We start from the raw sequence: 57,671 nt of genomic DNA, 5'->3' as shown, positions 1-57,671 counted from the left end.
CAGCGGCAGCCGTTCCGCCAACCATTTCTCCCCGACCGCTATCACAGTTGGCTGCAGCGGCCCACCTGGGCGAGAAATACCGCCGATCGCATCATCTGCGAGAGCGAAGTTTGGGTCAAACAATTTCAGCGCCCAGACGTCCGCGACTACTGGCAAACTTATTATGAAATCGTCGTCGGGATCGTGGAAGGGGAAGCCCCGGCCCGGCCCGCACCTTGGCCGAACCTTTACCTGAGTCAAAAAAGCCATTATTCCGTCTTTTATAGCGCCCTCGAAACCGCCGACCGCACCAGCCGGGGCGTGGTTTTCTTGCTCGCCAGTTTCGCCGAACACCCGACGGATGCCGCCTTAGAAGAAGTCCTCCGACTCACGAATGTTGTGACAACCGATGGGACTCACTGCATTTTTTCCTCACCCGTCACCTTCGATATTCTGTCCCGTTATACGCGCCGCGCCTACCCGGATTATTTGGTCGTCGAACCCGAAATTTGGCTGGAAGTCGAGCGGGAATCCGGGATCAATTTAGCCCTGTCCGTCGAAGAAGAAAAAATCCTCCACGAACTTTCGAGCCCCGACGTCGAAGACGCTTCCCTGCCCCTGTTCATCAACGGCCGGGCGGGGAGTGGAAAATCGACGATGTTGGTGTATCTGTTCGCGGACTACTGCGATCGCTACCGGAAAACCTACGCCCGACAGCAACAGGATACCGTTTTAGGTCCGCTGTTTTTGACCTACAACGAACGCCTCCTCGCCCGGGCCCGGGAGGGGGTGGAAAAACTCCTCACCAATCACCACCGATTCCTGATCGACGGGGACCCCAACGGCGGGTCAAAATTGCCGCCGCTCGACCCCTGCTTCCAATCCTTCCAAGAGTTTTTAATTCACCTCCTCCCCCCCGAAGAAAGCGACCGCTTCGAGAGCGATCGCCACATCTCATTCTACGACTTCCGCCGCCACTGTTCCCGCCGCCACAACCGCCACTCCCCGGAACTCTGCTGGCACATCATCCGCACCTTTATCAAGGGTTACAGTCTCTCCGGCCAGGATGACGGGTACATGACCCCCGACGATTACCAAGAAGTCCCCCGCCGGGAACAGACCATCTCCCACGAGGTGTTTTCCAGCATCTACAAACAGGTCTGGCCCTGGTACCGCCAACTGACCCGAAACGGCCACTGGGACGACCAAGATCTGATCCGGCGGGTTTTGGAAGTCAAGGGACACGACCTGCCCAAATACACGGCGATTTTTTGCGACGAGGCGCAGGATTTCACCAAACTGGAATTGCTGCTGATCGTGCAATTGTCCCTATTTTCCGAGTGCGATTTGTACCCCCCCGTCCCCAGCTTGCCCTTCGCCTTCGCCGGCGACCCGTTTCAGACCCTCAACCCGACTGGGTTCCGCTGGGAGAGCGTGAAGGCGACCTTTTTCGACCAGGTGATCTCCAGCCTCGACCCGGACCGGCAACTCAATTTGGGGATGTCGTTTTACGAGTTGGAATCCAACTACCGCTCCAGTCCGGCGATCGTCAAAATGACGAACCTCATTCACCTGTGGCGGCACCTGCTCTTCCACATTCCCAAATTGAAACCCCAGGAAGCGTGGCGGCCGATTATCGACTCCCGCCATCCCCAAAAATTTATCTTTGGCCGGCGCAACTTTTCCCCGGAAGCCCTGGAACGCCACGTCGAAAAATCCCCCATTTTTATCGTTCCCTGCGAGGCGGGCGGGGAGTTGGAATACATCAAAAATGACGAGTTTTTGGCACCGCTTTTCCCCGATGCCTCGGAAGAACATCCCCCCAAGAACGTCCTGAGCGCCATCCAGGCGAAGGGGTTGGAATTTCCCTTGGTTATTTTGTACAAATTCGGGGAACAATTTGCCCGAGAGTTCGGGCGATCGCTCTGGGATTGCTGGGGGGTGAGCGAGGAACACCCGTTGGAATTGGAGTATTTTTTCAACAAGTTGTACGTCGCCGCCAGCCGGGGAATGTCCGATCTCGTCGTCGTCGATACAGAGGCCGGAGACCAACTGCTCTGGCAGTACGCCACAATTGCGGCGGAAAACAGCGAGAGTCCCGAGTTGCGACGGTGGTTGGAACGGGTGGAAAATCGCCCCCTTTGGGAGGGTTACATCGGCGGCGTCGGGTGGGGCGAAAATCTCGGCGACCTGGACCTCGACAACCGGGAATCCCAGGCGAAGGAATTTGAGGAAAATGGGCGCAGCCAGAAAGATGCCGTTTCCCTGCGACGGGCGCAACAGTTTTATCGGGAACTCGGAAAGCTCGAAGAGGCGGATTTGTGCGAGGCCTGGGCGCTGCGGTTCGACCGCCGCTTCCTGGAGGCCGGATTGATCTTTTTGCGGCGTCTCCGGGAGGACGAGGCCTGGGATTGTTTCTGGCAGGGGTGCTGTTGGCAGGCGTTGCAGGACTGGTGCCGGCAATTTCCCGGGCGTCGGGGCGGGGAACGCCCCCTGGTGGAGTTCATGGCCGCCCCCACCAAGACGGCGGAGGAGACCTGGCAATTGACCGGGTTTCTGGAGGAGGCTTTGGCGGAAAATCGCCCCAGGGAGAATCGGCTGTCCAAACCTTGGAAAGCGGCGGTGAAGGAGTACGCGGCCCAGGTGAAGCGGATTTTGGGCGAAAAGCAGTTATCGCGGGGAGAGTGGCGGCGGTTGGGGGAAGTCCTCGAAGGGCTCGATGAGGCGAAATATGAGGGGCTCTTGGAGGTGGCGGGGGAGTGTTTCTATCGGGCGCAAAACCTGCGGCGGGCGGTGCGCTGTTGGCAGGATTGTGGGGCGACGGACCGTCGCGATTATAATCTGGCGGTGGCGGAGTTGTTGGAGTTTCCGGAGGGGTTGCCCTATTTGGAGCGGGCCGGAAATTGCGATCGCATCGTCGCCGAGTGGGACCGGGCCGGACGTCCCGTTACCCCCCAGTGGTTGAAGTATGGGGAATGCGTGGGGCGGGTTCTGGAGCGACAGAACCGGCACCGGGATTGGGTGGAATATTTGGCGAGGAGCCGGCAGTGGGGGGAGGCGATCGCGGCCTTGGAGCGCTGTCCCAAGTCGGAGATGAAGGTGCTGCAGTTCGATTTGATCCGGCAACTGGCGCGATCGAATTTGACCCCGGAACAGGTGCGCGAGTCCCGCTCCCGCTACATGACGCTGCTCGACCGCATCCTGTCTCGCCCCGACTGGGCTGACTATCTCGCCGTCCCCGAGGTGGGGGTCGTTTTGGAGAAAATCGGGGATTTGGTGCGGACGCTGCGATTTTACGAGCGGTTCGTGGGGTCAAATGACCCCCATTTGCGGCGGTTCGCCCGGGAGCGCTGGATGGTCAATAAAATCAAGCAGCAGCAGTATGCCATGAAGGTCGAACCGACTCGGGGGCCGGAAATTCACCGGGAAATTGAGCGCCGGGCGAGGGCTTGGGGCATCCGCGTGGCGGCGTTGCCGGCCGATTTGCCCCGGGTGGAGCGATCGCCCGAGGCGGATTCCCCGGGGCGGGAAACCGCTAGGCTGCGGGGATTGCCCCCCGGCGTTCCGGTGGTGCCCCTGAGTCGGGACGGCAATTCCTACAGTTTCCGCATCGACGCGGTGGAGGTGCGGGTCGTCCGGCGGGAGGACCGGCTGTGGGTGGAGATCGCCGATTTGCAGACGTTGAAGACGTTGAAAATTGAAGTGGACGGCCGCGGTGCCCGGGTGCGGATCGGAAACGTGCTGGTGGGGGCCGCGGACGGGGAGCGCCTGTTTTTTCAGGGGCCGGCCGAGGGCTGCGGCGGCGCGATCGTCTACCGGGAGAGCCCCCCGAGGGTGGAGTTGAAATTGCGCGATCGGCCCGGGGCGATCGTCGTCTGAAGTCAAAAGTCACCCATTCAAAAGTCAAAATCAAGCGATCGCATATCCGGTAAAAGGGCGGACTTCGGGCGGCTTGAAACCCCAGACAATATGCTCTTTGGGAATGCACGCATTTTCCCAATCCAATGGGATTCCGTCTTCGGTTCCCTCCCGCCGAATCCAGACTTTATCGCCGATCATATCGATGTGAATCGTGCAGCCGTGTTCGTAGCGATGCCCTTCCCAACCGACGATCAGAATCAGATAGGGATCTTGCCGGCGATCGAAAACCGTTTCCTTTTCGACTTGAGTGTAAGAATAAGGAATCGCCGCATAATTCCGCAGCACTTGCTCGATCGCATCTCTCCACTGTTCTAAATTGATGGTAGCCATCGTTCGATACGACTTCGGGGGAAATCACCGAGAATTCTACCCGCTTCTCCGGGCCGCACGCCCCGGAGAAGTTGAGAAATGATACAAATTCACCTGGGCGTCACCCCGGAGATGGTACAACGGGAAAAACACTCGAATGGGAGATACGGATATGCAATTCCAGACCGTCATGCAGGAAGCCTGCTACGAGAAAGTGATCACCTGGATGCGGGAACTCTACGGCAAATTTCCCTGCGCCAGACAGGATGTCCCGGGACTAGCCCTGTTCATGGGGTCGGCCCTGGTGGAGGTGTTTGTCTTCCCCTGGGGGAAAGATGACGCCATCATCAATACCCGGTCCTACGTCGTCACGGGGACGGAACTCACCCCAGACTTGATGCGGTTTCTGCTCCGAGAAAATAGCAACATGAGATTCGGTGCCTTCGGCATCGACGAGCAGGGCGATGTCTTGTTCGAGCATACCATCGTCGGCTCGACCTGCGACAAAGTGGAACTGGAGGCGTCGGTGAATGCGGTGTTGGAAATCGCCGACGATTACGATGACAAAATCGTGGAACGCTGGGGGGGGATGCGGGCGCTCGATCGCATTCGATAAGATTGATACAAACATCGGTTTCCGGCCTCGCCCGACAAGGGCGAGGGGTTTCAAGCCAGCCGCGATCGCCGACACCATTTCATCGTCGCGAGTCTCGCCAACTTTGATGTTAATTTGTATGGCTTTTTTTTCGGTTAATCTGAGCTGAGTCCGCTGGTCTAGCCCCCGGGGCGTGCGGTGCCAATTCACCCAAATCTGCGGGTCGGCGACATGGGAATAGGTCGCCAGCAGTTTGGGAACCATTCTCTGATTTTGCTGAGATCCGACGGTCAGGAAATGGGGATCTAAGGAACGGATGCCGACAACCCGAGCCAGTGGCCGGAGCCGTCGGCGACTTCCCGGGGGCCGACCGATTCCCGATTCCCGACTTTTTTCGGTTCCTCAACTGGCCTGCCGAGAGGCAATCTTTTCAAAATAAGCTTGAGTTTGCTGGAGCAACTGCTCGCGGCTGTCCTTGGCCTGGGTCAGTGGCGGAACCAAGTTGCGAGCTTGTAACGTCATGTGGAGCTGCAGGTCGGCCACATATTCGCTGACATCCTGACGGAGGGAACAAGCGGGGTATCTGTCCATATTTAAGTTCACAGTGTTCTCGTCTCTCAATCTAAGGTGTTCCAAATCACGTATAGAAGGTATCATGCACGTCAAAGCTCTCAGCCATCCTCGTAATGATCTTTAATCTTCGCGACCCGTTCGGTTACAATCCTTTACATTTTAACGGCGGGTGTCCGGCGCCGACATTGGACCCGACGGCGAGGAACTCGAATCGAAACGCCGGGGTCCTGTTTGACCCCCAAATTTTCTGGGTAAACTGAAGTCAACTTAGAATGGCCGAACTGCCGGACAACCCCGAAAATCGACAAAATGCCAAATTTTATCGGGGTTGGCTCCGATTGCGCGGACGGGGGTCTGGGTGAAGTGTTCTTTTCCCGTTTTTTTGAGAGTGGCTCAGGCTCAGTGTTAGAGACGACGACCAGTGATTCATCAAGGAAGGTGTCCTTAAATGGCAAACATCATCGGTACTTCTGGCCCGGATACACTATTTGGAACCTCGGAACCCGACCAGATTCAAGGTTTGGAAGCAGACGATACGCTGTTGGGGTTTATTGGGAATGACTCTCTGTTTGGAGATGGCGACAATGACTTTCTGTTGGGGGGTCGAGACGATGACAGTCTCGAAGGCTCCGGGGGAAATGACACCCTGTTCGGCGAATTGGGAAATGATACCCTCGACGGGGGCGAAGGGGACGACTTCCAGCTCGGGAACGAAGGAGACGATGCCATTCGGGGCGGCCCCGGAGGCGACACCCTCTACGGCGGCCGGGGAGCCGACACCCTCTTCAACGGCTCCGGAGACGACCAACTCTTCGGCGATCGCGACAACGATATCCTTTATACCGGTTTCGGACTCAACACGTTGACGGGGGGTGCGGGGGCCGATTTATTTGTCATCGGTTTGGGTTTGAACGGGGGCCGGGCCGATATCATCACCGACTTTCGCTCCGGCTTCGACCTGATCGGGTTAGCCGACGACCTGGAATTTGCCGATTTGGAATTCGTGCAGCAGGGAAACGACACCCTGATCCGCGATCGCCAGACGGGAGAGCAACTAGTCCTCGTAGAAGCGACGGATCGCACCAGCCTCAGCAGCGCCAACTTCACCCGGAGCATCGGCACGATCACGGCCGTCCTGGAATTTGGGGAAGAAGGAACCGACGTCGATGAAAATTCGCTCTTGCAGGTTCCCCTCGTCCGCACCGGTTCCCCCCTGGACGCGGTGGGGGTCCAACTGGTCCTGGCCGGGGACAGCGAAGATATCGTCGCCGATGTCCCGGTGGTGTTTGAACCCTTTGAAACGTTCAAATTCGTCACGGTTCCCCTGGCGGACAACGACGCATTTCAGGGGGCGCGATCGGTGACGTTGGCCCTGGCTGACCCGACCGGGGGCGCCACCATCGGGGAACAAAATCAATTTTTAATCAATATCGAGGACGACGAATCGCCGCCGCCGGAACCCCCACCCCCGCCGCCGCTGCCGGACGTCGATTTTTCCGGCACGGCGCCATCGAATTCCACGATCTCCGTGTCCGTCTCCCCCGACATCGTGGAAGAAGATAGCGGCGAGAGTTTGGTTTACACCTTCACCCGAACCGCCGGTTCCATCGGCGTCCCCCTGGCCGTGGATTTTTCCGTCGTCGAGACAGCAGACGGTGCCGTTTTCGGGTCGGATTACACGGTCGGCGGGGCCGCCACCTTCGACGGCGAACGGGGGATCGTCGTGTTCGACGCCACGAAAGCCACGACTCAAATTGAGGTGACTCCCGTGGCCAACGATGTCTTCGAGCTCGATCGCACCGTCGAGCTCGAGCTCGATGCCTCGGGATACCTGTATACCGCCAATCCCGATGCCTCGACAGCCACGGGAACGATCGCCGACGACGACCCGCCCCCCGATCCCCCGGCCTACGATTTCACTCAAACTAACTTCACCGTTTTTGAAGGCAATCCCGACGAACCGCGGACGGCCGAGATTACCATCGAGCGCTCTTTCGATACGGAGATCGAATCCCGGGTCGATGTGGTCATCACGCCGCTGACGGCGACTCCGAACGAGGATTACGTCCCCACCCCCGTGCCGACTCCCGTCCGGTTCGAGGTCGGCCAAACTGAGGCGGTGGTGACGGTGGAACTGATCCCTGACGAAGACGAGGAACCGGCGGAAACGGCCCGTTTATCTTTCGACAACTTTTTCATCGATACCGCCGTGGGGGAAATCGAGGGGGGGCAATCCGGCCTGACGAACCCGGAAGCCACCCTGACGATCAATGACGACGACGGGACGCTAACCTACAACTTCGGCAGCAATCTATTTACGACCCTCGAGGGGAGCGCAACGAATGTCACCAATGTGGTGACGGTCGAGCGAAGCGGAAGAATTTCCGAACCCTCGTTCGTGACGGTCGAGTTGAGGGGCCGCAGTGCGGTTCTGGGAGAGGATTTTGAGCCGTCGTCAACCACCCTCAATTTCGAGGCCGACCAGGTTTCCCAAACCGTCCCCATCACCATTTTTGGCAATACCGAAGTTGACGCATCGACCCGGACCGTGAATCTGTCCCTGGTTCCCGAAGACGGTCAGCTCGTCGGAGAAATCAATCCCACGGCCCAATTGTCGATTCTCGACGACGACAGCATCCCCACCTACGACTTCACCGAAAATTCTTTCACGGTGAGCGAGGCGGCGGGTATCAGCGACGTCGTGACCGTGACCCGGGGCGGCAACACCTCGGAGGCTTCGTCCGTCGATGTGGTCTTGCAGGCGGAGCCGGGAGAGGATGTGGTGGAGACGCGAGTGACCGTGAACTTTGCCCCGGGAGAAACCGTCCAGACCGCGCTGATCGAAATTGTTGACGACGAAACGGCGGAACCCACCGAGACGATCGCCCTCTCTTTTGACAACTTCGAGCCGGCGGGACAGGGTGGCACGACCGCCACGGCTACTTTGCAGATCTTGGACAACGACTCGCCCCCGACGTACAATTTCGCCGAACCGGCCTACGCGGTGGAGGAGGGAGACGACACCAACACCGTCAACGTCGTCGAACTGCTGCGATCGGGGGACGTGACCATCGAATCGTCGTTAAATGTCATTTTGACGGGAATTTCGGCGACCGCCGGCAGCGATTTTACGGACGGTCCGATTCCGATCCAGTTCGGCATCGGGGAAACCAGCCAGAGGGTCCCGGTGGAGCTCCTCGGAAATACCTTGGTGGAAGGTGACGAAACCCTGGAACTGAGCCTCACCAATTTTAGGGAAATCGTGAACGGACAGGAGCGGATGGAGGGGGCGGCGGGAACGCTGAACCCGACGACGGAGTTGACGATTCTCAATGACGACGTGGAGACGGTGACGCTGGAGGCGATTACGGCTGAGGCTATCGAGCCGACCATCGATTACAACCAGACGCCGCCGGTCGTCACGGAAGGCAGCAGCGCGGCGATCCGGATCAACCGCGCCCCGGATACGTTCGGCAATCTAACGGTCAATTTGACCCTCTCGGGCAACCGTATTTCCTTGGATGACTACCAACTGCAAGTCGGTGACACCGTGATTCCCACGGACGGCTCGACGGCGACGGTCACGATCCCGGCCGATCGCACCAGCGTCGATGTCCAGTTGGTCCCCCTCGACGACTCCCAGGCGGAAGCGGACGAATCCTTGAGCTTCCGTTTGGCTGCGGGGAATTACACCGTCGATCCGGACCTCAACCAGGCGACCCTGACCATCTTGGCTAATGATACGGCGGTGACGCGGTTGACGGATACGACGGACACCGGCGAAACGGCCTACTTCGCCCGGGGCGAGGGGTCTTTGCGGCAGGCGATCGCCAACGCCGAGAGTTTGGCCGGTTCCGATCGCATCACCTTCGAGGGCGAGGCGCTCTCGGGTACCCTCGACCTGGTGGGGGCCCTGCCGAATCTCGACAGCGACATTTTCATCGACGGCCCCGGAGCCGGCAATTTGACGATTCGACGAGGCGCGGATGCCACCGAGGAATTCCGCATCTTCACCGTCAACGGCGGGACGATCGTCATCGAGGGGTTGACCCTGACCAACGGTTTGGCGCCCGGAACCGACCTCGAAACCGAGGGGGGAACCACCTCCGGCAGTCGGGGGGGGGCGATGAACATCACGTCTACAAACAGTAACGTGACGGTTGAAAACAGCGTCCTCCGGGACAACGAAGCCAACAACGGGGGTGCGATCGCCAACTCCGGCACCCTGAACGTCGTCAACAGCGCGATCGCGGACAACCTGGGGGTCAACGGTGGCGGCATCATTGTCATCGATGGGAGCGTCAACGTCACCAACAGCACCATTACTGGCAACAGCGCGGAAATCGGGGGGGGAATCTTCAACTCCGTCGCTAACCTCACCGTCACCAGCAGCACGATCGCCAATAACAGTGCCATCACCAACGGCGGGGGCATCCGCAACATCGGCGGAACTGCCAACTTGAGGGATGTCCTGATCGCCCAAAATACGGTGGGCGAAAACGGCAACGCCCCCGATGCGTCGGCGGCGGCGGAATTCGCGTTCAACAGTGGTGGCAGTAATTTGATCGGGGACGGCAGCGGTGCGGCGGGTTTGACCGACGGAGTCAACGGCGACATTGTAGGAACTGCGGAGGAACCCATCAACGCCCTGATCGGTCCGCTGCAGGACAACGGCGGGCTGACCCCGACGATCGCCCTGTTGGAAGGCTCCCCGGCCATCAACGCCGGCAACGGCTCCTTCGGCGACCCCTTTATCGATCCGGGAGAATTCGACCAGCGCGGGCCGGGATTCCCCCGCATCGTCAACGATGTCATCGACATCGGGGCCTTCGAGTCGGATTTCTAGGGAAGAATTGAGAATTGATAATTCTCAATTCTCAATTGGTTTTCTTCCCCGACTCCCGACGTTACGGAATCGGTCCGTTGGCGGCGGCTCGGGCGGCAGCGGCCTCGTCGGGGTGGATGTTGAGGCGGGTCAAATTGATGCGGCCTTTGCTGTCAATTTCCCGCACCTTGACGATCACCTCGTCCCCGATCGCCACTTCGTCTTCCACCCGCGGCACCCGGTAGTCCGCCAGTTGGGAGATGTGGATCATCCCCTCTTTACCGGGCAGGACTTCCACGAAGGCGCCGATGGGAATGATCCGCGTCACCCGGCCCGCGTAGACGTCGCCGGCGTTGAGCTTGCGGGTCATGCCCTGGACGATCTGGTAGGCACGGGCCGCTTTTTCGCTGTCCGTGGAGGCGATCGTCACGGTCCCGTCATCGTCGATGTCGATCTTGACGCCGGTTTCCTCGGTGATCCCCTTGATTGTTTTGCCACCCGGGCCGATCACCAGCCCGATCAGGTCGGGGTCGATCTTGAGGGTTAGCAGGCGGGGGGCGTAGGGGGACAGGTCGGGCTGGGGCTTGCTGATCACCTCGAGCATTTTTTCGAGGATGTGCAGCCGCGCCGGTTTGGCCTGGCCGATGGCGTCGGCGACCACTTTCAGGGGCAGGCCGGTGATTTTCATGTCCATCTGCAGGGCGGTGATGCCCGTATCCGTACCCGCCACCTTGAAGTCCATGTCGCCCAAAAAGTCTTCGATGCCCTGGATATCGGTGAGGATGCGGACCTCTTCTCCTTCCCGGATCAGGCCCATCGCCGCGCCGCTGACGGGTTTGGCGATCGGGACGCCGGCGTCCATGAGGGCGAGGGTGGAACCGCAGACCGAGCCCATCGAGGTGGAGCCGTTGGAGGAGAGCACCTCGGACACGATGCGGATCACATAGGGGAACTGTTCCCGGCTGGGCAACACGGGCAGCAGGGCCCGTTCTGCTAAGGCGCCGTGGCCGATTTCCCGACGACCGGGCGATCGCATCGGTTTAGTTTCCCCGACGGAGTAGGGGGGGAAATTGTAGTGGTGCATATAGCGCTTTTCGTCCTGGGGGTGCAGGTCGTCGAGATCCTGGGCGTCGCCGGGGGTTCCCAACGTCGCGATGGAGAGCACCTGGGTGAGGCCGCGGTTGAACAGGCCACTGCCGTGGACGCGCTTGGGCAGGAAGCCCACCCGGCAGGAGACGGGGCGCACCTGGTCTAACTTCCGGCCGTCCACCCGCACGCCTTCTTCGACGATTTGCTGGCGCATCAGTTGTTTGGTGATGTCCTTGAAGATCGTCCCCACCGCCTTGGGGTTTTCGGCGGTAAACAGTTGCAGGGGGTCGTCTTCGGGTTTTTCGGCGATCGCGCTGACGACGTGTTCTTCTTTGATGGCGTCGAGGGCCGTATCTCGCTCTACCTTGCTCAACTCGAACTGGGACAAAACCTGTTTCACCGGTTCCGCCACCCGTTCGCGGATGAACTCGATCAGGGTCGGGTCTTCCGGCAGCGGTTCTTCCACCGCCTGTTCGATTCCCAATTCGGCAATAATTTCCTTCTGGGCTTTGATCAGGTCTAGAACCGCCTCATAGCCGAAGTCGATCGCCTCGATGACGTCGTGTTCGGGCAATTGGTTCGCCCCGGCTTCCACCATCACCACCCCATCGGGGGACCCGGCGACGACCAGATCCAAGTCGCCGTTGCGGATTTCTTTGTAGGTGGGATTGATGATAAAATCGTCTCCCACCAGCCCGACGCGCACCCCGGCCATCGGCCCGTAGAACGGAATCCGAGCCAGCAACACCGACACGGAGGCGCCCGTCACGGCTAAGACATCCGGCGGCACCTGCTCGTCCATCGATAGGGTGGTGGCCACGATCTGGATGTCGTCCCGAATCCACTGGGGAATCAACGGACGCAGGGGGCGGTCAATCAGACGACTCGTCAGGGTGACGCGGTCGGGCGGACGGCCCTCCCGACGCAAAAATCCGCCGGGAATGCGCCCCCCGGCGTACAGTCGCTCTTCGTAGTCCACCAACAGGGGGAGAAAATCAATTCCCGGTCTTCCTTCGGCACGGGTTGCGGTGACGAGAACTGACGTATCTCCCGATTCGATCAAGACGGCTCCACCCGCCTGAGGCGCTAGTAAACCTATCTTCAGCCGAATATCCCGTCCATCAAAGGATATTGACTTTTCAATCTCTTCCATGTATTCTGTCTTCCTTCTACCACAAATTCTCACATTTTCGCCATCGGAGCACCTGACCCGAAACGGGGGAGCCATCCCAGGTTCCCACTCGTGCGGTCGTCGTGCGCCCGGGGTCGGTTCCATACTTCTCAATTCCGTCGTCGGCGATCGGAACCCCCGTTGTTGACCTGGGTCGAGAAGTGTCCGCACCCCCCCCGAGCTCTCGTGACATCCCCCATCATCTTGACACAATTGGCATTTTCAAGGTTGATGTCGGGCTAACTGTCGGTCAGACTCAATCCTGAAACCCGGATGTCCGCCGTTTGCAAGATTTACAAACAATTGGGGCGATCGGGTGTTTTTCCAGCAGTTAGGGGTCGGCTCTTAGATATTGGCATCTATTTTAGATCATTTCTTGAAACTTTCAACGCGGAGTCCGGCGACGATCGCATTCCTGAGAAAGTCGGGAATTTTCGCCCCGGAAGTCGCTCCTCCATTTCGGCTCGAGCGATCGCCACCTCATCGATTGGCTGTCTGATCGCCCGGGTGGGGGTATCATCTGAGAGTTGGGAAAAGCGGATTTTTGGGAAACGCGATCGCGATCGGGGGGAAATCTGACCGTTTATTTCCGCCGAGACAAACGGCCGCGATCGCCCGCCAACAGATATGATAACTTACAATAAAGCCGTCGATCGCCGCAGTGAGCGCAATTTTTTGATGTCAATCGATCGGTCGATCAACTCAACTCTCCGGCCGAACCGATCTCGACCGATCGACCCAATTGGGAGTGCACAGGATTAATTCGGATGGCAATTTTACACGGAACCTGGCGGATTCAACCCCCAGAAAATTATGTTTTGATTTGGGGGGAAACCTGGCGCCGACTCGCCCCCGGCGACCGTCTGAAGGTCGGGGAAATTGCCCCCCACCCCTTCGTTATGGGCCGGGACGAACTGTTGGATTGGCCGGCGTTCGGCCAGTCGGACCTGACATTATCTTCCGCCGAACCGGTTACAGAAGCGATCGCCGCACCCACCCAATGGAACCCGGAGACGGGGGAGATCTCGCCTCTGCACTCCGCCACGGCCCCGGAAGATGGCGACGTCTGCCTCTACCCCTGGAAAATCGAAGCATTCCGCCTTGCCCCCCTCGAAGCCTTTGAGCTCTTTCAATCCCTGCCCTTGGGGGCGATCGATCCGGACTGGCTGGGGGCCGACCTGCGATTTTGGTCCCACGTCGCCCGCTGGGCCCTCGATCTCCTCGCCCGACGGAAATTTTTGCCCGTTTTGACGGAAAATAATATCGCCCGCTGGCGACCCCTCCTCGACAGCGCCACAGACCGCGCCCGACTGCTGCAATTCGCCCGCCAAATGCCCGCCGCCTGCCGGATGTACGGACTCGAAACCGAATTTCGGTCGAACGGCCCCTGCATCCCCCGACCCGCCCCCGCCCGGGAGTTGCTGCTGGAGGTCCTCGGCGAAATCGTCGATACCCAAATCCGCCCGGTGGCCCGGGAAGTGGAACGGAAGGCCCTCGCCAACACGGCCCTTTTGCAACCCGCCGTGGAAGGGTGGCTGCGGGGTTTGGCCGGGGATGCCGCCGGGGTGGAGGCCTCCAATTCCGACCGGGAAGGGCTCCGCGCCAGCCTGGAGAGTTGGACCTCGCCCCTGCAACAGTCCCTCGCAGATCTGACCCAATTTCGCGCCGGATTCTCCCTCAAACCCCCCGGGGGCAAAACCAAAACCTGGCGGTTGGAATACGGCCTGCAGGCGATGGACGATTCCGATTGTGTGGTGGATGCCGAAACCGTCTGGAATCATCCGGTGGAACGCTTCACCTGGGAGGGGCGGACGGTCCGCAATCCCCAGGAGACGCTGTTGGGGGGGCTGGGACTGGCCTCGAAACTCTACCCGGCGATCGAATCCAGCTTGCAGGAGGCCCGCCCCCGGGTCTGCACCCTCACTTCCCAGCAGGCCTACGAATTTATCACCCGCGTGGCTTGGCGGTTCACTGACAGCGGTTTGGGGGTGATTTTGCCGCCGGGACTGACGAACCGGGAGGGCTGGGCGAGTCGCCTGGGGTTGAGTATCCGCGCCACGGCCCCCAAGGGCAAGTCGAACGGGCGGATGGGGTTGAAAAGTTTGTTGAATTTCAAGTGGGAACTTTCCATCGGCGGACAGAGGATTTCTAAGGCGGAATTCGATCGCCTCGTCGCCCGAGAAAGTCCCCTGGTGGAAATTAATGGCGAGTGGGTGGAATTGCGCGATCGCGACGTGAAAGCCGCCCAGGCTTTTTTTGCCACCCGAAAAGACCAGATGACTCTATCTTTGGAAGATGCCCTGCGGCTGGCGACGGGGGACACCCAGACGGTGGAACGGCTGCCGGTGGTTAATTTTGAAGCGGGGGGAAAATTGCAGGAGTTGTTGGATGCGTTGACGGACAATCGCTCCATTAAAGCGATCGCAACTCCCAAAACATTTCGGGGGGAATTGCGCCCCTACCAAGCCAGAGGTTCGGGTTGGTTATCATTTTTAGAACAGTGGGGGTTGGGCGCCTGTCTGGCGGACGACATGGGTTTGGGAAAAACCATCGAATTCATCGCTTTTTTGCTGCATTTACAGGAACAAAAAATCTTGGAACGCCCGGTTTTATTGGTTTGTCCGACTTCGGTTTTGGGCAATTGGGAGCGGGAAGTGAAGCGGTTTGGGCCGACTCTAGCCACCCTCGTCCACCACGGCGACAAGCGATCGAAGGGGAAAAATTTCCCCAAGGTTGTTAAGGATAAAAATTTGGTGATTACCAGCTACGCCTTGACGTTCCGGGACGAGAAAGAATTGCAAAGCGTCAACTGGCAGGGGGTGGTTTTGGATGAGGCTCAAAATATCAAAAATCCCGAGGCTAAACAGTCCAAAACCGTGCGGATGTTGGAGGCGGATTTTAAGATCGCCCTGACGGGGACTCCGGTGGAAAATCGCCTGTCGGAATTGTGGTCGATATTGGAATTTTTGAATCCGGGATATTTGGGACAGAAGGTGTTTTTTAACCGCCGATTTGCCATTCCCATCGAAAAGTACGGGGATACGGAGTCTTTGCAAACGTTGCGATCGCTCGTCCAGCCGTTCATTTTGCGGCGTTTGAAAACTGACAAAGATATCATCCAAGATTTACCGGAAAAACAGGAAAATACCGTGTTTTGTTCTTTGGCGGTGGAACAGGCGAGTTTGTATCAAAAATTGGTGGATACATCTTTATCGGAAATCGAGTCCGCCACGGGAATTCAGCGACGGGGGATGATTTTGGGTTTGTTGGTGAAGCTGAAACAGGTGTGCAACCACCCGCTATTGTTGGGGGCGAAATCTAAGGGGAAAGGTAAAAAAGAGAGTTTGCCGCCCCAGCAGTCGGGGAAATTGCAGCGACTCAACGAAATGTTGGATGAGGTTTTATCGGAGGGCGATCGCGCTCTGATTTTTACCCAATTTGCGGAGTGGGGAAAGCTGCTGAAACCCTATTTGGAGAAGCAGTTAAATCGAGAAGTTCTGTTTCTTTACGGGGGGACTCGCAAAGCACAGCGGGAGGAAATGGTCGATCGCTTCCAGCAAGATCCGCAGGGGCCGCCGATCATGATATTATCATTGAAGGCGGGCGGTGTGGGTCTGAATTTGACCCGGGCAAATCATGTGTTTCATTTCGATCGCTGGTGGAATCCGGCGGTGGAAAATCAGGCGACGGATCGCGTTTTTAGGATTGGACAAACTCGCAATGTGCAGGTGCATAAGTTTGTTTGTACGGGGACGTTGGAAGAGAAAATTCACGATTTGATTGAAAGTAAGCAGGCGTTGGCGGAACAGGTGGTTGGTTCTGGGGAGGATTGGCTGACGGAGATGGATACGGAGCAGTTGCGGAATTTGTTGATTTTGGATCGGAGTGCGGTGATTGAGGAGGAATAAAAATCCGCAGATTACGCAGATTTCACAGATTTTAATTTTGTGGGGGATTGGGGTGGGGGGGATTGATGGGATTGTAGGGGCGAATGGCATTCGCCCTCCGGCGATTGAGGAGATTATTGGTGAGTTGAAATTATGGTTAATTACAATAGTGAAACGGATCGGGAATGGTGGACGCAGCAGTGGTTGGATATTTTGAATCGCTATCGGTTTAAGAAGCGGTTGGAACGGGCGAGGAATTATGCTAGACAGGGTAATGTTTTGAGTATTGAGTTTAGCGATCGCCGGGTTTTGGCGAAGGTTCAGGGGACGCAGCCGCAGCCTTATGAGGTGGCGTTGTGGTTGGATGTTTTTGGGGATGAGGAGTGGGGATATGTGATCGAGACGCTATCGCAGCGGGCGATATTTTCGGCGAAGTTGTTGGCGGGGGAAATGCCGCAGAATATTGAGGATGTTTTTGCACAGAATGGGTTGCGGCTGTTTCCGTTTAATTTGGATGAGGTGCATTCTCAGTGTAGCTGTCCGGATAAGGCGAATCCTTGTAAGCATATCGGGGCGGTGTATTATATGTTGGGCGATCGCTTCAGTGAAGATCCGTTTGTGTTGTTTCAATTGCGGGGGCGGATGAAGGATGATATAATAGCAAAATTGCGACAGTTGAGGGGGTCGGGAGAGGGGGAAAAAGTCGCAGAAACTGAAGAAATAACGACTCAAAAAATTGATTTCGATCCGCCGTCTGTGGCGGGTTATTGGGAGTATAATCAACAGTTGGAACCGTCTTTGGTGGTGATTTCTCCGCCGCCGGGAAGCGAGACGGTTTTGGACGTTTTGGGACCGATTCCGCTGGCGACGGCAGTATCGAAAGAAGGGGGGCGATCGGCGACGGCGGCGGATGTGGTGATGCAGTATTTGGATACCGTTTATAAGAATGTCAGCCAGCAGGCGGTTTTGATGGGGTTAAATCGGGAATCGGAGGGTTAGAGAAACTGGAGAAAGGTGAGGGCGACGACGGACATTTCTTCTGGGGCTTGCAGGATGCGATCGGGGCGGTGTTTGACGAGGGCATCGATGGAATTGAAACCCCAGGTGACGGCGACGCTCTTGATTTTGGCTTTCTTCGCCGCGTCGATATCTCGCGTTTCGTCTCCGATGTAAATCGCCCGCTTTCTGTCGAGTTTTTCGCGTTTGATCAGCCGGTTGATGATGCGATGTTTGCCGAATAAAGTCGATCCGGAATAAATCCCGTGGAACAGTTCCAGAACCCCCTCTTGTTTCAAAAGATATTCGACATTTCCTTGGGTGTTGGAGGTGACGATATAAAGTTTGTATCCCTCATATCTCAAATCCAAGAGGGCTTTCCTAACTCCCGGAAATAGGCCGATCGCGGATAGGTTGTCCTCCAATTCTTCTCGAATCCGCCGCAGCAATTTGGGGAGTTTGAAGATCGAAATGCCGGATTGGCTGATAATTTCCCGGGAACTCATATTTTGCACGTCCGCCAAATCCTCGATATCGGTGGCGGGATATCCGAATTCCTCGGCGAGCTCGTTGGTGATGGCGACGATGACATCGAGGGTGTCCGCCAAGGTTCCGTCGAAGTCGAAGATAATGGCTACTGGAGTGCGATCGGGCATTTTTGGTTTTTCGGGGTGGGGGGTATCATATCACCCCACTATAGCAATTGTATCAATTGATTCGTCAATCGATTTTTGTGGAGTTGGGTGACAAATTGCGAAGTTGTTGACAGCAAAATGACCGAAATCCCCCACCCGACAGGCATTTTATCGGCTACATCCAACCCAGATGGGCTTTGACTGTCTGAACTGCAATCCTGACATTGCTCGCCCCCATCGAAATTTTATAAGGCTTGTTGGGATTTTTGGGGTTGGGGTCGATGGTGACGACATTATTTTTCCACAGGTGACTTTCTCTCGACCAGTCCAGTTGGGAGAGTTTGGAGATGCGATCGCGATCGAATTCGTGTCGTTCTTTATCATAAGTCAAATACAGTAACCGCCCCAGAATTTCCAACCCGACCCGCCAAGGCAGCAACGATTTTTCCTTGAAATTGGCAATATCATCGACGGTCAATTCATCGACGCTGCGATTGGCGATATATTGAGTTATCGGACATTCCGAGAAAAACTGATTCAGGCATTGACCGAGTTCGTGGGATGCCATGTCAACGTCGTAGTCTTCCAGGACGCTATCGGGATTTCCGGTAAATGCAAAACTGACCAAATTGACGATATAAACATTCGTATAAATTAACTTGTGTTTCGTCGAGGGCGTTTTTTTGACCCGCTCCGTTTTTCCGGCGAACATGGAAACGCTGGAAATTAAATTTTTCATGATGCCAATGGTGCCGGAATATTCACCAAAAGAATTGAGTAAGGATTGGTCAAGTTGTCGGGTTTGTGCCATATCTCGAAAATCGGTCTGACATTGCTTAAAACTCGCCTCCAAAACCAGGGTAATTGGAAAATGGTTTTTGGCAATTAAAGGGGCGCGATCGCTCAACATTAATTCTTTGATCGCCTGATATCGATGCTGTCCGTCCGTGATATCCAATTTTTTATCCAGGGGAATTGCCACGAAACAAATCCCCCGACCCAATTCGATAATTTCGATATCTTCCGGATCGATATTAGCCGTCAACGTCCCCAAAATCCAAGGTTTATCTTTATTGACGCGATGAAGAATATACTCTTTAATTTCCGCCGCATGACCTTTTACGACGGGACGATTTTTCCCGGAGTCCGGGTCGTTTCCATGAGAAGGTTTAGCCTGTAAAAAAGTAATCAAATCCTGAGCGCGAACATTGATTTGAATCATCCGCCGCTTTCCTTGCTGAAAAATCAACCCCAGATAGCAATTATAATCACTATCGTATTGGTCATAAAGGGGAAAGATGATCGGGGAGATTTTGGGCGTGGACTCTGAATCATTGTGATTGATATCGTTCATGACGGACCGAGATGTTTAGACTATCTCTATTTTACATGAAAATGTCTGGCCCCCAAACCCCCAATTCTGGGGGCTTTGAAAATCTCGGATTTAGCCCCCAAACCCCCAATTCTGGGGGCTTCCCCCAACCCCCAAACCCCCAATTCTGGGGGCTTCCCCCAGCCCCCAAACCCCCAATTCTGGGGGCTTCCCCCAACCCCCAAACCTCCAATTCTGGGGGCTTCCCCCAACCCCCAAACCCCCAATTCTGGGGGCTTTGAAAAGCTCGGATTTTTGGGAATTATTTTACCTGCTATTAGTCTAGGGGATCGGGCAACCCGACTTGTCTGGGTTTCACCACCCGCCCCTCAAAATTAATCGCCCGATTTTCAAAGGTTCGGGCATTCGCTAGATCTCGCCTCAACATCGCCTGACTCATCGGATCTTCGATGCCACCCAACAGGTAAATCAGGAGGTTCGTTGCCAAACTCCGGCCGGCAACCCTCACCCGCCGCTTGTTGGGGTCGTACAATACGCCATACCAGAGAGATGCGGGATCTTCCATCCCACTAAACCCACCTTTTGCGTCGAAGGTTTCCAATTTTTCCCACACACTTTCCGGGGACTTTTGATGCAGAAAGACCACTTTTCCCACCGCCTGGGCGATCGCCACCTGCCCGATGGGACGAAACAAAATATTTCCCTCCCCCGGGGGGCGTTCAAACCCGAACCGCCGCATCGCTGGAGTTTCCAAACCTTGCTGCAATTTGCGATAGCTTGGCAACCCCGCCAAGCCGTCGAAAAACCGCATAAATTCATCGATTCCCCGTCGCAATTCATCCTCCTCGGGGCGGTCTGGAATTAGGCCAGGTTTCCCCACTTTCCAACCCTTAAATATCGGGTGGGGGGACAGATAACCCTCCGCCATATCTCGCAGGGCTTGCAATGTGGTCAATACGGTGGATTTGGTGGCGACGGTCGCGCTGTCCCAGTTGATTCTGGGGTTGCGATCGCCCTCATCTTTCAGCAGGGGATGGCGAACCGCTACCTGGCGGGATACAATAGAAAACCCGTCATTTTCATCCAATGCTGCCAACTGTCCCTTGCTCAATTTTACGCCCATTTGGTTGACGTGGACGAACAGCGATCGCACCCGTTTTCGCGCCCGCGATCGGGTTTCTCCGGGCAACACCGCCGGGATAAATTCCACCCCGATCGTTTCGCGGTTCAACTCTGCCAATTTCTCCTCGGGAGACAGGTCGTCGGGCGCCAAATCGTCCCAGTCAATTTCAGCGCCGAGGGGCTTTTTAATCTTGCTGAAAGGCTGCAATTTCCCCGTTTTTGCCAGTTCCCTCACCCCCTGAATTCCCATCAGGCGATGCTGTCCGTCCAAGGCGAACACCGACACCGCCGGGGACAGATTCAGCAATCCGAATTGTTGTCGGGCGTCCAAAGCCGTAAATTCGGCGGCGGAACGGGTGGCCCTTCCGTCTTCGTCCCACTCCGGCGCCTCGGGGTCGTCCACCCACTCGGGACTCAAAACCACCACCAGCGGCGGAAATTTGCGGTCCCAATCGTGGGTCATCAGGTATTGGACGAGGACTGCCTGTCGCGACCAGTCCAGGGGCCGTTGCAGGATCGTCTCGATGGTTTCGGCCCCCCGTTCCACGTTTCCCGTTTCGCGATCGCGGTGGGGTTCAAACAGTGGAAGTGCGGACGCATAGCGGATGCGGGTCGCGGCCCATTCCAGGCTGACGGCGCCGAGATAGGCCCGGTTGACTCCCATCGCGGTTCGCTGCACCAGGATGCGATCGGGCTCCTCCTGGAGGGGCGTCAGCAGTCGGGCGATGTCCTCGGGGTTGGGTTCGGTTGCACGATTCATTATAGTATGATTAAACTATCAGTGGGGTTTTTAAAAACTTGTCCCCGATATGTTATCCTATCGTAAACGGGCAGATCTGGGGAAGGGTCTTATTTTTGGCAGGGAGGGAAAAATGAGTTCGTCGGAGGCACGACAGGCTAAGAACCTTGAATATTACTGCAAGGGCTTGAGTAACATCAAGGTTCATCGAAATCAAAAACAGGGAGTCAACCTCAACCAACCCATACTACTATTGTCTGTCATCGATTTAATTGCCCAAGGCATCATACAAGAAAATCGAATTTTTATCTCTGATGAGTTGATCCATACTTTCCAGAAGTATTGGTCGATTTTGTCGGAAACTGACTTTAAGGGAAGTGACTTCGCCCTTCCATTTTTTCATCTAAAAAATGGAAAGTATAAGTTTTGGCATCTTCAATTTAGTGCTGAATACGAGGGTGGAAGACCTCAAACGATACCCAAATTAAAACATGATGTTGACCACGCTTATTTAGATGATGAACTTTTTGATTTGGTTCAAGATCGCCAATCGAGACAAGAATTGGTCGATGAACTGATAGCAGTGTGGTTTGCTGACAATCAGAAAGAATTGGAAGATTTACTCAAATTAAATCAAAATTTACAAGAAGAAAGTGTTCTCGATGTAGACGAAACATCAGATTTAAAAAAAAATCCCAAGTTTTCGATGAGAAAGTCGATCATTCGAGAAGCTTTTTTCCGTAAATCTGTCATACATATCTATGAGTACAGATGTGCGTTTTGTCAATTAAGAGTGAATCGAACTCTAAATCAAAATATTGTGGATGGGGCGCATATAAAACCATTTGCACAATTCTATGATAGTCAAATTGGGAATGGAATTTCTCTGTGTAAAAATCATCACTGGGCTCTCGATAGAGGTTGGTTTACAATTGACGATACTTATAAAATTATTGTCGCCCAAGATTTACAAGAAGATTCTCCCTTTGCAAAACCAATGAAGGAATTCAATGGAGAAAAAATACTGTTACCTACCTTAGACCGATACTGGCCGGAACTAGAATCTATTAGATGGCATCGTAAAAATATATTTAGGGTATAAAAACATGAATGATAAAATGCAAGCCAAAAAAGACAACAATCGAACTGTCGAAGAATTTTTGCAAGATCTGGAAATACTGAAAGCTGAAATTCAAGAACTATACTTTGACGACCAGATTCCTTTAGTTATAGGTTGGAGTGGAGGGAAAGATAGCACGGCAGTTCTCCAACTCATTTGGAGTTCCATTGCTTCATTACCACCTGAAAAAAGAACCAGAAAAATTCATGTCCTTACCAACGATACTTTGGTTGAAAATCCAATTGTTTCTGCTTGGGTTCGCAAATCCCTAAAAAACATGAACAAAGCTGCGAAGGAACAAGGGATGCCCGTCTCAACCCATTTAACTTACCCGACGATTAAAAATACATTTTGGTGTTGCTTGATCGGTAAGGGATACCCAGCCCCTCGAAATAGATTTCGATGGTGTACCGAACGTCTCAAAATCAACCCTGCTGATTATTTCATTAGAGAAACTATCAGAAATAATGGTCAAGCTATTCTTGTTTTGGGTACTCGTAAAGCTGAAAGCACACAACGGGCAACTAACATGGCCAAGCATAGAAAATGGCGAGTACGCGATCGCATGAATACAAATCCCCATCGTCCGAACTGTTTGATTTACTTACCAATCGAAGATTGGAGAACGGATGAAGTCTGGATGTATCTGATGCAATTTGAAAATCCGTGGGGACAAGATAATAAAGACTTGTTTACCATGTACCGAGGGGCAACGGCAGATAATGAATGTCCTTTGGTTATCGACACCTCAACTCCGAGTTGTGGAGATTCCCGATTTGGCTGCTGGGTTTGTACGATGGTCAGCAAAGATAAATCGATGGAGGCGATGATCTTAAATGACGAAGCCAAAGAGTGGATGCAGCCACTTTTGGATCTTCGCAATGAATTAGACGTTAAAAACGATCACGACAAAAGGGATTTCCGTCGCAACTTCGGAACTGTTCAACTATTTGAACGAAACGTAGACGGTCAAACCTCCGTTCAACACATCCCCGGACCCTACAAAAGAGAGTGGCGGGAACATTGGCTGCGGCGGGTGTTGGAAGCCCAAGTCCAAGTTCGCAAAACTGCCCCGCCGGAAATGCGGGATATCACGTTAATTCAACCGGAAGAACTCAGCGAGATTCGCCGAATCTGGTTGGAGGAAAAACACGAATTCGATGACAGTTTACCCAGGATTTATCAAGAAGTGACCGGAGAAAAATTTAAAGATCCCCGAGACACCGGCGAAAAAGCCATGCTGGGGCCGGATGAATGGCAGATTTTGGAAGATCTCAGCGACGGAGATCCCATGTATTTGGAATTGGTGACGCGGCTACTCGACACCGAACGCCAATATAAAACGATGGCGAGACGGACGGGGATTTACGACACCCTCGAACGCTGCTTTAAAACCAGTTCGCGATCGCAAAATGAAGCTATTCAAAATGCCCACTACGAACGCAACCTCAAAGAAGCTGCCCAATCCGGCAAAGTTGAGGATATCAAAAAAATCGTCAACGGCGAAAAACCGGAACCCGACCAACAACTCTCCTGGGCGAGTCTGAAATTCAACTCCAAACAATAGGGGCGATTTTCCGATGATTTGGAAATAGAAGATCCCCCCCAGCCCCCCTTTGTAAGGGGGGAGAATGACTCAAAGTCCCCCTTTTTAAGGGGGATTTAGGGGGATCGTCCGACGATTTGGAAATAGAAGATCCCCCCCCGGCCCCCCTTAATAAGGGGGGAGAATGACTCAAAGTCCCCCTTTTTAAGGGGGATTTAGGGGGATCGTCCGACCATTTGGAAATAGAAGAATCCCCCCCAGCCCCCCTTTGTAAGGGGGGAGAATGACTCAAAGTCCCCCTTGGCAAGGGGGATTTAGGGGGATCGTCCGACTATTTAAAAATAGAAGATCCCCCCCGGCCCCCCTTTGTAAGGGGGGAGAATGACTCAAAGTCCCCCTTATTAAGGGGGATTTAGGGGGATCGTCCGACTATTTGAAAATAGAAGATCCCCCCCGGCCCCCCTTAATAAGGGGGGAGAATGACTCAAAGTCCCCCTTGGCAAGGGGGATTTAGGGGGATCGTCCGCCTGCCATTAAATTAAAAATCGCCCTCCGACAAACCGGCAAAAAAATATTCAAAACTGCCGGATTTGTGATATGATGAATATGTCAACCTGAACACCACCAAAACCCCGTGATTTTTCTCGAACTCACCCTAGAAAATTTTGGCCCCTATCGCGGGAAACAGGTCATCAACCTGCGGCCCCAAACCGCCGGGGAAACGGTGAGTCCGATTATTCTGTGCGGGGGGATGAACGGGGGCGGAAAAACCACCCTCATGGATGCCATTCGCCTGGTGTTGTACGGTTCCCGCGCCCAGTGTTCCACCCGGGGAAATCTCGCCTATTCTGAGTTTCTGAAACAGGCGATCAATAAACACACCCAACCCCACGAAGAAACCAGCGTCGAACTGTTGTTCGAGCATATTCTGAATAATATGCAAGTGGAATTCCGCGTCAAACGGCGTTGGAAGCCAGACACGCTAAAAAACAAAAATAAAGATACCCTTGGCGTTTTGATCGATGACTGGCCGGATTCCGCTTTGATCGAAACCTGGGACGAACGGATCGAGGACTTTTTTCCCCTGGGAATTTCCAATCTTTTTTTATTCGACGGCGAACAGGTGAAAGAATTGGCGGAACTCGACGCGCCGCCCCCCATTGTCACCCAGGCGATCGAATCCCTTTTGGGGTTGGAATTGGCGGAACGGCTGTCGGCGGATCTGACGATTTTAGTCAACCGGAAGCGGAAGGAATTGGCGGAGGCTTCCGAGTTGGCGACATTGGAAGAAATTGAGGCGAAACTGAACAAACAAAACCAAGAATTTGAAGTGGCAGAAGCCGAGGTTATCCGGCTGGATGGGGAACTGAAAAAAGCCCACATTCGCCAGCAAGAAGCCCGGGATAAATTCCGCACCGAAGGCGGCAAAGTTGCCCAGGAAAAAGAGCAGATCGAAGCCCAATTGAAAGCCGAACAGGAGAAAGCCAGAACTCAGCGCGATCGCCTCCGGGAACAGGCGGCGGGTTCTCTCCCCCTCGGCTTGATTCAACCCCTGTTGGAACGGGCGAAAATGCAGGGAGAAAAGGAACTGCAACAAAAGCGGACTCAAATTGCCCGGGATGTGATCGTCGAACGGGACGAACGGTTATTAAATTATTTAGAAACCCTGAAAATAAAGGGCAACACTTTGGAACAGGTGCGGACATTTTTAGAAACCGATACCCGCCCCGACGGAACCGAAAACCCGACGGAAATTTGGCTGGATATGGATGAAGATACCCTCAGCCAACTCAGCAATTTGTTGGAACGGGAACTTCCCAATCAGATCGCCCAAACCCGATCGCAACAGGAAGAATTGAAGCAAATCCAAGATGCGATCGCGGCAAAAGAACGACAATTAACCGTCGCCGCCCCGCCGGAAGTTTACGAACAACTGCTGCAAGCCGTCACCGATGCCGCCAGTCATTTGGCAAAACTACAAACCGCCTACGAAGCGGCAAAGGAAAAGCGCGATCGCTGTAAAATTACTATCGAAAAAACCAAAAAAGAACTCTCCGAATACAGCCGCAGTACCATCGATCGCAAAAACGCCGACCACATCATCGACACCTCGGAACGGGTGCAAAAAACCCTGGTGCAATTTCGGGAACGTCTCACCCTCAAAAAGCTGAACAAACTGGAAATCGAAGTGACCGAATGTTTCCGCTATCTCCTCCACAAATCCGATCTCGTTCATCGGGTGGCGATCGCGACTCAAGACTTCAGTTTATCCTTATACGACCCCCAAGGGCAACCCGTGCCCAAACACCGCCTCTCCGCCGGGGAAAAACAACTGCTGGCGATCGCATTTTTGTGGGGGCTCGCGAGGGTGTCCGGACGCCAACTTCCGATCGCGATCGACACCCCCCTCGGACGCCTGGACTCCTCCCACCGCCACAACCTAATCGAACGCTATTTTCCCGCCGCCAGCCATCAGATGATCTTGCTATCGACGGACACCGAAATTGGCGAAGCGGAAGTGAAAACCCTGCGGGAACAGGACGCGATCGGCCGGGAATACCTGTTAAAATACGACCCCAAACAGCGGCAGACGGCGATCGCACCCGGTTACTTTTTTTGAGACTCGATCCCCCTAAATCCCCCTTAAAAAGGGGGACTTTGAATCCAATTCTCCCCCCTTACCAAGGGGGGCTGGGGGGGATCTATCCCACAATTGGAACGCTGCCGTCATCGGGCAGAAATAAACGCGGATCGACGGGGGTTCCGTCCGGCTTTCGGATCTCGAAATGCAGGTGGATCGAATAGCCGCCGCCGTCAATTTCCCGGCCCTCAGAACCAAATCCGGAACCGCCCCGGATGGCGATCAATTGACCTTGGGAAACCCTATCATGTAAGTTAACGCGAATCGATCGCAAATGCAAATACCGATGTTCCCAACCGTCCGATCGCCGGATGTGAATCGCCCGACCGTCCGCCCCGCCGGTATGATGTTTAACATACTCCACAACCCCCTCGCTGGCGGCGTAGCACTCATCGGGCGTATAACCGCCGATATCAACCCCCGCGTGGAGTCGTCCCCGGGCGTAGCCGAACTCCGTCCTGGACCCCATACTCGTCCCCCTCATCGGCCATTTCCAGGTCAATACGCCCGAAGAGGACGATAATTTGGGGCTGGGACTCCGGGCGATTTCGTCTCCCAAAATTTGGACGTGGGGGGCGAAGACGTACCAAATTTCCCGCCGGCCCGGACAGGGTGGGACGAAATAAATTTCGAGGTGTCCGTAACCCACCGATTTGTAAGTCGTAATTTTATACTCGCTTTCGGCATAGACGGGAATTTTATCCCGGGAACTCAACTGATGGGACTGGACGGGTTGTCCTTTTAAAACCGTGTTATATAGCGTTCTTAATTTCATTCCCATAGGTTCCTTTTTGTGTTATAAATTAATAGGATTTTGAAAAACTCGTTGTTGGGCTTTAGCCCCGGAAGCGCCCAAGGGCAACAACGAATTGTTTAGGAAATATCGAATAGTTCCTTTGAGGTCAGATATTGGGTCAGCGTGAACGCATCCACCCCCAATTCAGTGCGATCGCGGGCTGCCAGAATTCCGGCCCGGGCGTGCCACCAGACGGCGATCTGGGCCGTCAATTCGGGGGGAGAATCCCGCAATGCACCGATCGCCAACAAACCTCCCAACAGCCCCGTCAGCACGTCCCCGCTGCCGCCCCTCGCCAAAGCGGGGGTACTCTCCGGGTTCACGGCGACGGTTTCCGGGGTGGCGATGCAGACCCTCGCGCCCTTCAAAAGCACCACAGCGCCGCTCAGGCGGGCCGCTTCCTGGGTGACGGCGATGCGATTGCCCAAATCGCCCAAATCGGGAAACAGGCGCTTGAACTCGCCAGGATGGGGGGTGAGCAGGGTCGGAGCCCGGCGCCCGGACAGGGTGGAAATCGTCCCCAACTGCGCCAACTGGTTCAAACCGTCGGCGTCGAGCACCACCGGACGATCGCACCCCAAAATAGCCTCCAGGGGAGACGAACTCGCCGACGTCAGACCCGGGCCGCAGGCGATCGCATCGTAGCGACTCAGATCCAACTCCTCCGGAAGAGACGCGATCGCACCGTCCTCGGTTTCCGGACAGCCAATTATCAGCGCCTCCGGCAACTGGGCACTCAGCAGGGGCTTGATCGACTCCGGGACGGCGATGGAGAGCATCCCCACGCCGCTGCTCCGCGCCCCCAACCCGCACAGCACCGCAGCCCCCGTATAACGGCTAGATCCGGCTACTATCAATAAATGACCCTGCTTGTACTTGTGGGTGGCGGGGTGGCGGGGAATGGGCAGATGGGCGATCGCGAATCCCGGCGTGATGCGCCGACACTGGGGAGAAGACCCCAAAACGGCGTGAATGTCCGGCAGCGGGATATCAAAATCAACCAACTCCGCCGACCCGACCCACTCCAAAGCCGAATCCTGCAAAAACGCCCGCTTCCACAACCCCAGACAAAAGGTGCGGGTCGCCCGGATCGCCGTTCCCAGGACTTCCCCCGTGTCCGTGTGGATGCCGGAGGGAATGTCAATGCTGAAAACCGGGCGGTTCCAACTATTGACGGTTTCAATAACCTCCGCCAGTTCCCCCTCGATGGGGCGGGTTTGCCCGAATCCGAACATCCCGTCAACAATCAGATCGCAGTGTCCCAGAGAAGCGATCGCCTCCGCACTCTCGATCCCCAAACTGGCGACATATTGGGCGTGGGCATCGGTGAGATCCTTGCGCTTGGAAATTGGGGAAAACAGGACGACGCGATAACCCTGAAAAAATAGCTCCCGCGCCAATACCAGGGCATCTCCCCCGTTGTGTCCCGGACCCACTAAAATCCCCACAACGCGCACGGGGCGATCGCTCGGACTGGACAAAATTTCCACAATCCGGCGAGCGACGAGTCCGGCGGCCTTTTCCATCAGCGAGGCGGCCGGCATCCCCGCCTCGAAAATGCGGCTTTCGATCGCCTGCATCTGTTCGGCGGTGACGGCAAATTGTTGAATCTGTTCGGTCCGGTCGGGCGTGCCCAAAATCATCGTCAAATGGCTGCTAATCGTTATTTCCCAAAATATACTTGCGTTCCCCCGACGCCCGAATCCGTAAGATAATTTTCCCATTCTCGGGCGAGGGTGCGATCGGCAAAAGGACCCACCGCCACCAGGGGATCGACCACATCATCCCGGATCGTGATGCTATTTTGGGGGACACCCAGAGCGATCGCCGTTTCCGCGATCACCGGCAAATCGAAAGTCTGTCCGCGAATCAACACGAAATAGCTGTCCGTGTCGCCGAGTCCCAGATCGAAACCCGGGCGGGCGGGCAGGGGGGTGGGAAATCCCGGTTGCACCGGTTGCCCCGGTTCCAGGGCGAGGAAGATTTCCAGTTCGGCCCGGGAATGGATGATTTCCGCCGGAATCCCCCGCAAAAACAACTGTTCGGCCATCAATTCGGCGTTGAAGCGATTCACGAAACTGCCCGCCTGAATCACCCGCCGTCCCCCGATGTTGAAGATTTCGGCGTTGGGCGATACCCGCCGCACCTCCTGTAGCGAAGTCACCCCCGCACTGACGTAAACTTGATGGAGTCCGAGATCGGTGGTAGCTGGAATCCAACCCGGTCTGAGATTGCTTGGCACGGGTCGGGTTGTCCGGTTGGGGGATACCACCCACGGACTGGCTTCGACGGGATTATCGAAATCTTCGCTATTTCTCAAATCGGTAATTTTCGCCCGAATCCCTTGGAGTCTGAGATCTTCGACCAATTCTTCCGCGTCGCCGCGATCGAAATAGATCCCGGCATCGATCAGGACGCGATCGCCATATTCCTGAAAAACCGCCCCGGGCTGCACCTGCTGGACGATTTCCAACAGCATCGGACTGTCCCCATTCACATAAACCCCGTAGCGGGGTTGAGCCCGGACACCGGGAGCCGCCAACATCAGATATCCCCCCAGCAGCACCCCCGAAATCCGGGACATCCGCGCGATCGCTTTATTTTGATTGTTTGGAGCCGTCCAACTCATCTCGAGTCCCTCCACCACAGCTATAGAATTGCCCAAATTTTACGCGATCTTGGGGTGTGGGGGGCGGAGGAAGCGGAGGAAGCAACGGGTGGGACATCCGGACTGCTTGGGAATCAATTCCCGAGGGCGCAAACCTTGCGCCCCTACAAGCGAAAATCATATTCAGATGATTGGGGAGTTTGTACGGATCTGATATTAACTTGCCTCCTCCGCCCCCTCTGCCTCCTCCGCCTCCCCTGCCTCTTCCCCATCGAATGTGTCACCATCTAAGGAACGGATTTGCCCACTGCGCCGATCGCGGCGGAGAGGATTGTTAACAGCAAAGTATTGATAAAATTCAGATTCATGCACAGACGAGTTGTTCAGATTGCCCTGGCGATCGCTTTACCGATGATGATGGTTTGGGGACTGTGGCACGTCCCGGCCTGGGCGCTGACGGAGGAACAGAAAATTCTCAGCGAAAGTTGGCGCATCGTCAACCGCGCCTATTTGGACGAGACATTTAACGGTCAAAACTGGTGGTTCGTGCGGGAACAGGCGATCCGCAAACCCCTCAAAAGTCGGGAAGAAACCTACGAGGCGATCGAGGAGATGCTGGCCGGCCTCGACGACCCCTTCACGCGGTTGCTGAAGCCGGAACAATATCGCAGCCTGCAGGTGAGTACCTCCGGGGAACTGACGGGGGTGGGCCTGCAAATTGCCAAAGATCCCGACAACGGGGAATTGATGGTGGTGACTCCCCTGGACGGTTCCCCCGCCGACGCCGCCGGCATCCAACCCCGCGATCGCATCCTCAAAATCGACGGATTTCCGACCCCCGATCTCACCTTGGATGAGGCCGCGGCCCGCATGAGGGGGACGGTGGGAACCCCCGTGGTATTGACGGTGAAATCGGCGGAAAGCGACATCATCGAGGATTTGAAACTGTTGCGCGATCGCATCACCCTGAATCCGGTGTTCGCCCAACTGCAGACCTTCCCCGACCGCCCCCCCGTCGGCTACATCCGCCTCCGCCAGTTCAGCGCCAACGCCACCGCCGAAGTCGCCCACGCCATCGTCAGCCTGCAAAATGAAGGGGCGACGGCCTTCCTCCTCGATTTGCGGAACAATCCGGGGGGACTGCTGCAAGCCGGAGTGGAAATCGCCCGCCTCTGGATCGACGAGGGCGCGATCGTCTACACAGTGAACCGCCAGGGCATTTTGGGCGGCTTCGACGCCACGGGATCGGCCCTCACCGATGCCCCGCTGGTGGTTTTGGTCAACGGCGGCAGCGCCAGCGCCAGCGAAATTTTGGCCGGGGCCTTGCAGGACAACGGCAGGGCGTTACTCGTCGGCGAAAAGACCTTCGGGAAGGGGTTGATCCAATCCCTGTTCGACTTATCCGACGGCGCGGGGTTGGCTGTGACGGTGGCGAAGTACGAGACACCCAACCACACCGACATCAACAAACACGGGATCGTCCCCGATCGCGTGGTGTCCGCCGACCACTTGCTGCGATCGCAACTCGGCACCGATGCCGATCTCCAATACCAGGCGGCGATCGATGTCCTCCTGTCTCAGACCGTCCTCGCCGAAGCCGGATAAATGAGGGAGTCGGGAATCGGGAGTCGGGAGTCGGGGACAATCAATTGATAATTATCAATTGTCAATTATCAATTATCAATTATCAATTGTCCATTTCACTCCTCCACTTCCGCATAGTAAGACGGCGGCAATTCCAGCTCGTCCGCCGTCATCTGGCCGTCATCCAACCAAACAATTTGTCGCTGGCGGGGGTCGATGCGATTCCCGTTTTCTTGCATGATGCTTTGGGCCTGTTGGGGGTCGAAATAGCGGCTGAATTCTTCCTGCTGACGCTCGACTCGCGCCTGGGTTTGATCCACTTCCGCCTGAATTTCTCGCCATTTCTCATTCGCCGCCCGCTGGTGGGGCAGAATTTGGAGCAGGGCCGACACCGCACAAGCAGATAACACCAAATTTGTCAAGATTTTGGCGGTCGTTTCCAATGCGATCGCCCGATGATTTGGGCGAGGTCGCACTCGAACTTGAGAGCGACGACTCAAGCGACGGCGGGGATGCTGTGGTTTCTTGGGTGGAGGAGAAGGTTGAATCGCGTACATGATCGTCGTCTCGGTAGATTTTCAGCTTCAAATGAGGTTTTCCAAGGGCAACAAGGCGACATTCCGGCAGGGTCGATGCGTACCGGCGTTTTTTCGTTCAGGCTTAAAATACCTTAAACTGAACCTTTTAACCCGAAGCGCAATGGAAAATGCCCCGACAGTTAAACCCAGTCGATACAAACCAATCTACTGCACGATCGCCGCATTTGTGTGTATTCTTCAGGTTTTCTGTCGGAGCAAAGTCCGCCATTGAATTTTAATTCAAATTTTTGGGCCGCCTCCGGCGGAGACGGCCCATAGAATCGAAAGGATTCTATTTGTAAAGTTCGGTGGAAAGGCGGAACGCCAAAATGCCGGGGATCAACGCGATCGCCAGGGCCACGAACACTTGGGTATCGGTTAAAGACATGGTTGGGACACTCCTTCCATTGAAGTAGACATCGATTGTTCACTAATTTCAGCTATATCGGCCCGTTTGGGAAGTGTTTCGTAATAAGTTTAAACAATGTTGCGGTTTCTTAGGACCTGGGGGACAGGTGTCGGAGGGCGATCTCGGGGGATCGCGCCAAATTTCTCTCCGGCTCCCCTCACCGATCCCCGGCCAGTTACGTTAAGATAACTGAAGCAGATTTTAAGGCTTCTCACCGCCAAACCCCAGGGAGGGCCTTGAGTCTGGGTGGCGCTCTCATAATTCTCCCCTTCGTCATCACATTGGCGATCGCGGCTTGCCGTCCGACTCTCCGGGGGAAAATTGGCGGGTATCCAATTCCAGACTGACATCAATCGGGGTAGTAGACCGTTCATGCTAGAGCAAGTGTTTGATTTTTCTCAAGGACTCGGATTCGATACCGTTTTGCTGCTGGTCGTTTTGGTGGCGTTAGAGGCCGTTTTGTCGGCGGACAATGCGATCGCTTTGGCTTCCATTTCTAAAACTCTGGACGACGGCAAACTCCAGCGCCAAGCTTTAAATATCGGTTTGGCGATCGCCTTCGTGTTTCGGATCGGCCTGATTTTGACCGCCACCTGGGTGATTCAATTTTGGCAGTTCGAGCTACTCGGGGCGCTGTATTTATTGTGGTTGGTTTTCCAATATTTTACCACCTCGGAAGACGGGGAAGATGAGGGATTCCTCCACCACCACAACACCTCCCTCTGGCAAGTGATCCCGGCGATCGCCATGACGGATCTCGCCTTTTCATTGGATAGCGTCACCGCCGCGATCGGCGTCTCCGAAAAAACCTGGCTGGTCGTCACCGGTGCCACGCTGGGCATCATCACCCTGCGCCTGATGGCGGGACTGTTCATCCGCTGGTTGAAAGAATTCACCCACCTGGAAACCGCCGGATATATCACCGTCGGATTGGTCGGTTTGAAACTCTTGCTGCGCGTCATCGACCACAGTTTAGTCCCCCCCGAATGGATGCTGGTGGTGGCGATCGTGGTTTTATTTACCTGGGGATTTTCCGAGCGAACCCCCATTCCGGAAACCGAAAACGTCAACCTTTCCAACGCCATCCAACCCCACCCCGCAGAATCCCAGCGGGAAATGGAAGAAGCGAGAAAATAGCCGAATTCGGGGTTTGAGATCGTCGCATTAAAATGGGCGATCGCCCCCGGTTGCGCGGGACGGGAAATCCGGGTAAAATAACCTCAGAATTTCCCGCCCCCCGTGAAAACCGACAGTCTCTTCTACCGCATTTTCCAACAGTACCCCGGCAGCTTCTTTGAACTGCTGAACCGTCCGCCGGAAGAAAGCGATCGCTACCAATTCACCTCCGTCGAAGTCAAACAACTCGCCTTCCGCCTCGACGGACTGTTTCTCCCGAGGGCCGGAGATCGCGACCAGCCCTTCTACCTCGCCGAAGTCCAATTTCAACCCGACGACGACCTCTACTATCGCATCTTCGCCGAACTATTCCTCTACCTGCGACAGTACCGACCCCCCAACCCCTGGCGAGTCGTCGTCATCTACCCCAACCGCGGCATCGAACGGAAACAGTCCCGCCAATTCCGGGAACTCCTCAACTCGGGCCGGGTGACTCGCATTTACCTCGACGAGTTGGAAGGTGAAAGCGGCTTGGGAGTCGGTATCATTAAATTGGTGGTCGAATCGGAATCTGCCGCCATAGAATCCGCCAGACGCCTGATCGAACGGGCCGAACAAGCCCTCCCCCCAGAATCAATCCGACGCGATATCATTGACATCATCGAAACCATCGTCGTTTACAAACTCCCCCAACTCAGTCGCGAGGAGATTGCCGAAATGTTAGGACTCACCGATTTAAAACAAACCCGATTCTATCAAGAAGCCTTTGCCGACGGTCGTCAGGAAGGTCGCCAAGAAGGTCGCCAAGAAGGTCGTCAAGAAGAAAGAATAAATTTTGCCCGACGTTTGGCAAATTTGGGAAATAGCCCGGAAGCGATCGCACAACTTTTGGGCTTACCATTGGAAGAGATTCAACAAATTTTGCAACCTTCCGATGAGGAGCGATCGTGAATAGCCGGTGCAAATGATATTTCTCCTCTCCTACTCCCTACTCCCTCCAAACACACTTCCCAATGATCTCGAAATATTTGAGCGATTAGCTGGGGAATGGATTCCCCAGCGGTCTTTTTAATCTCTTAAAAACTGGAAATTATTCCACCAGCCAAGACTTGAGACTCGCTTCCCAACTCACCAATTCTTCATCGGTAAACCAGAGGGCGATCTCTTTTTGGGCCGTTTCCGGAGCGTCGGAACCGTGAATCAAGTTGCGGCCAACGCTGACTCCGAAATCTCCCCGAATCGTCCCCGGTTCGGCGGTGAGGGGGTTGGTGGCGCCGATGAGTTTCCGAGCCGAAGCAATCACCCCTTCGCCTTCCCAAACCATCGCCACCAGGGGGCTGGAGATGATGAAATCCACCAGACCGTTGAAAAATGGGCGTTCTTTGTGAACGTCGTAGTGCGCTTCGGCGAGCTCGCGGGTGACTTGTACGAGTTTGAGCCCGACGAGGGTAAAGCCTTTCGCTTCAAAGCGTTTGATGATTTCGCCGACGAGTCCCCGTTGGACGCCATCCGGCTTGATGGCGATAAATGTCCGTTCCAAACCTATCTCCTGTGCGTTCGCAAACGTCTACAAGAATCAGATTAACCTATTTTGAGACAATCCCTACAGACCATTTCCCGAATTATTCCCGAATCACATAACCCACACTTCTGACTGTTTGAATCAGGCGCGACTCATTTTCGGCTTCCAACTTCAGGCGCAGATAACGGACATAAACTTCGATAATATTAGAATCCCCCATAAAATCGTAACCCCACACCTTCTCCAAAATCTGGTCGCGGGTGAGGACTTGCCGGGGGTGGCGCATCAAATATTCGAGCAAGTCGAATTCTTTCGCCGTCAATTCGATCGCCCGATTTCCCCGAAACACTTCCCGGGTGGAACGGTTGAGGCTCAAATCGTCGAATTTCAAAACATCCGGGTCGGGTTCTTGGGTGCGCCGGATATTCGCCCGCACCCGCGCCAAAAATTCCTCCAAACTGAAGGGTTTGATAATATAATCGTCGGCCCCCGCATCCAATCCCGAAACGCGATCGCTCACCTCATCTTTTGCCGTCAATAAAATGATCGGAATCCGGTTATAACTATCCCGCAGACGGCGACAAATTTCGATGCCGGAAAGGCGGGGAAGCATCCAGTCGAGAATGACCAAATCCGGATGGCTCTCCCGAATTGCCATCATTCCCGCCATTCCATCTTGTTCGACATTGACATCATATCCTTCGTAGCTCAATTCTTGTTTGAGAAATTGAGCCAGAGTCGCGTCGTCTTCTACGATTAAAATTTTGGAAGCCATCATTTTGGGAGGCAAAAGTCAAAAGGCAAGAAGTCAACAGGAAAAGCGATTTCGGACGTTTAATTGGAGTTCTGAATTGTCGGGACTCCGATTCGCGATCGCCGGCAAGAAAGCGCGAAGCGCCAAAAATGAGGTCAACTCGCGCAATTTACAATTCTATTCTACGATCGCCCCCCCAGTCTACTGTCGCCGGATAGACTCCGTTTCCCCAGTCGTCGCCGGAGTTTCCATAAAGGCGGGATAGACGAAGGCGAAAGCATGGGAACTGGGAATGGTCGTCCCGCCGGCATCTTGGACGATGACGGTTTGAAGTTGTTCATCCCAAATGGCGGTAACTTCTTCGCCGCCGAAGCGAACCGTCCGTTCGCCGAGTTTCTGAATTTCCGAATGGACAAATTGGACGCTTTCACCTGAAAATTGGTTGTGGGGGGTGTCGCCGTCGTTTTTCCAAATATAGCTGATGGCAGCTTTGGGGTGGAGGTCGAGCTGGTCTTGGTGGCGGACGGGGAAAATCAGATTGCGATCGCGCGAATAGCTCCCGTAGGGATAGCGCTGATAGTCACGATTGTAACCCGTTTCGGCCGAGAGGATGCGGCTGTCAGGATATTTTTCCAGCCAAGCTCCCAAGGTGGTTTTGACGGCCCGAATGCGGTCGAGGGAGCGGTTGACGTTGGCTCCGACAATTCCCAATCCCCACGGTTGCGCGTACAGGGTATCATCGGCGCGATCGTACATCACCAGACAGCTTTGATAGAGTTTACCAGAAACGCCGAAGGTGGTGTCGCCGCGATCGAATGCGACAATTGTATCACATAAGGGGCAGTAAGAAATGGCGACGTTGACTCCCCCGATGCGATCGTTGACGATTTCATGCCAGTTTAAAATCCCCACCGGATAGGCCTTGGCTTCCCCGTTGACGACCACTCCGATTGTCGCTTGTTCCGGGTCGAAAGGCGTGGTGGCGGCGGTGTCAAATTTGGGGTTGTCGATGCTGGGAATTCCGTCTTTGGGAGGGCCGCCGTTGAGGAGTTCGTCCAGGTCAATGCGACTGTTATTTTGAATATCGATATTTTGCGATCGGATGTCGGCGAGTTCCCGCGTTTGGTCGCCGAAATGTTGGGTGAGGTGAAAATGATTCAGTTTTAAATTATCCCACCCTCCGGCTTTTAAAATGGCGATCGCGATCGACAATCCAATTAAAGTCAGGGTTCCCAGGATTGAGTTGATCGGGGTTTTCATCGGTCATGGCTCCGATTTTAGGTTGCGATCGATCTGTATCCTTCGGATATGAATGGAAGCTGAGAACTGACTGAAATTAACCCCAGATAACTTTTGAGAGTTGGGTGGGGGAAAGGAAACCCAGTTTCTCCGATGGGAAATGAGGTAAAATGGGGATGCTATCCCGAGACTTGTGCGCCATGCCAACCACCGAAACCGAAATACTTGCCATCCTTCGCAACCTACCCCAACCAGCCCTCGAAGAAGCAAAAATCTTCTTAGACTTTTTGGCTTGGCGGTATCAAAACCACTCGCCCAAAGGAGCAAACTTGATCGCCAGTCTGCGGGGAAAAGCTACGGGGGATATGAGCACTGATGATATCCTCAATTTAACGCGGGGCGAAGAATGACCAATTTTCTGGTGGATAGCAATGTGATTCTGGATGTGTTGACGGAAGATCCCCATTGGTTTGACTGGTCGGCGACGCAACTGGCCGATTGTGCTGAAACCGGAACATTGCATATCAACCCAATTATTTATGCAGAAGTATCCATCGGTTTTCAAGATGTAACGGAAGTCGAATCTGTATTATCTTCTGGCTTTTTTCAGAGGGACGCATTACCTTATGAGGCGGCATTTTTGGCGGGTCAAGCATTTTTAAAATATCGTCGAAGGGGTGGAGTGAGGCGATCGCCTTTACCGGATTTCTATATTGGCGCTCATGCGATCGTCTGTGGTTACACCCTGCTGAGTCGTGATGCCACCCGTTACCAAACCTATTTCCCTGAACTGATCCTGATCAGTCCCTAAGTTAATCGGTATGGATTCTTCCCCCCACCCAGATGCCTAGAAACCGGGTTTCTACCCGCATCTCTCATCCCCACCGAAATCTCCCCTAGAAACCCGGTTTCTTCTCCCCATGAAAAAGCGGACTAGAAATTCCCCAATCATCTGTTTGAACTGAGAAAACGCCAACTGTCGCTAGTGCAGCAAATCCAAAGCCACGGCGCGGGTGTAGGCCGCGATCGCCCGTTCTCCCTGAATTTCAGAGGGTTCAGACAACCGCCCAACCCTATACGACGATATCGAATAAAAACGCGATCGTGAGGCTGATTTGACGCTTAAAAAACGTATCGCGGCTTCAGCCCCAACTACAAACGAATGACTATTTTTTTCTCAATCGAATCCGTTTTCTCTGTCGCTCCAAATTTTTGACGAGTTGCTGCAATTGCTCCAAATTCACAGGTTTCTGTCCGTACCGCCAACGGACGTAAGATTGACAAACCTCTTCGATCACTTCCGCCTCGTCAATCGAACAGTGGGGGGCGATCGCATTGGCGTATTCTTCCGGCGTCTGGGCGGGATGTTTGGGATAGCCGCGATCGCCCAACAATCGCAACAATTTCTGATACAATCGTTCCGGCGGCGGCAACTTCGCCAACCGACGGCGATCGCGCCAATTGTGCCATCCGTCCCACAGCAGCCACCCCAACAATCCCGCCACCGAAAGGGCGATCGCGGCCGTAAAAATGCCGATCCAACCCCTCGAAAATGACCGCAAAAACCAGCGGATGATCCCCGCCAAAAATCCCAATATCGCCCCGAATACCGTCTGTAAAATATTCGTCACCGGAGAGGGCAGCCACCCCGCCACCCAGTTCCAAAACGACCGCAGGGCACTGAAGGTTTGATTCTCTTCGATGGAAGGGGGAATCAAATCCATACCGGGGATGGGATTAAACGCGAACCAGCCGTATTCGGGGAAGTACACTTCCGTCAGGGCGTAGGCGTCCGTATTGCGGATGACGTACAATCCCGTAAACGGGTTAAAATCACCCGGTCCGAACCCCGCCGACAGCCGCGCCGGAATGCCGATGGAACGCAACATGATCGTCAAGACGGTGGAAAAGTGGTCGGGGTAGCCGCCGGTTATCGTTTGACCCTCCGGGCTATTTTCATATCCGAATAAAAAGGCCGATACTAGGTCTTCATCTTCGTTCAAAAAGGGCGGTTCTTCTTGCAATTTGTAATTGGGGTTTTGTTTGAGATATTGTGCCAAATAAAGCGCTTTTTCGTAGGGAGAATCGAGGGGTTTCTTGTCCTGGGCGACCTGCTGTCGGCTGGCGAGAATTTCCTCCGTTTTTTGGCGGACTTTTTCGCGAATCTGTTCGGGGACTTGCAGGTAGTATTTGCGAATTGTGTCTGGATAGTCGGTTCCGGCTTCCCCCAATTGGGTGCGGTTCCGGTAGGGAACTGTGGAAATGACGGTGTAGGTGAGGCCCTCCCGCAAGACCAGGGGCGATCGCAATGTTCCCTCCGGATCGATCGCGATTTCTTCAGTGGGGAAATACAGTTCCGTGGGCTGTCGCAGGGAGGGAAGCAGGTTGGGAAGTTGGGAAATCACCGTGTAACTTTGGATGATTTCCTCGGTCTTGGCTTTTGTCGGTTTCGGAAATAACTCGAAGCGATAGGACCACCAGGGCCGCTTTCGAGTCAAGGTTTGGTCGTTGCGGGAAATTTCCCAACCCTGACCCGTGTATTCGTCAAAGGCGACGACCTGGAAAAATCCCCGCGCCTGCGATCGCACCCTCAACACCACTTCCGGCTTCAAATTCCCCCGCAAATTTTGATTGATGGTGGTATTGAAACCATAATATTGGATCTCGTCCAACGTTCCCGCCCCGGACTCGCGATTTTGTCCGCCCTCGCCCCCTTCTCCGTCGCCCTCGCCGTCGGAGACGTAGCCCGGATTTAAAATTTGTCGGCCGTCGAATTCCCCCGGCGGCATATCGATGGGGGCGCTGACCGGGAAACTGCGGAGTTGGTAGCCCGGAAATCTGGGCAGGAGGGCGAAAATGACGAGTCCGAGGGCGACGATCGCCAAAAAGCTGACGGTTAAAAACTTGAAATTTAAATTAGAAAATCGTCGAATTTTGGGGTCGCGATCGCCGGATTTTGAGGGGAATTCCGACAGTCCGAGTCGGGAACGATAATCGAGGATCAAGGTCGGGAGTGCGATCGCCAAAAACGCCAAAATCACCGGCCCGAACGTGAGGGTTTGGCTGAGGGTTCCCGCCACGCCCAATAAAATCAGTCCGATCACCATCGAATAGCCGAGATCCTTGCGTCGAGGGAGGTCAAAACTGTGCAGGACTTGCAGGTGGATCAAAAGCTGGGCCAAAACGACCCGCGTATCGTTGAGTTCGCCCACCAGGCGATTGAAAAATGCGGCCAGGGCGACCAACATTCCGATCGCGATACAAAATTTGACCGGCACATTACGATGGCGGCGGCGAAACCAACTCCAAGTCGCACCCACCACGCTCACGGGTATCGCCCAGAGATTTAACGCCTCTTCGACGGCGACATCCGTGGCGATAATCCCCACGATGACCAACAGTTGCACCGTCACCCGCAACGCGATCGAGTCTTCGGGTTCGGGTGGGGGGGTCGCTTCGATCCGCCGCCACAATTGGCCAAAAAATGGGAGTTCCGCCGTCATGGGTGTCTGGAAGTTCGTCGAGTGGAGCTAGAAAATACTCTAACCCATCTGACGGAAAGCAGCTACACCCCGGGGCGCTTCACATTCAAGCGTGGGGCAAAATCGCGAAGCAGAGGGGATTCTGTTCGGAGTCGTGGAACAGCACGTTGAGACGGTACAGTTTGTTGGGTTGGGGATCGACCAATTCCATTTTCAAATATCCCGCGTCCGTCCGTCGGGCCGTGGTTTCATTATCCTGTCCCTTGAACTGTAGGCATCCGCCCGCCGGCAATTGTGCCAAAATCCGCAGGCAATTGCCGTAATCCTGGCTCAAATATTCCACTTCCAGACTCAACACCCCCAAACTCGTCCGCCAGTTTTGCTTGACGGGGGCGCGATCGCAAAAACAAGTCAGCGTCAGGGTGTCGATAATTTCCCGGGCCGCCAGCAGCAGCAACACCATTTTTTGCTTGTCGCTGGCCTGGGAGTAATCCGGAAGTTGCAATTTGTTCAAGTCCGGGTCGCGCACGTCTCCCAACATGATGCGACCCGCCCATTCGTTGAGGGCGTGGGAATCTTCTTCCGGAAAAAAAGAACGAACCGCCCGCACCAATTTTGCACCGTCTGGCAAGGTGGAGTGCAAGGCTTTTTGACAGGGGGCGAGCAGTTGGGCGAAAGTGGTTTCGGGCAGGAACGTGGACCATTTGAAATGTTCCCGCTGGGCAATCCACCAACTCGGGTTGGGAACTTCCGCAGCATTGAGAACGTCAGGATAGGTAGCGTCCGTCGCCCATTGCGTTTCCCAAGGAAACAACGGCGGTCTGTGTTGGATCTCAAGTTTCAACCTGTCTTTTAACAGGCTTTCAAATCTGTCTTTCACGGTTGGTATCTCTCCCAGTGTGAGTGGTTGACCTTCGGGGTAGAAAACGTCAATCTCTTCAGAGTCGAGCGGGTCGAGTTCTTCCCACCCGATCTCTTCAACCCTGGAATTTTCTGGCGCTCGACGGGCCGGGTCGGTCGTTTCCCCGGCCGGGTCGGACCCCTGGTCGATGGACTGTGGGATCAGCCCATCGAAAAAGTGACACTCGAAGGCTTGACGATCTGGATTTGTTTCGTTATTCATCGCTAGATGCACCGGCTCCGGATACTGAACGATTTCTAATATCCCAGGCTAACTCCAACACTTTAAACCACCGTTTCTGAACTTGAGTCACCTTGCAACCCAACTTCTGGGCGATCGCACCATCGGACAACCCTTGTTGCTTCAACCTTAGCAAATGTTGTTGCCCTTCACCGAGTTGCGTTTGGAAATTCTCCCACTGTTCGGGGAGCAGGCCCAAGTTGCGATCGAGATCCGCTTCCAACCACTGATGCACCAGTTCCCAGCGGTGGCCGAGGGCGAATCGCAGCAGGTGATATTTGAACCGCTGCTGCAGGTAATCCCGCTGGCGGGGAGTCAACCCCAAAATCGCCTCGATCTCCCGAGTGGGCAGATCTTGGAGTCGCAAAGTGAAATAGTTGGCACAGTCTTGTTGATTGTGTTCTTCGAGATACTGCATCAACTCTTCCACGACGGTTTGTCGCAGGGAGTCGAGTTCGGGTTCGTTCGACTCAGCCACCATCGCAGCTCGCACTTGCTGCAACGAGGAGTCGTCCCAAGTTTGGTCGGAATCCGACGAAACCCCCTCGGCCGCTTTATCGAGATCGACCAAGGATTCTCGGGGCTGCTGCTGAGAAAAGGTCTGCGATCGCAGAACGATCAACTGTTGGCTGCGGCCCCGGGCGAGGGGAATGCGACGTTTTCCGTACCGTTCCGAAAAGGCCAGGTATTCCGCCAATTCGAGCAACGTCTGGGGACGGTAGTCCGATGGCATTTGGGCTTCTTTGCGGAAGGCGTTCAGGGTTTCGACGTAAAACCCTTGTAAAAAGTCCCGGATCAGTTCCAACCTCGCATGATAGCTGGATTGAACTTGGGGAGGTGTGATATATCGATAAACGATAGCACTCAACGTGCTGTGGAGTTCCAACGGCGCCTGCTTCGACCCCAGTTTGTAGTAGCGGAGACATTGTTGCAGGCGATGTTGTGCCAACGTCATCGCCCACGTCTCCACTTCCCCCGAGGCCTGGATGCGCTTGCTCTCCGTACAGATGCGAATCGCTTCGTCTGTCAGACGCCAAGCGACATCCCGGCAGTTCTGCTCAGATGCCTTGGTGGCTTGTTTGAGCTCACCGGACAGCCGTTGAAAAATTGGATGGCTCTGGCAGATTTCCCCCATGATGATAATTTACTAACAATGACCCTAACCCATTCTTTCCAGGACGGGCCTCGAATGTCCGGAGAGTTTGGGGAATCCCAAAGATCGGGTGTGGGGTGTAGGGTGTAGGGTGTAGGGTGTAGGGTGTAGGGTGTAGGGTATAGGGTATAGGGTGTAGGGTGTGCGGGCGTGGGGAAAATTCATTCCCTTTCGACAGTGGCAATGTCCCAACCGTTCTGTCTGTTGCCGTACAACTAAGAATTGCAATTATATTTCCAATTTGAACGATGGATTTAGACCGACAAATTCAAACTTTAATTGACAACGCCCCCCAGGATGGCAGCACCCCCGGGGCGATCGCGGCGATCGCCCCGGGCCTGAAACTTTTGGCGCAGGAGTTGACCCATCCGGAGTATTTCATTCTGCAAACCCTCGATGGCGATTGGGTGATGACGACCCTGGGGAATGTGGACGACCCCGACCTGGAAAAGCGGGTCATCTACGCCTTTTGTGCCCGGTCTGACGCCTCCCTGAAATCTACCGCCCCCCTCTCGGCCGGTATCGTGGCGACGCCCGTCCCCGTCACCCACATTTTATTTCAGGCGATCGCCATCCCGTCCTTCGAGAGTTTCATCTTCTTCGACCGACCCGGCCATCTGGAAGCGGGCACCGAACTCAAGCGCCGGGACGTGCAGGAGACCATCCAAGTTTACCTGCGACACTACCAATCCCGCCGCCAACCCAAAACCCGGCCCGTCCCCCCAGACATCGCCTGAAGGTCTGCGGAGAATCCCTCGGGGCGCGCGGGCAGGACCGAGCCCTCAGTACAGCCGACTCACCACGTAGTCCGACAGGTCGATCAGGGCTTGGCGGGACTCGGAGGGGGGCAGGTGGCTGATGTGTTCCACCGCCTGCTGGGCGTGATGCAGGGCCAGTTCCCGGGATTTCTGAATTCCGGAACTCTCGTGAATCAACGCGATCGCCTGCTCGAAGTCGCCATCCTGGGCGAATTCCCGCTCGATCAGGGTTTCCAAAAACGGCCGCTCTTTCAGGGCGAACAACGTCGGCGCCGTCAGGTTTCCACTTTTGAGGTCGGAACCGGCGGGTTTCCCCAGGATTTCGGTGGAACCCGTAAAGTCCAAAATGTCGTCCACGATTTGAAACGCCAACCCCAGGTTGCGGCCGTAGCGGTACAGGTGTTCGGCCAGCTCGTCGGACACCCCACTGAGCAACCCCGCCGATTTGGAACTGTTGGCGATCAGGGATGCGGTTTTGTAGTAACTTTTTTCCAGGTAGGCTTCGATGGACAGGCCGGCGTCGAAGCGGTTGAGCCCCTGCTGAATTTCTCCCTCCGCCAGATCCATGATCACCTGAGACAGGAGTTTGACGACCGTCAGGTTGTCGAGGTTCGCCAAATACCAGGAAGATTGGGCGAACAGGAAGTCCCCGGCGAGGACGGCGACCCGGTTGTTGAAGAGGCTGTGTACCGTCGGCACGCCCCGGCGGACTTCCGACTCGTCCACCACGTCATCGTGCACCAGGCTGGCCGTGTGGATCATTTCCGTGATTTCCGCCAGACGGCGGTGCTTGGGGATGATCTCCTGGTTCGGCATCGTCGCCCGGGAAATCAGCAGCACGATCGCCGGCCGCACCCGTTTCCCCTGCACGCTGAATAGGTGTTCCGCTGCCGCGTACAGGATCGGATGTCGGGCGCCGACGAGTTGTTTGAGGTTGTCCGTTAACAGTTGCAGGTCCGCTTCGACGGGAGAAAACAAGAGTGTGCGAGAGGTCATGGGTTTGCCAACTCAGGCTGGGTGATTAACAAAATTTTACATATTATAGTTGTATTTTAAGCTAAGGCTCCAACCGGAGAAAAGTTCGACCCCGGTGCCGGAGTCGCGGGGCGGGCCGGCGGATGCCGGAACGGCGGGCACGGGGCGCGATCGCGGTGATACCGACAGGTGGGGAGATCCGTCCGTGGGGGCGAGAGTCCGGACGGCATCCCCCCGGGTCCGTCAACCCCGGTTCCGGAGGCTCCCGCACAATCCATCCAAATGTTAAATTTTTTTCACTTCATTCGCTACAAATTGTGAAATTTGTGCTACTTTAATGAGTAAGAGTTTAAATAATTCTACACATCAAGGGCAACAGTGGTGTGACGGTCAAGTTTTGACTGTCCGTCGTTGCACGGGTTATCCACGGGCAAGGGGATAGCCAAAAGCACTTTTAGTGAAGTTCCCAAGTGGGCACCGGTCGGTGTCCAAGGTGGGTCAGTTGGTTGAAGACTGATGGGTTCGGGACGGGGCTGCCGCGGGCGGTCTCGGATCTTGCCATAGCAGTTTTTCGACCCCAAATCAGTCTGTGGGAAAGCGGTCAGGAGTTGCAAATCTCCACCGAAATTCTCGCCGGAAATCGGAATGCGATCGCGGTCGAACCCTGCCTCTCCCCAGTTGCCCCCCACCCCTGTAGCAACTGTTAAACTCCCATCTGTGCTCCTCTGTTCGCATATTTGCTGCACCTATGACTTATCACGAACTGCCATTAATGATTCCCCTGCTGGCTGGCGGGTATGTGTTTACGGTTTATTTACTGTTGATGTTGGCGAAACGCACCGCAACGCGGCTGTCCCGGTTTCGTTCTTGATTGATTGTTGCCATCGCACCCGGCGATCGCCCCGCCGGGGAAAATGCCGCTCCAGATTGGAGGGGCATTTTTATTTTTAGACCGCTCTTGGGGGGTGCGATCGCGTCGCCGGGGGAGGGTATGGAAGACGGATTTAAATGTTTGATTTGAAGGTGATTTTGATTCGGACAGGGCGGTGCGATCAGTAAAATTGCTTAAAAATTTTGAGAATGGGGTTGGGGGGGGGACGACCGCCGGTTCGGACGATCAGCGGGAACCGGAGATTCCGGCATCGCTCCGTCCAAAGGTTCCCACTGGTAAACAAACGGCAAGCTGGCGAGGGAGCAGGATTTCCAATGACTGCGGACCGGGGCGCGGAACAACTGACAAATACCGCCCCGCCGCCCCTCCGATTTGTAGTTGCGGCAGTGGCGACAGGTAGATGGCGCGAGAGTTTTGGTCTTCATGAGAAAAATCTCCGCAGGAACGGTAGTTCGATTTTCAATCAAAATTCCCAAATCACCTGTTATCTAAACTACATTTGTGCGATCATTCTCCATCGAATTCCGCGATCGCCCCATTTCGGTTTTTCGCGGGCGGATCTGTGATAGGATAGTTAATTTGCAAAAAATTCGCTCCGTTTGCCGGGAGGACGGGCTATTTCGATCCTGCAATTTGGAGCTGGCAGCAGACCGGTCTATTTCATAAACTTTGGAGGGATGCGGGTATTTTCCCGGTATTTGGGAGGCTTTTACGGGTGGCGGCGAAGCCATTTCGGCGGAGTATGGAACTCCTGGAAGAGACCCGATTCAGACTCTTGATTGATGGACGAATCTCAAATTATCGATATGTTGAAGGGGAGTTTACAAAAATTTAAGTCGAGGATTTGACATGAGACGCTTTCAATTCATCGTGATTCCCGCCGGGGTTCTATCGCTGTTATTCGGGATGATGTTCCGAGTCGGAATTGCCCCCGCCCGGGCTCAAATCATGCCCGACGGCATTTTCGACGAGGAACAGTATGGCAGGCCCTTTTTGCAGCGGGGAGTTCAAGGTGCCACCGTTCAAGACCTGCAAATCTTTCGCACCCCACCCCGATTTTGCCGGCGTGGGGGCCGGCAGATGGGAGGGGATATTTTTTCTGTCGATGTCCTCTATTTCTTCCCAAAGGGGGATGCGATCGCCGCCCCCGCCATTGACAAAATCGATCCGATTTTCAAAATGCAATCATTCCCTTAACATTGTGTAATAATGTCACAGCTCGGGTCCGGACGCTGTTCATGTCAAATTGGTTGCGTATGAAGGGAAAAATCAAGCGCTTTTATCGGGTCATTCAATGGTTTGCGATCGGGGTGATCGCAGCGGGAATTGTGGCGGGTTGGGCGGTTCCCGCGATCGCCCAAATCGGGCCCCTTCCCCAACTCGACGATTTCAACCGAGTCACCCAGACTCGCATCAAAGCAAAACCCTGCGGCAACTTATTTTGTGCCACAGTCACCCTCGACAATCGCGACTTATTCGAGATCGCCGCATCCCCCACAATCGAAGCCGACCAATCCCAGAGTTTCGCCGTCAAACGGCGGGTCGAATATATCGAGACCATTTTGATGTCCATCGTCGCTTCGGTTGACGACCCGGAAACCCTACAAATTCAAGTGGGAACCCGCAACAACGAAACCGTTGTTTACGCCCCCGAACAACCCCAACTCCAAGATCAAGTCATCGTCACCGTCACCCAGTTCGACTCCCTCTACCACGGAAAACCGAAAAAAGCCCTCGCCAAAGAGTGGCGAGATATTATCCGAGAACAATTGCGGCGATCGATCGCCGAACGTCAGACGTTTCAGGAATATTTCTGGAATCGAAAACTTCCGTTCACCCTGCTATTTTTAATGTTGATGGCGGGCAGTAGCTGGCTGCTGCTGCGGGCTCAAAAACTGATCCGCCGGGAAGCGGAACTCGTCCAATCCCGCCTGTTTTCCGACTCCGACACCGCCGAACCTCCGGCCGAACCGCCGCCGGAATCGAGTTCGGAATGGGGCTTTTCTCACCTGTGGAACCGACTGCCCCGCATCCTGCCGGCCCAACAGAAACAAATCGTCCAATTTTTGCGACAGGTCGCCCAGTGGGGGCAAATTTTTATCTGGCTGGGCGGATTCGCCTATTTGCTGTATTATTACCCCGAAACCCGGGCGATCGGCGTCGCCCTCGGGGAAGTCCCCCTCGCCCTTTTGGTCTACTATCTGATCGTCGTGGCCGCCATCAAAATCAGCCACTTCGCGATCGAATATTACCTGCAGGATTGGGTCGAACAGTCAACTTTAAAGTATCCAAATTCCCGGCAACGTTTTCTGTCCCGGCAGACCACCTACACGGATGCTCTGAAAGGACTCGCATCCTTCATCAGCTACTTGATCGGGTTTATCCTCACCCTCAACACCCTGCTCAGTTCCATTTTCAACACCCCCCTTACCGAAATTTTAACCGGCGTCGGTGTCATCGGTTTTGCCCTGACCTACGTCTTCCAAAGTGCCATCAAAGATGTCTTGAGTGGCTGTCTGATTTTGTGGAGCGATCAGTACGCCGTCGGGGACGTGATCGGCGTCGCCGACAAAGTCGGTTTGGTCGAATATATTAACCTCTACATCACCCAAATTCGCAGCCCCGACGGGAATTTGATCACCATTCCCAACGGCAGCATTTCCGTCGTCGAAAATTTGACCAAAAACTGGTCGCGGGTCAACTTCACTATCGAAGTCGCCTACGATTCGGACATCCGAAAAGCCATGCAGATCATCAAGGATGTGGGCGAAAAAATGTTTCGGGAACCCCCGTGGCACCATCTCATTTTGGAATCCCCCCAAGTGTTGGGAGTCGATGCGGTGAGTCACGCCGGAATGCTGGTGCGGGTTTGGATCACGACAAAACCCCTCAAACAGTGGGAAGTCGGCCGGGAATTTCGCTGTCGGGTGAAGGAAGCCTTCGATCGCGAGGGGATTCGGATCGGGATTCCCCAGCAGACGATCTGGCACCAAAGTTACCACCACTTGCTCGACGGCAACGGCCACAAAGGCGAGGAATTCTCCGCGTCGCATTAAGATAATTTGCACATCCGGGACACAAATCGAGAGATTCGTTTACCCTCTATCAAGAGAAGACGATCGCACAAAGGTATCACCCCCATGCAACTGGCTCCCAAAACCCCGTCCAATCCGGAGTTGACCCCGCCTCCCCCCCCCACCCAAACCCTGATTTTGGATGTCGGGGGGATGAAATGTGCCGGTTGCGTGATGGCTGTCGAACGCCAACTCAACCAGCAGGAGGGGGTGATCGCCTCCCGGGTGAATCTAGCCACGGAGGTGGCGACGGTGGAATGTCACGCCGGGAGGGTGAACGCCGGAACCCTGGCGAATCTTTTGACGGAAACGGGATTTCCCAGCCAACCGCGATCGCAGAAAATGGGCGATCGCCAAGAATCCCTCAATCAACGCCACCAAAAGGAAATGACGGACCAGATCGGGCGCCTGGCGGGGTGCGGCGTGCTGATCCTCCTGTCCGGCATCGGCCACTTTCACCAGATGGGGTGGGGACACCTTCCCGTCCTCAGCAATATCTGGTTCCACTGGGGACTCGCGACCCTGGCCCTGCTGTTCCCGGGGCGATCGCTGATTTTCGACGGGGTGCGATCGCTACTGCGAAATGCCCCCAACATGAATACCCTGGTGGGACTCGGGACCCTCAGCGCCTACACTGCCAGTTGCGTGGCCCTGCTGTTCCCCCGCCTCGGGTGGCAGTGCTTTTTTGACGAACCCGTGATGCTGCTGGGATTTATCCTGCTGGGAAAAACCCTGGAACAACAGGCCCGCAGCCGCGCTTCTACGGCCTTTCAAGCCCTCCTCGCCCTGCAACCGACGATCGCCCGTTTAGTCCCTGAACCGCAGCCTGACGGGGCTTACAGCGCCGCTGACGGGGTGGAAATTCCGGCCGAACAGGTGCGGGTGGGGGAATGGTTGCAGGTGTTCCCCGGGGAAAAAATACCCGTCGATGGCACGGTTTGCCTGGGGACGACGGACGTGGACGAGTCCATGTTGACGGGGGAATCCCTCCCCGCCACCAAACGAGTCGGGGATGAGGTCGCCGCCGGGACTTTGAATCAGTCGGGGGCGATCGTGATCCGGGCCACCCGCACGGGGGAAGAAACCACCGTCGCCCAAATTATCAGTTGGGTGGAAAACGCCCAAACCCGGAAGGCACCGATCCAAAAGTTGGCGGATATTGTAGCAGGATATTTCACCTACGGGGTGATGAGTTTGGCGGCGGTGACGTTCCTGTTTTGGTATTTTGTCGGGACTCAAATTTGGCCGCAGGTGACGGCTTCGGGGGGGGTTCTAGGGGGGGCGCCGCTGTTGCTGAGTCTGAAATTGGCGATCGCGGTTTTGGTCATCGCCTGTCCCTGCGCGTTGGGACTCGCCACCCCCACGGCGATTTTGGTCGGTTCGGGTATCGGCGCCGAACGGGGTTTATTAATCAAAGGTGGGGATATCCTGGAACGGGTCCACGAACTCGATACGGTGGTTTTCGACAAAACCGGAACCCTGACGACCGGATCTCCGGCGGTGATGGAGTGCGTCAGTTTATCTGAAGATTTCAATGAAGCAGAATTGTTGCAGTTGGCGGCATCGGTGGAACGGGGTACGCACCACCCCATCGCCACGGCAATTTGTACCCTATCTCAACGGCGAAATCTCCCCTTTCTCGCAGCCGATGAATTTGCCACCGAACCGGGCATCGGCGTTGCGGCGACCGTGGCGGGGCGACGGGTTTGGATCGGCAATTCTGAAGGGTTGCAGCGTCAGGAAATAATCGTGCCATCTGCAGTATCTATTCCCCCCGAACAGACGGCGGTTTATATTGCCGTTTCGGGTCAGTTGGCGGGGGTTATCGGCATTTGCGATATTCTCAAACCGGATGCCCTGGAGACGGTGGAGGAACTGCAAAACATGGGGTTAAATGTGGTATTGTTGACGGGCGATCGCCAAGGTGTGGCGGATGCGATCGCGGCGGATTTGAAACTATCGCCGGAATCGGTAAAAGCTGAAGTTAAGCCGGAAGATAAAGCCAAAATCATCGCTTCCCTGCAACGGGACGGACGCCGGGTGGCTATGGTGGGAGACGGCATCAACGACGCCCCCGCTTTAGCCCAGGCGGATGTGGCGATCAGTTTGCATACGGGGACGGATGTGGCGATCGAAACGGCCGATATCGTCCTGATGCGGGACTCGCTGACGGACGTGGTGGAATCCATCCGCCTGAGTCGGAAAACCTTCGATAAAATCCGCCAAAACCTATTTTGGGCGTTCGGTTATAATACCATCGGTTTGCCGGTGGCGGCGGGGGTACTTTTACCGAGTTTTGGCATCGTCCTCAATCCGGCCGTGGCGGCCGCTTTTATGGCTTTCAGTTCGGTCAGCGTGGTGACGAATTCCCTGCTGCTGCGGCGTCAGTTTCGGGAACGTTAATAGAGATCTAGAAACCGGGTTTCTTTTCCGAAAACCATGCTAACATGGTAAAAAATACCACCCATTCAATGCAAGCCATGAGTTTGGTAATTTCTGATGAGCTAGTCAAAGCCAGCGGATTGTCCGAAAAAGAATTGCTGACAGAGCTGGTTTTACTGTTGTTTCAGCAAGATAAAATTGGCTTGGGTAAGGCATCAGAATTGCTGGATATCTCCCAAGTTCGGTTTCAAAAATTGATGGGCGATCGCGGGATCAACATTCATTATGACGTGGAGGAATTACAAGAAGATATCCGGAATATGAAAGCCAAAGGTTGGCTATGATTGTCGTCAGCGATACTTCTTGCTTAAGTGGATTGGCGCCGGTTATATTTCATTACTACAACAGCTTTACGGACGGGTATTAATTCCTCCGGCAGTCGCCAGCGAACTGCGGCGAGGGAGTGAAGACGATTCGCGCATTACCGCCGCAATAGATCTCGATTGGATTGAGATTTTTCAGCCCAGTAATTCTCAACTGGTGGAAACCCTCCAAACCGAACGATATTTAGATCGGGGAGAATCTGAAGCGATCGCATTGGCATTAGAAATAAATGCAGAACAATTATTAATTGACGAACGGCTGGGACGCCGAGAAGCCATTCGCTTGGGGTTGTCAATTACCGGAATCTTGGGAATTTTATTGGTCGCAAAACGTCGGGGATTTGTGTCCGAAATTCGGTCGATTATCGATACTCTGATTGAAGCGGCAAATTTTCGAGTGAGTGAGCGGTTATATATCGAGGTGTTGACGGCTGCGGGGGAAAATTTTTAAGGTTTCTTCCCCCCACCAGACACCTAGAAACCGGGTTTCTACCCGCATCTCTCATCCCCACCCCCATCTCCCCTAGAAACCCGGTTTCTTCCTCCCCACCCAGAGATATCAACCAGATCACTGAAATTTATTTCAAGGCGGGTTAAGTTGAATACACTGATGTTGGGTTTCGTGCCTCAACCCAACCTACTTAGATAACTTTTGCTGTCAGCCTTGAAATTCATTTCGAGGCGGGTGAAGCGATCGCCCCTCGAATCAACCCAACCCCCCGGCGGAAAATTCGGCATTTAAAACATTGCATCCGATACATCCCATGACATATGATAAAAAGCGATCGGGGACGATATTGGGTTCAGTCTTCATTTTTCTGCTGGGAGGGTCAGTCATGCCCAAAGTACCACCACAAAATGCTCAAATAACCGTGGGGTGTCAGTCCGATGGTTAGTCAGTTTTTCGAGCAGCCAATTCTCAACTCTCCCTACGAATGCCCGCAGTACCATTGGGAACTCGATGATGATGGGCAACCGACGGGGAAAAAAATACGATCGCGCCGCCGAGCAGAATTTCTGACCCCCATCCCCAAACCCAAGAGACGCCGAGATCAAAATCTTGGGGTGCAACAATCCCTGGCTTTGGGCGACGTGCAGGGGATTTCCGATGAGTCGCAAACCTACGCCCAAACGCTATTTGTAAATAGTATTCGAGAAAAGGTGAATGCTTGGCGATCGCTCCCCAATTCGAGGGATTGGAAGGTGACGCCGGAAACCGCCCGATTATTGCAGCATTGGCGACATCACGACTTCCAAGGAATTCGCCCGTTTTTCTGTCAGCTAGAGGCAGTGGAAACGGCGATTTGGTTGGCGGAAGTCGCCCCCAACAGTGGCAAGCAGGAGAAAGGGTTTCTCAGTCAGCTTTTCGCAGCCAATGAGGATGCCAACCCGGAACTGTTTCGGATCGCCCTCAAGTTGGCGACGGGAGCGGGAAAAACCACGGTAATGGCGATGCTGATTGCGTGGCAGACGGTGAATGCGGTGCGTCATCCCCAGAGTAAAAAGTTTACCCGTGGTTTTCTAATTGTGACGCCGGGAATTACGATCCGCGATCGCCTGCGGGTGTTGAAGCCCAACGATACCGAGAGCTATTATGCCAGCCGTGAATTAATCCCCACGGATATGCTGCCGGAGTTGCAAAAAGCGAAGATTGTTATCACCAATTATCACGCTTTTAAATTGCGGGAACGGCAGGCGATCGCCACTGGAACTCGAAAATTGCTACAGGGAAGAGGGCCAGAACTTGACACCCTGGAAACCGAAGGGCAGATGCTCCAGCGGGTGATGCCGGAGTTGATGGGCTTGAAGAATATTTTGGTGTTGAATGACGAGGCTCACCACTGCTACCGCGAGAAACCGGACACGGATGATGTGGCAGACTTCAAAGGAGATGAAAAAAACGAGGCGAAGAAAAACAACGAAGCCGCCCGTCTCTGGATTTCGGGCATCGAAATGGTGAAGCGGAAATTGGGCGTACAAACGATTTACGATCTCTCCGCAACGCCGTTTTTTCTGCGGGGTTCGGGGTACGCCGAGGGGACGTTATTTCCTTGGACGGTGAGCGACTTTTCCCTTATGGATGCGATCGAGTGTGGCATCGTGAAACTCCCCCGCGTACCCGTGGCGGATAACGTGCCGGGGGGGGAAATGCCGAAGTTTCGCAACCTTTGGGAACACATCCGCAAGAAGATGCCGAAGAAAGGGCGCGGCAAGGCAAGCAGCCTAGATCCGCTGAGTTTACCGCCCGAACTACTGACGGCCTTGGATGCGCTCTACGGTCACTATGAACAGACGTTTAAGCTGTGGCAAGGGCAAGGAATTGATGTGCCGCCCGTCTTCATTGTGGTCTGCAACAATACTTCGACTTCCAAGTTAGTTTATGACTACATTTCCGGGTTTCATCGCGAGGATGGTCAGTACAATGCCGGACGGTTAGAATTATTCCGAAATTTTGATGATTCGGGCGATCGCTTGCCCCGCCCCCGGACACTGTTAATTGACAGCGAACAATTGGAATCCGGGGATGCCCTGGATCAGAATTTTCGGGACGTGGCAGCGGATGAAATCGATCGCTTTCGGTATGAGGTCAGTCAGCGGGATGGGGCGGCGGCGGTGGAGAAAATAACCGACCAAGATTTACTCCGAGAAGTGATGAATACGGTGGGAAAAGCGGGTAAATTGGGTGAGTCGATCCGCTGTGTGGTGTCGGTTTCAATGCTGACGGAAGGCTGGGACACCAATACTGTCACTCATGTTTTGGGTGTCCGGGCATTCGGGACGCAATTACTCTGCGAACAGGTCATCGGCCGGGCCTTGCGGCGGCAATCTTATGAAGTCAATGAAAATGGCTTTTTTAATGTGGAATATGCCGATGTTTTGGGCATCCCGTTTGATTTCACGGCGAAGCCGGTTGTGGCGAAACCCCAGCCACCTGCGAAGACGATTCAAGTGTATGCGGTGAGTCCCGATCGCGACCATTTAGAGATTACATTTCCCCGCGTGGAGGGCTACCGGGTGGAGTTGCCCAGTACCCGCTTAGAAGCAGAATTTGGCGAGGATTCACTGCTGGAACTGACGCCCAATTTGGTGGGGGCGACGGTGACTCGCAATGAGGGGATTATCGGGGAGGGAATTAACCTCGATATCAAACATTTGGAGAAAATGCGGGAGGCGACGGTTATTTTTAATCTCACTCGGCATCTTTTATTCAACCAGTATCGCGATCCGGGTGAAGAACCGAAATTGCATTTATTTGGTCAGCTCAAGCGCATCACCCGTCAATGGATGCGAGACTATCTCCGCTGCACGGGAAATACAGTTCCGGGGCAGTTGATCTATCAGGCGATCGCGGATATGGCCTGTGAGCGAATTCGCAAGGGAATTACCGAGGCGATCGTCGGAGAAAAGCCGGTGAAGGCGATTCTCGATGCTTACAACCCCGTCGGGTCTACCATTCATGTGCAATTCAACACCTCGAAGCAGTCGCGGTGGCAGACAGACCCCCGATTTTGCCATATCAATTGGGTGATTCTCGATAGTGATTGGGAGTCGGAATGTTGTCGGGTTATGGAGTCCCACGATCGCGTTCTTGCCTATGTGAAAAATCACAATCTCGGTTTTGAAGTCCCCTATCTCTACGGTTCCACCCCCCGCAAATATATCCCGGATTTTATCGTCAAAATTGACGACGATCGCGGCGATGATGATTTGCTCAATCTGATTGTGGAGATTAAGGGCTTTCGCGGCGAGGATGCCAAAGACAAAGCCAGCACCATGCGAAATTATTGGATTCCGGGGGTAAATAATCTCAAGATTTACGGACGCTGGGCGTTTGCAGAGTTTCGGGAGGTCTTCCAAATTGAATCAGAATTTGCCAAACTGGTCGATGAGGCAATTCAGGCTCAACGAATCCGAGGCGATGGAGGAACGACAGCATGACCGGAACTGCAACTCAATCGAAAACCTACACGGCCGAAGAGTATTTGGCTTTAGAAGTCGAGTCAGATATCCGCAGTGAATATCGCGATGGAGAAATCGTACCGATGACTGGGGGAACCCCAAAGCATAACAAACTTTCCAGCGCCCTCAATGCCTTACTCTGGTTTGCTTTGAGAGGGAAACCTTACACCGTATTTGTGACCGATCAGCGCCTCTGGATTCCGAATAAAAACCTGTATACTTATCCTGATGTCATGGTGACACCTGAACCGGTGGAACTAATGTCGGGACGAAAAGATACGGTCATCAATCCGATTCTATTGGCAGAGGTACTGTCAGATTCGACGAAGCATTACGATCGCGGCGACAAGTTTGAAGCCTACCGGACGATCGCAACATTTCAAGAATATCTGCTAATTGACCAGAACAGACCCCACCTCGAACAGTATGTCAAACAGGCTGAAAACCAGTGGTTATTTACGGAGTATAATGGCATGGAACAGACGATAACACTGCGATCGCTCGATGTAGAAATTGCCCTGGCGGATCTCTATGAAGCGATCGCGTTCTAGAAACTCTCTTCTCTGACTTTTTATGGTATAATATACTTTCGTATATAAAACATAATTCAAGGAATTATCATGAAATCTGAAACCATCAATGAATTGACTGCCACTTTTGAGGCCCATACTCAAGAAACAGAACAGGGTGTTGAGTTTTGGTTGGCACGGGATTTACAGCATCTTTTGGGCTATGCGAAATGGGATAGTTTTGTAAATGTTATCTCCAAAGCAAAGACGGCTTGTGAGGTTTCTGGACACGAAATTTTAGACCATTTTTCTGAGGTCGAGAAAATGGTCAATTTTGGAGGAACCTATCATGATGATTCGAGCCGTTATTGAATGGGACACAGAATCCCAATCTTATTCTGCAACTTGTCCGAAACTCAACTTTATTTCGTCTTGCGGTGATACAAAACATGAAGCGATCATCAATCTTCAGGATGCTATAAAGTTGATATTAGAATCCATCCCACTATCTCACAATTCACCACCTAATATTGATTATGAACATCACCATAGACTTACCTGAAAGTATTTTTTCTGCACTTCGCAAAGCGCCCGATGAATTTGTTCAAGAAATGCGGGTTGCGGCTGCTGCGAAGTGGTATGAACTTGGCGAAGTCTCCCAAGGGAAAGCTGCTGAAATTGCGGGACTCAGTCGCAGCGATTTCCTGCAAGCGTTGGCCCGATATCAAGTTTCCGTACTGCAATATTCTGCCGAGGAATTGGCGGAGGAAATGCAAGATGTTTGTTGAGAAGATTGTTGTTAATACTTCCCCTTTGATTGTTCTGTTCAACAGTAATCAGGATGATTTGTTACCCCAGCTTTTCTCAGACATCATTGTACCCGAAGCAGTCGTTGAAGAAGTCACTCGGGGCAAAAGCGATCGCGCTTCCCAAAGGGTTCCTCAAACCGATTGGCTCAAACAACAGACTGTCGAGATTAACCCCACTGTAGCCGCTTGGGATTTGGGCAAAGGGGAAACCAGTGTGATTAGTTGTGCGATCACCCATCCCGGATACTACGCCATGATTGACGACCAGGCAGCTCGCCGCTGTGCCAAAAGTTTTGGTATTCTGACATTGGGTACAGGTAGAGCAATTGTCCTAGCGAAACAAAGAGGTTTAATTCCGTCCATTGGCGATCATCGCTTAGACCGTATCCGAGAGGCGGGTCTATACCTTGCCCCTCAAGTCATTGAATTACTCAAAACTCAAGCCAACGAAAACCCATCTAATTCTTAAACCTTCACTATTTAATCCTATGTCTCCCCGTAAATCCACCAAAAAATCAGCCCAATCCAAGCAGGTCGAATCCATCAAACACGATGACGCGACCCGCAAGAATATCCCCACGGCGGAATATCAGTCGGTGATGGCCGACGATGAAAAAAGCCCGATTCAGGTCGCCTATGAGCGCCGGAACCGTGACCTTGACCCGCAGTTGGTTTGGCGTGGCAAGGATGAGCAGGATTGGTCAGATCTGGTCGTGTCGGCGCCGCCGCTTTACATCCAGGAGAAGGTGCATCCGAAGGTTTTGATTGATGATTTGATGCGGCGCACGGAGTCGCGGCAGGACCTGCAGTTGGATTTGTTTTCGGATTTTAATGGCTTGCCACAGGATGCGACGGCGACGGATTTTTATCAGCATGATGCCCATTGGTCGAATCGGATGATTTTGGGCGACAGCTTGCAGGTGATTCTGATCTTAGTCCACTTAAGTGGACTTTTGCTATGAGCCTTGAAATTCATTTCAAGGCGGGTTAAGTTGAATACACTGATGTTGGGTTTCGTGCCTCCACCCAACCTACTTAGATAGCTGAAATTTATTTCAAGGCGGGT

At 54.3% G+C, this 57,671-nt stretch carries 46 protein-coding genes (1 of these 46 running past the window's edge); 27 read left to right on the top strand and 19 right to left on the bottom strand.

Features of this window, described 5'->3' with window-relative positions; genetic code table 11:
• On the top strand, nt 1-3,858 hold the 3' portion of the coding sequence (locus LKE08_RS20620) for a hypothetical protein (protein ID WP_324706132.1). Its footprint begins 351 nt before the window's first position; 3,858 of the gene's 4,209 nt are visible here — the last part of the coding sequence; its start codon lies beyond the left edge, outside the window; it ends in the stop codon at nt 3,856-3,858.
• A 30-nt stretch (nt 3,859-3,888) separates the two neighbouring features.
• On the opposite strand, the gene LKE08_RS20615 is transcribed toward LKE08_RS20620, so the two are convergent.
• Nucleotides 3,889-4,230, bottom strand: a complete 342-nt coding sequence (locus LKE08_RS20615) for a XisI protein (RefSeq protein ID WP_324706131.1) — start codon at nt 4,228-4,230, stop codon at nt 3,889-3,891.
• Between the two features lie 151 nt (nt 4,231-4,381).
• Here LKE08_RS20615 and LKE08_RS20610 point away from each other — a divergent pair, with 151 nt between their 5' ends.
• Nucleotides 4,382-4,825, top strand: a complete 444-nt coding sequence (locus LKE08_RS20610) for a YbjN domain-containing protein (protein WP_324706130.1) — start codon at nt 4,382-4,384, stop codon at nt 4,823-4,825.
• 381 nt (nt 4,826-5,206) lie between these two features.
• Here LKE08_RS20610 and LKE08_RS20605 read toward each other — a convergent pair whose 3' ends face one another.
• The gene (locus LKE08_RS20605; RefSeq protein WP_324706129.1) at nt 5,207-5,395 is read right to left on the bottom strand and encodes a hypothetical protein; all 189 of its coding nucleotides are present in this window, start codon (nt 5,393-5,395) and stop codon (nt 5,207-5,209) included.
• Nucleotides 5,396-5,825: 430 nt separating this feature from the next.
• Here LKE08_RS20605 and LKE08_RS20600 point away from each other — a divergent pair, with 430 nt between their 5' ends.
• The gene (locus LKE08_RS20600; protein ID WP_324706128.1) at nt 5,826-10,223 is read left to right on the top strand and encodes a Calx-beta domain-containing protein; all 4,398 of its coding nucleotides are present in this window, start codon (nt 5,826-5,828) and stop codon (nt 10,221-10,223) included.
• Between the two features lie 61 nt (nt 10,224-10,284).
• Here LKE08_RS20600 and LKE08_RS20595 read toward each other — a convergent pair whose 3' ends face one another.
• Complete coding sequence (locus LKE08_RS20595; RefSeq protein WP_324706127.1) at nt 10,285-12,444, bottom strand: polyribonucleotide nucleotidyltransferase; 2,160 nt, start codon at nt 12,442-12,444, stop codon at nt 10,285-10,287.
• A gap of 291 nt (nt 12,445-12,735) precedes the next feature.
• Between LKE08_RS20595 and LKE08_RS20590 the strand changes: the two genes are divergently transcribed.
• The 3 genes from LKE08_RS20590 to LKE08_RS20580 all read left to right on the top strand — a co-directional run bounded on the left by LKE08_RS20590 (nt 12,736) and on the right by LKE08_RS20580 (nt 17,348).
• Nucleotides 12,736-13,041, top strand: coding sequence for a hypothetical protein (locus LKE08_RS20590; protein WP_324706126.1), 306 nt, complete (start codon nt 12,736-12,738; stop codon nt 13,039-13,041).
• A gap of 188 nt (nt 13,042-13,229) precedes the next feature.
• Nucleotides 13,230-16,370, top strand: a complete 3,141-nt coding sequence (locus LKE08_RS20585) for a DEAD/DEAH box helicase (protein WP_324706125.1) — start codon at nt 13,230-13,232, stop codon at nt 16,368-16,370.
• A gap of 132 nt (nt 16,371-16,502) precedes the next feature.
• Nucleotides 16,503-17,348, top strand: a complete 846-nt coding sequence (locus tag LKE08_RS20580) for an SWIM zinc finger family protein (RefSeq protein WP_324706124.1) — start codon at nt 16,503-16,505, stop codon at nt 17,346-17,348.
• On the opposite strand, the gene LKE08_RS20575 is transcribed toward LKE08_RS20580, so the two are convergent.
• The 3 genes from LKE08_RS20575 to LKE08_RS20565 all read right to left on the bottom strand — a co-directional run bounded on the left by LKE08_RS20575 (nt 17,345) and on the right by LKE08_RS20565 (nt 21,195).
• Nucleotides 17,345-18,001, bottom strand: coding sequence for an HAD-IA family hydrolase (locus tag LKE08_RS20575; protein WP_324706123.1), 657 nt, complete (start codon nt 17,999-18,001; stop codon nt 17,345-17,347). The genes LKE08_RS20580 and LKE08_RS20575 overlap by 4 nt on opposite strands.
• A 154-nt stretch (nt 18,002-18,155) precedes the next feature.
• Complete coding sequence (locus LKE08_RS20570; RefSeq protein WP_324706122.1) at nt 18,156-19,334, bottom strand: DNA sulfur modification protein DndB; 1,179 nt, start codon at nt 19,332-19,334, stop codon at nt 18,156-18,158.
• Between the two features lie 295 nt (nt 19,335-19,629).
• Entirely contained in the window at nt 19,630-21,195 is a 1,566-nt protein-coding gene (locus tag LKE08_RS20565; protein WP_324706121.1) for a DGQHR domain-containing protein, read from the bottom strand.
• A 49-nt stretch (nt 21,196-21,244) separates the two neighbouring features.
• Here LKE08_RS20565 and LKE08_RS20560 point away from each other — a divergent pair, with 49 nt between their 5' ends.
• From LKE08_RS20560 to dndD, 3 genes are all read left to right on the top strand, one after another.
• On the top strand, nt 21,245-22,276 hold the full coding sequence (locus LKE08_RS20560; RefSeq protein ID WP_324706120.1) for an HNH endonuclease: 1,032 nt from the start codon (nt 21,245-21,247) through the stop codon (nt 22,274-22,276).
• Nucleotides 22,277-22,280: 4 nt separating this feature from the next.
• Entirely contained in the window at nt 22,281-23,861 is a 1,581-nt protein-coding gene (gene dndC / locus LKE08_RS20555; protein ID WP_324706119.1) for a DNA phosphorothioation system sulfurtransferase DndC, read from the top strand.
• Nucleotides 23,862-24,474: 613 nt separating this feature from the next.
• Nucleotides 24,475-26,460, top strand: a complete 1,986-nt coding sequence (gene dndD, locus LKE08_RS20550; RefSeq protein WP_324706118.1) for a DNA sulfur modification protein DndD — start codon at nt 24,475-24,477, stop codon at nt 26,458-26,460.
• A gap of 82 nt (nt 26,461-26,542) precedes the next feature.
• Here dndD and LKE08_RS20545 read toward each other — a convergent pair whose 3' ends face one another.
• The 3 genes from LKE08_RS20545 to LKE08_RS20535 form a co-directional block, all read right to left on the bottom strand.
• Nucleotides 26,543-27,256: a M23 family metallopeptidase gene (locus LKE08_RS20545; RefSeq protein ID WP_324706117.1), complete on the bottom strand. Its 714-nt coding sequence runs from the start codon at nt 27,254-27,256 to the stop codon at nt 26,543-26,545.
• Between the two features lie 98 nt (nt 27,257-27,354).
• The gene (locus LKE08_RS20540) at nt 27,355-28,920 is read right to left on the bottom strand and encodes an NAD(P)H-hydrate dehydratase (RefSeq protein ID WP_324706116.1); all 1,566 of its coding nucleotides are present in this window, start codon (nt 28,918-28,920) and stop codon (nt 27,355-27,357) included.
• 20 nt (nt 28,921-28,940) lie between these two features.
• Nucleotides 28,941-29,906, bottom strand: coding sequence for a hypothetical protein (locus tag LKE08_RS20535; RefSeq protein WP_324706115.1), 966 nt, complete (start codon nt 29,904-29,906; stop codon nt 28,941-28,943).
• 345 nt (nt 29,907-30,251) lie between these two features.
• On the opposite strand from LKE08_RS20535, the gene ctpA reads away from it, so the two are divergent.
• Nucleotides 30,252-31,490, top strand: coding sequence for a carboxyl-terminal processing protease CtpA (ctpA, locus tag LKE08_RS20530; protein ID WP_324706114.1), 1,239 nt, complete (start codon nt 30,252-30,254; stop codon nt 31,488-31,490).
• Nucleotides 31,491-31,585: 95 nt separating this feature from the next.
• Here ctpA and LKE08_RS20525 read toward each other — a convergent pair whose 3' ends face one another.
• Nucleotides 31,586-32,026: a hypothetical protein gene (locus tag LKE08_RS20525; protein WP_324706113.1), complete on the bottom strand. Its 441-nt coding sequence runs from the start codon at nt 32,024-32,026 to the stop codon at nt 31,586-31,588.
• Between the two features lie 313 nt (nt 32,027-32,339).
• The gene (psaM, locus tag LKE08_RS20520) at nt 32,340-32,435 is read right to left on the bottom strand and encodes a photosystem I reaction center subunit XII (RefSeq protein ID WP_324706112.1); all 96 of its coding nucleotides are present in this window, start codon (nt 32,433-32,435) and stop codon (nt 32,340-32,342) included.
• A gap of 393 nt (nt 32,436-32,828) precedes the next feature.
• Here psaM and LKE08_RS20515 point away from each other — a divergent pair, with 393 nt between their 5' ends.
• The gene (locus LKE08_RS20515) at nt 32,829-33,593 is read left to right on the top strand and encodes a hypothetical protein (protein WP_324706111.1); all 765 of its coding nucleotides are present in this window, start codon (nt 32,829-32,831) and stop codon (nt 33,591-33,593) included.
• A 102-nt stretch (nt 33,594-33,695) separates the two neighbouring features.
• Nucleotides 33,696-34,523, top strand: a complete 828-nt coding sequence (locus LKE08_RS20510; RefSeq protein WP_324706110.1) for an Rpn family recombination-promoting nuclease/putative transposase — start codon at nt 33,696-33,698, stop codon at nt 34,521-34,523.
• Between the two features lie 139 nt (nt 34,524-34,662).
• Here the strand turns inward: LKE08_RS20510 and ndk are convergent, their stop codons facing one another.
• The 3 genes from ndk to LKE08_RS20495 all read right to left on the bottom strand — a co-directional run bounded on the left by ndk (nt 34,663) and on the right by LKE08_RS20495 (nt 37,108).
• Nucleotides 34,663-35,112: a nucleoside-diphosphate kinase gene (gene ndk, locus LKE08_RS20505; protein WP_324706109.1), complete on the bottom strand. Its 450-nt coding sequence runs from the start codon at nt 35,110-35,112 to the stop codon at nt 34,663-34,665.
• An 82-nt stretch (nt 35,113-35,194) separates the two neighbouring features.
• Entirely contained in the window at nt 35,195-35,869 is a 675-nt protein-coding gene (locus LKE08_RS20500; protein WP_324706140.1) for a response regulator transcription factor, read from the bottom strand.
• Between the two features lie 180 nt (nt 35,870-36,049).
• Entirely contained in the window at nt 36,050-37,108 is a 1,059-nt protein-coding gene (locus tag LKE08_RS20495) for a DUF3179 domain-containing protein (RefSeq protein WP_324706108.1), read from the bottom strand.
• 179 nt (nt 37,109-37,287) lie between these two features.
• On the opposite strand from LKE08_RS20495, the gene LKE08_RS20490 reads away from it, so the two are divergent.
• Entirely contained in the window at nt 37,288-37,497 is a 210-nt protein-coding gene (locus tag LKE08_RS20490; protein WP_324706107.1) for a transcriptional regulator, read from the top strand.
• Nucleotides 37,494-37,898, top strand: coding sequence for a type II toxin-antitoxin system VapC family toxin (locus LKE08_RS20485; RefSeq protein ID WP_324706106.1), 405 nt, complete (start codon nt 37,494-37,496; stop codon nt 37,896-37,898). The genes LKE08_RS20490 and LKE08_RS20485 overlap by 4 nt, the downstream gene beginning before the upstream one ends.
• A 355-nt stretch (nt 37,899-38,253) precedes the next feature.
• On the opposite strand, the gene LKE08_RS20480 is transcribed toward LKE08_RS20485, so the two are convergent.
• The 3 genes from LKE08_RS20480 to hetZ form a co-directional block, all read right to left on the bottom strand.
• On the bottom strand, nt 38,254-40,590 hold the full coding sequence (locus LKE08_RS20480) for a DUF3488 and DUF4129 domain-containing transglutaminase family protein (RefSeq protein ID WP_324706105.1): 2,337 nt from the start codon (nt 40,588-40,590) through the stop codon (nt 38,254-38,256).
• A gap of 85 nt (nt 40,591-40,675) precedes the next feature.
• Nucleotides 40,676-41,449, bottom strand: a complete 774-nt coding sequence (locus LKE08_RS20475) for a hypothetical protein (protein ID WP_324706104.1) — start codon at nt 41,447-41,449, stop codon at nt 40,676-40,678.
• Nucleotides 41,450-41,684: 235 nt separating this feature from the next.
• Nucleotides 41,685-42,845: a heterocyst differentiation protein HetZ gene (gene hetZ / locus LKE08_RS20470; RefSeq protein ID WP_324706103.1), complete on the bottom strand. Its 1,161-nt coding sequence runs from the start codon at nt 42,843-42,845 to the stop codon at nt 41,685-41,687.
• A 266-nt stretch (nt 42,846-43,111) separates the two neighbouring features.
• Here hetZ and LKE08_RS20465 point away from each other — a divergent pair, with 266 nt between their 5' ends.
• Nucleotides 43,112-43,600: a hypothetical protein gene (locus LKE08_RS20465; RefSeq protein WP_324706102.1), complete on the top strand. Its 489-nt coding sequence runs from the start codon at nt 43,112-43,114 to the stop codon at nt 43,598-43,600.
• A 45-nt stretch (nt 43,601-43,645) separates the two neighbouring features.
• Here LKE08_RS20465 and sds read toward each other — a convergent pair whose 3' ends face one another.
• Nucleotides 43,646-44,617, bottom strand: coding sequence for a solanesyl diphosphate synthase (gene sds, locus LKE08_RS20460; RefSeq protein ID WP_324706101.1), 972 nt, complete (start codon nt 44,615-44,617; stop codon nt 43,646-43,648).
• Nucleotides 44,618-45,344: 727 nt separating this feature from the next.
• Between sds and LKE08_RS20455 the strand changes: the two genes are divergently transcribed.
• A complete protein-coding gene (locus tag LKE08_RS20455) occupies nt 45,345-45,467 on the top strand; it encodes a hypothetical protein (RefSeq protein WP_324706100.1) in 123 nt (40 codons plus the stop codon).
• 194 nt (nt 45,468-45,661) lie between these two features.
• On the opposite strand, the gene LKE08_RS20450 is transcribed toward LKE08_RS20455, so the two are convergent.
• Nucleotides 45,662-45,913 (bottom strand): hypothetical protein, encoded by a 252-nt coding sequence (locus tag LKE08_RS20450; RefSeq protein WP_324706099.1) that lies wholly within the window; start codon nt 45,911-45,913, stop codon nt 45,662-45,664.
• 424 nt (nt 45,914-46,337) lie between these two features.
• Here LKE08_RS20450 and LKE08_RS20445 point away from each other — a divergent pair, with 424 nt between their 5' ends.
• The 11 genes from LKE08_RS20445 (at nt 46,338) to LKE08_RS20395 (ending at nt 57,567) form a co-directional block, all read left to right on the top strand.
• Entirely contained in the window at nt 46,338-46,685 is a 348-nt protein-coding gene (locus LKE08_RS20445; protein ID WP_324706098.1) for a hypothetical protein, read from the top strand.
• A 59-nt stretch (nt 46,686-46,744) separates the two neighbouring features.
• On the top strand, nt 46,745-48,544 hold the full coding sequence (locus tag LKE08_RS20440) for a mechanosensitive ion channel family protein (protein ID WP_324706097.1): 1,800 nt from the start codon (nt 46,745-46,747) through the stop codon (nt 48,542-48,544).
• Between the two features lie 84 nt (nt 48,545-48,628).
• Nucleotides 48,629-50,965 carry a heavy metal translocating P-type ATPase gene (locus tag LKE08_RS20435; protein ID WP_324706096.1) on the top strand — a complete coding sequence of 779 codons (2,337 nt, stop codon included), beginning with the start codon at nt 48,629-48,631 and terminating at the stop codon, nt 50,963-50,965.
• A gap of 44 nt (nt 50,966-51,009) precedes the next feature.
• On the top strand, nt 51,010-51,288 hold the full coding sequence (locus LKE08_RS20430; RefSeq protein ID WP_375341450.1) for a UPF0175 family protein: 279 nt from the start codon (nt 51,010-51,012) through the stop codon (nt 51,286-51,288).
• Between the two features lie 19 nt (nt 51,289-51,307).
• Entirely contained in the window at nt 51,308-51,778 is a 471-nt protein-coding gene (locus LKE08_RS20425) for a DUF3368 domain-containing protein (protein ID WP_324706095.1), read from the top strand.
• A gap of 437 nt (nt 51,779-52,215) precedes the next feature.
• Nucleotides 52,216-55,266 carry a BPTD_3080 family restriction endonuclease gene (locus LKE08_RS20420; protein ID WP_324706094.1) on the top strand — a complete coding sequence of 1,017 codons (3,051 nt, stop codon included), beginning with the start codon at nt 52,216-52,218 and terminating at the stop codon, nt 55,264-55,266.
• Nucleotides 55,263-55,838, top strand: coding sequence for a Uma2 family endonuclease (locus LKE08_RS20415; RefSeq protein ID WP_324706093.1), 576 nt, complete (start codon nt 55,263-55,265; stop codon nt 55,836-55,838). Before LKE08_RS20420 ends, LKE08_RS20415 begins: the two co-directional genes overlap by 4 nt.
• A 69-nt stretch (nt 55,839-55,907) precedes the next feature.
• Nucleotides 55,908-56,168, top strand: a complete 261-nt coding sequence (locus LKE08_RS20410) for a hypothetical protein (protein WP_324706092.1) — start codon at nt 55,908-55,910, stop codon at nt 56,166-56,168.
• A gap of 164 nt (nt 56,169-56,332) precedes the next feature.
• Complete coding sequence (locus tag LKE08_RS20405) at nt 56,333-56,584, top strand: UPF0175 family protein (RefSeq protein ID WP_324706091.1); 252 nt, start codon at nt 56,333-56,335, stop codon at nt 56,582-56,584.
• Nucleotides 56,574-57,074: a DUF3368 domain-containing protein gene (locus LKE08_RS20400; protein WP_324706090.1), complete on the top strand. Its 501-nt coding sequence runs from the start codon at nt 56,574-56,576 to the stop codon at nt 57,072-57,074. The genes LKE08_RS20405 and LKE08_RS20400 overlap by 11 nt, the downstream gene beginning before the upstream one ends.
• 19 nt (nt 57,075-57,093) lie before the next feature.
• The gene (locus LKE08_RS20395) at nt 57,094-57,567 is read left to right on the top strand and encodes a hypothetical protein (protein WP_324706089.1); all 474 of its coding nucleotides are present in this window, start codon (nt 57,094-57,096) and stop codon (nt 57,565-57,567) included.
• Nucleotides 57,568-57,671: the final 104 nt, after the last annotated feature.

The organism is Lyngbya sp. CCY1209, assembly GCF_035615495.1.
Classification (GTDB): domain Bacteria; phylum Cyanobacteriota; class Cyanobacteriia; order Cyanobacteriales; family Microcoleaceae; genus Limnospira.
Note: the sequence above shows the minus strand (reverse complement) of the source record. Positions and strands in the feature narration are given on the sequence as shown.

Excerpts from the sequence above, each read along its gene's own strand:
- ctpA (WP_324706114.1), top strand. The coding sequence starts at position 30,252 with ATGCACAGACGAGTTGTTCAGATTGCCCTGGCGATCGCTTTACCGATG.
- LKE08_RS20450 (WP_324706099.1), bottom strand. The coding sequence starts at position 45,913 with ATGAAGACCAAAACTCTCGCGCCATCTACCTGTCGCCACTGCCGCAAC.
- LKE08_RS20455 (WP_324706100.1), top strand. The coding sequence starts at position 45,345 with ATGACTTATCACGAACTGCCATTAATGATTCCCCTGCTGGCTGGCGGG.
- LKE08_RS20485 (WP_324706106.1), top strand. The coding sequence starts at position 37,494 with ATGACCAATTTTCTGGTGGATAGCAATGTGATTCTGGATGTGTTGACG.
- LKE08_RS20540 (WP_324706116.1), bottom strand. The coding sequence starts at position 28,920 with ATGATTTTGGGCACGCCCGACCGGACCGAACAGATTCAACAATTTGCC.
- LKE08_RS20440 (WP_324706097.1), top strand. The coding sequence starts at position 46,745 with ATGAAGGGAAAAATCAAGCGCTTTTATCGGGTCATTCAATGGTTTGCG.
- LKE08_RS20585 (WP_324706125.1), top strand. The coding sequence starts at position 13,230 with ATGGCAATTTTACACGGAACCTGGCGGATTCAACCCCCAGAAAATTAT.
- LKE08_RS20605 (WP_324706129.1), bottom strand. The coding sequence starts at position 5,395 with ATGGACAGATACCCCGCTTGTTCCCTCCGTCAGGATGTCAGCGAATAT.
- LKE08_RS20545 (WP_324706117.1), bottom strand. The coding sequence starts at position 27,256 with ATGAAATTAAGAACGCTATATAACACGGTTTTAAAAGGACAACCCGTC.
- LKE08_RS20480 (WP_324706105.1), bottom strand. The coding sequence starts at position 40,590 with ATGACGGCGGAACTCCCATTTTTTGGCCAATTGTGGCGGCGGATCGAA.
- LKE08_RS20610 (WP_324706130.1), top strand. The coding sequence starts at position 4,382 with ATGCAATTCCAGACCGTCATGCAGGAAGCCTGCTACGAGAAAGTGATC.
- LKE08_RS20445 (WP_324706098.1), top strand. The coding sequence starts at position 46,338 with ATGAGACGCTTTCAATTCATCGTGATTCCCGCCGGGGTTCTATCGCTG.
- LKE08_RS20525 (WP_324706113.1), bottom strand. The coding sequence starts at position 32,026 with ATGTACGCGATTCAACCTTCTCCTCCACCCAAGAAACCACAGCATCCC.
- LKE08_RS20410 (WP_324706092.1), top strand. The coding sequence starts at position 55,908 with ATGAAATCTGAAACCATCAATGAATTGACTGCCACTTTTGAGGCCCAT.
- LKE08_RS20465 (WP_324706102.1), top strand. The coding sequence starts at position 43,112 with ATGGATTTAGACCGACAAATTCAAACTTTAATTGACAACGCCCCCCAG.
- LKE08_RS20615 (WP_324706131.1), bottom strand. The coding sequence starts at position 4,230 with ATGGCTACCATCAATTTAGAACAGTGGAGAGATGCGATCGAGCAAGTG.
- LKE08_RS20595 (WP_324706127.1), bottom strand. The coding sequence starts at position 12,444 with ATGGAAGAGATTGAAAAGTCAATATCCTTTGATGGACGGGATATTCGG.
- LKE08_RS20490 (WP_324706107.1), top strand. The coding sequence starts at position 37,288 with ATGCCAACCACCGAAACCGAAATACTTGCCATCCTTCGCAACCTACCC.
- LKE08_RS20400 (WP_324706090.1), top strand. The coding sequence starts at position 56,574 with ATGTTTGTTGAGAAGATTGTTGTTAATACTTCCCCTTTGATTGTTCTG.
- LKE08_RS20580 (WP_324706124.1), top strand. The coding sequence starts at position 16,503 with ATGGTTAATTACAATAGTGAAACGGATCGGGAATGGTGGACGCAGCAG.
- hetZ (WP_324706103.1), bottom strand. The coding sequence starts at position 42,845 with ATGGGGGAAATCTGCCAGAGCCATCCAATTTTTCAACGGCTGTCCGGT.
- LKE08_RS20570 (WP_324706122.1), bottom strand. The coding sequence starts at position 19,334 with ATGAACGATATCAATCACAATGATTCAGAGTCCACGCCCAAAATCTCC.
- LKE08_RS20430 (WP_375341450.1), top strand. The coding sequence starts at position 51,010 with ATGGTAAAAAATACCACCCATTCAATGCAAGCCATGAGTTTGGTAATT.
- LKE08_RS20420 (WP_324706094.1), top strand. The coding sequence starts at position 52,216 with ATGGTTAGTCAGTTTTTCGAGCAGCCAATTCTCAACTCTCCCTACGAA.
- LKE08_RS20575 (WP_324706123.1), bottom strand. The coding sequence starts at position 18,001 with ATGCCCGATCGCACTCCAGTAGCCATTATCTTCGACTTCGACGGAACC.
- LKE08_RS20515 (WP_324706111.1), top strand. The coding sequence starts at position 32,829 with ATGCTAGAGCAAGTGTTTGATTTTTCTCAAGGACTCGGATTCGATACC.
- dndC (WP_324706119.1), top strand. The coding sequence starts at position 22,281 with ATGAATGATAAAATGCAAGCCAAAAAAGACAACAATCGAACTGTCGAA.
- LKE08_RS20495 (WP_324706108.1), bottom strand. The coding sequence starts at position 37,108 with ATGAAAACCCCGATCAACTCAATCCTGGGAACCCTGACTTTAATTGGA.
- LKE08_RS20565 (WP_324706121.1), bottom strand. The coding sequence starts at position 21,195 with ATGAATCGTGCAACCGAACCCAACCCCGAGGACATCGCCCGACTGCTG.
- LKE08_RS20395 (WP_324706089.1), top strand. The coding sequence starts at position 57,094 with ATGTCTCCCCGTAAATCCACCAAAAAATCAGCCCAATCCAAGCAGGTC.
- LKE08_RS20435 (WP_324706096.1), top strand. The coding sequence starts at position 48,629 with ATGCAACTGGCTCCCAAAACCCCGTCCAATCCGGAGTTGACCCCGCCT.
- LKE08_RS20415 (WP_324706093.1), top strand. The coding sequence starts at position 55,263 with ATGACCGGAACTGCAACTCAATCGAAAACCTACACGGCCGAAGAGTAT.
- LKE08_RS20535 (WP_324706115.1), bottom strand. The coding sequence starts at position 29,906 with ATGAGTTGGACGGCTCCAAACAATCAAAATAAAGCGATCGCGCGGATG.
- LKE08_RS20590 (WP_324706126.1), top strand. The coding sequence starts at position 12,736 with ATGTCCGCCGTTTGCAAGATTTACAAACAATTGGGGCGATCGGGTGTT.
- LKE08_RS20405 (WP_324706091.1), top strand. The coding sequence starts at position 56,333 with ATGAACATCACCATAGACTTACCTGAAAGTATTTTTTCTGCACTTCGC.
- LKE08_RS20600 (WP_324706128.1), top strand. The coding sequence starts at position 5,826 with ATGGCAAACATCATCGGTACTTCTGGCCCGGATACACTATTTGGAACC.
- sds (WP_324706101.1), bottom strand. The coding sequence starts at position 44,617 with ATGACCTCTCGCACACTCTTGTTTTCTCCCGTCGAAGCGGACCTGCAA.
- psaM (WP_324706112.1), bottom strand. The coding sequence starts at position 32,435 with ATGTCTTTAACCGATACCCAAGTGTTCGTGGCCCTGGCGATCGCGTTG.
- LKE08_RS20560 (WP_324706120.1), top strand. The coding sequence starts at position 21,245 with ATGTTATCCTATCGTAAACGGGCAGATCTGGGGAAGGGTCTTATTTTT.
- LKE08_RS20500 (WP_324706140.1), bottom strand. The coding sequence starts at position 35,869 with ATGGCTTCCAAAATTTTAATCGTAGAAGACGACGCGACTCTGGCTCAA.